Consider the following 55,440-nt stretch of genomic DNA (forward strand, 5'->3'; position numbering starts at 1 on the left):
AATAGCCCGCTCGCTTTTCCCACTCACCCGCCGCTCAGCGCAGGCCGAGCAGCGAGCGCCGGTAGCGGCCGTCCCGAGCCTCGTTCAGGCAGACGAAGCTGCCGTCAAAGCCCTGGCGATATCGCTTCTGGCCCCTGGTGTAGTAGACGCCCTTCCTGAAATCGAGCCAGACCACCTGATCCTGCGGACAATGGCGCTGCGCCTGCGCCTCATAGCGGAACGGGGTTAGTGGCGTTGCCGACACGTCCGCGCCGCCGGAGCCGGCCATGATCGCGGCTGCGAGCGCGATCCCACCCGCCCATGTCCCGCTGCGAAACACTCCCCGCCTCCCGAACTTGATTCCGTGCTGGCCGAGCGCGCGACGGCCGCCCGGCACGGTAGCACGAAACGGCGCGATCCCTGGCAAACGACCGGCTTGCGCCGCGTCTTCCGCCGGCCATCTTGCCGGGTTACATGGCAGCAAGATCATCTCCATGCGAGGATGCTGCCTGAATGTCGGTTGAGCCTGGATTCCAGTCCGAACGCCGCATCGAATCCCGACCGCCATTGCCGCGTCTGGGCCTGCTGCCGATGGTCATCTTCGGCTCGCGCTGGCTGCAGCTGCCGCTGTATCTCGGACTGATCGTGGCGCAGTGCGTCTACATCGCGCTGTTCCTCAAGGAGCTCTGGCATCTGTCCTGGCACTCGCTCGACCTCACCGAGCAACAGATCATGATGAGCGTGCTGGCCCTGATCGACGTCGTGATGATCTCCAATCTCTTGGTGATGGTGATCGTCGGCGGCTACGAGACGTTCGTCTCGCGGCTCGATCTCCAGGGTCATCCCGACGAGCCGGAATGGCTCGGCCACGTCAATGCCAGCGTTCTCAAGATCAAGCTCGCCATGGCCATCATCGGCATATCCTCGATCGCGCTGCTGCGCACCTTCATCGAGGCCGGCAATCTCGGCTCGAACCGCGCCGGCTTTACCGAGACTGGCGTGATGTGGCAGGTGCTGATCCACCTCACCTTCGTCTTCTCGGCGATCGGCATCGCCTATGTCGACAGGCTCAGCGATGCCGGGGCGCGCAAGCACGCCGAATGAGGCATAATGGCCAGCCTCTCATGTGCCAGCTTCGAGCTGCTGCATGACCTGGCGCAGGTATTCCAGAAGCTTCTGCGCGACCTGCTCGCGCGCCACGCCCTTGGCGGCGAGATCGGCGGACACCTTGCTCACGATGTCGTCGATGGTCTGCCTCTCCAGATTGTCCGTGACCAGCGCCGTTGCGTAGCTTGCCGCGTCGTCGTTGCTGAGGCCGAGCTGGCTTGCGGCCCAAAGCCCGAGCAGCCTGTTGGACCGGGCCGTCGCCTTGAACATCAGCTCCTCGTCGTGGACGAACTTTGCTTCAAAGCCCTGCTCGCGCTTGTCGAACGTGGTCATGGTCAGCTCCATTCTCGTTTCGCTGATGTGACATACTGGCTGGGAGCGAACGTCTCCGTGGTTCACTTCACCCTAAGCTTCCTCCCGGAAGGCAAACGCCGTCAAGCCCGCCGATGGGCGTGGGACCGGGCGCGCGCAAGCTGGTCTTGAGCAAGGGGAACGCCAACCGGCGTGAGACGCCGGCGGCATCGGTTTGAAAGATCGGTATGGGAGATTGTTGGCGCCGACCGCGTTTGGTCAGCCCTTCGCCGCGGCCGCCTCCCGCGCGAGGCGTTCGGCCTTCAGCCGTTCCTTGTTGGCGTAAAACGCCTTCTGCGCCGCCTCATGATCGCGCATGGCCTTTTCGGCCTCGAGCCGGCGCGCTGCATCACGTGCCTGGCGCTGCTCGGGAGTCAGAGGCTTGCGTCGGAAGGAAAGGTCTTCAGTCATGGCAACACAACGTGGCGGCGAGGAAAAAGTTCCGCATGCTTGAGCTGAAGCATAGACGCTGACCAACGAAGTTTGCGAAAACAACCCCATGCACAGTAGCTAAGTCTTGTTGGCACAACGCCTTTTGCATTCGCGCAAAAGCCGGTTGACCCGTCGGGCAAAACAGTGGCATTCTGCCATCTTCGGAAAATCGGCAAGAAGGCTGATCGGGATCCCTTCCCGAACGCTAATGATCCGGAAAAAATGCGCAGCGGTTTTCCGAAAAGATCATGTCAAGACAACAACCTAAAGCGCGATGACGATTCGTCCTAATCTCATCGCGCTTTGGGGAAAGCGGCGAGCGAGAAGATCATCTTCCCTCGGGAAAATATTCAGATCTCTATTTCTGCAATCACCGGCAAATGGTCTGAATAGGCTCCTGCCTCCCGGTCGGTCCACACTTTCCCGAACCGGGCGTCGGGCGTCGCATAGATTCTATCAAGGCGTAGAACGGGCAAGCGCGCCGGGAAAGTCCGCAAGCGTGTCCGGTTTGGGCAAACCTGCGCGAGCACACGCCGCACCGATTTGACCCAAAACCAGTCATTGAAGTCGCCGAGAACGACGGTCTTTCCGGGCTTCACAAGGCTGACCAGGGCCTGAGCTTGCGCATACCGCTCATGGATACTCAAGCCGAGATGAGTAGCCACCACGCGCACATGGCCGACAGGTGTCAGCAGTCCCGTGGCAATCGCCCTACGGGGCTCCCGCTCCCGATACGACACGTCGACGATCTCGGGCACCCCGGAGAATGGAAAGCGGCTTAGGAGCATCTGACCGTAGTCGCCATCCTCGGTGACGATCGACTTGGCGTGAACGCGGTGATCGCCGACAACACTTGCCAACTTCGCGAATGGATTGTCTGACCGCGATCGCGAATCCACCTCCTGAAGCGCGACGACATCGGGGGCCCACCGGCGAACGATCGAGCAAACACCCTCCAAATCGAACTTCGTATTGAGATTGAACGTGCCATGCACATTCCATGTCATGAAACGCATCGCCGCCATCAGCGCCTCCCGGCGAGCCAGGTCGCGACGAATTGTGCGCCTACGCAGATTCCGAGCCAGCTCAAAAACGCCAAGACCAATAGCAATATGTTGCTCCAGGAAGCATCCCTGGCCAAATCTGCGATTTGAGCCCCCAGAACTGCCATGGCGAGAATACCGGGCATCATGCCCAGCAGAGTTCCAACCATGAAGTCGCGGAGAGGCAGCGTGCTCGCACCAGCCACGACATTCACCACCGAGAACGGTGCTATCGGAATCATCCGGATGACGACGACAGCCAGAATACCCTTGCCTAAGACGCGTTCCTGGATGCGCGCTGCACGTCGTCCGAGTAAACGCTGGAGTCGCTGTCGTCCGAGTGCCCGCCCGAGCGCAAAAAGCACGAGGGCGCTGAGCAAGACGCCGGCCATTGCGGTAATGAACCCTAGCCAGGGCCCAAGCGCGGCAGCAGTTGCTGCAATGAGTACGAGAACCGGAAACACGACCAGCCCGCCGACGACGAAAGCTGCGATCGCGAATGGCGGCCCCCAGATAGACTGCGAGTAGGCAGACAGGAACGTTGAAATACGACCCGCGTCGGCGAAATCGCTCAAAGACGTGTACGACCAAGCCATCGCCAATCCAAAAAGCGCCACGGCTATCGATACGATCCCTATTAGAGTCTTCGTGCTCCACATGCGAGATGCCGCCCGCTCGAGATGGAGAGGCCGCTCAGGGTCGGCCACCGGCTGAACCATTGTGGCCAGAGTACTGGTCAGAACCGAGGACTCCACTTCCCGCAGCGCCTTCGCCCCATCAGCTCTCGACACGTCGTCCAGGAGCGCAAAAAGACGATCCTCATTTCGCGTTATGGTCTGTTCGTCGAGATCGCAGAAATGGGCAATCAGGCGACGGCGGACCGAAGCGATGAAGTTTCTATGCTCGTCGGATGCAGCTTCAAAAATAAGGTCACACTCACTATCGGCACCCATCGACCGATTGTTCAGGTTAGCCGAGCCGATTCTCAAGATCCGATCGTCGACGGTCATGAGCTTGCTGTGCACCATCACGGCAGCTTCGGTATCCCCGCTGGGTGAGACCGGGTAGACGAAGCGGATACGATCTGCCACTCCGGCCTCATTGAAGCAGTCGATGAAGGCACCACGGCCGTTTTGCATGGCTTGGGATTCTACCCAGGACGAATGCAGTTTGGGAGTGACAACGAGAACCCGAAGCGAAGGCGCGCGAAGCATCTGCTCGGCCAATTCCCGCGCTATCTTGATAGCGCTGGTAAACTGGTTTTCGATGTAAACGAAGCTCGTCGCTGACCGGATCGCTGCAACCAGTGAGCGCTCGACCTCCTTGATCCTCGAACCTGCAGGACACACGATCTCTGTCCTGGCGATACCCACCGGCACGTGCTCCGCCTCAACCGGCACATTCGCCGGCCACCGAATGCTCTTCAGCGCGCGCCGAGGATGAACCTGTTGACCTGCCGCACGCCAGCGTTCCTCCGCGAGGTCGGCTAGCCATGCCGCAGCATGCCCGTCGACCATGCATTGAACATCATGAAACGGTGGGTATGGCTTACCCGCAGGGTCGCAGCGCAACGCGTGATCGGCGCGATGGTCGCTCGTGTCCCAGCGCCTGATCGTCAGGTCGAGCCCGCCAACGAACGCCAATGAACCGTCGACACAGACGATCTTCTGGTGTTGGGCGGAACCAAACGGAAGTGTGGAATCCAGATGAAATCGGACGCGGCCACATGTTCCGGCGGTGAATTTTGCCGCGGAATTCCATTCCCTTTCGGACGCGTAAAACGAGACGAAGTCCCAGATCAGAATATTAATCCACAGGGCGGGACGGCGTTGAACGAGCGCGCGGAGGAATGGGCCAAGCTGTTCCGGCAGACCATCATCCGCTCGTCCGGAAGCTCCGACCAGCCTGGTCTCACTATGGATATCCCATCCGATCACATAAACTTGGTCTTGCGCCTCCAGCAGCGCATCCCGCAGGGCCGCGAAATAAGCGGCAGCATCATTCAGAACCGCGACGCGGCGCGCTTCGCACCGCCGCCAGACGGTATTGCCGGGGATCAGGGTCGATGAACTCTGAAGCAGGTGGACCTCGCAAGTCGCGTTCGTGTCTAAAACGCTGTGAATGCTCAACGGGTTCCGCGTCCTCGGAGACGGGCTACGCTTCGGTGTGAGAATGCCGAACCACAGAGCTTACGCGGCACAAGCGCACTTGCGTTATTTGGTTCGGACAGTCTTTGCGCCGGCGCCCCTCAAGACGTCTGCGATCTTTTCAGGGGCATCGCCGTGGAAATCCACGGAGACCTCGATCAGACCTTCCAACTTCTGGTGACCTTCCGGCGCGGGCGCGGATTTGACGTCAGCACCGGCCGGATGTGTCCCCGCCGTGTTCGCGCCGCCGGCCGGTTGGACGAAGACGTCGCTTCGGGATACGCCGCATTCCTGGACGACGTGCTCAATGGCAAGCTCGGCGCTGCGGCGAGTGTCGAATTCTCCGATGATTGTGCTTTCCAAGACATCTCTCCGTAGGTGGACGAGAGTGCGTACAACAGGCCAGCACTGGCCAAGTTCCAGATGCTGGCGACCTGCATCTCAAATGCGTGGAGGGTGAATCTGGACCACGCGCCGGGGGTTCAGAACCGGACTATCCCGAGCAGGAAGAGGAGCGCGAGAGTGATCAAGCCGGAGATCAGCAACGAGCCGAGACACCCGAGCCGGTTCGAGAAAAAGAAGAACATGCCTGGCCCGCTGTGAAGCTTCCTGCCAGGCTAATTTTTCAAGTTCGACAGCGTTCCGGATGCGCTCTCGTTCGTCCTGATTGTCGAGCGGCTCCCATCTACAGACGGCGATGGGACTGGTGCTTCTAGAAGCGACGGATAAGAACCAATCTTTGAGCGAGACGTTGAATCCACGATGTCCGACGCTTTTGACTATTTCCGAGCGCACGCGGTTCGAGCCCTTTGCAAGGCCCGGACGATGCCCCGCGGGCGAATGAAGCATCTCCAAATCATGGTAGCCCGGATCTACCACCTGCTCACCAAGGAGGCCGCGTACGGGCCAAACCTGCAGCATCTGGACGACTTCCGGGCAGCCCAAAAGCTTGAGAGGTCAATCGATTGAAGGCCTGGAGCGAGGTGAGTGGCGGTCGCTGACACCCCAAGGGTGACTGAACTCCTGAGGGAATACGCGCAGCGAACGGCGCTGCGTGGAGGCAACCCCTATCGTGCGAAGGCGTATGCCAACGCCGCCGATAATCTTGCCGCGCTCGTCGTCCCGCTCCACGTGCTGATCGAGGAAGACCGCCTCACCGAGATTCCCGGGGTCGGCGAAGCCATCGCGGACATTATCACCAAGCTGTATCGCACGGGGACTCATCCGAGCCTTGAGAAGCTGCGCAAGGAAATTCCCGCGGGGGTCCTGGAACTGCTGACGGTGCCGGGCTTAAGGCCTGAGAAGGTGCTCAAGCTCTACAAGGATCTCGGGATCACCTCCCTGTCCGAATTGGAAACGGCAGCCGAGCAAGACCGCATCAAGAAGGCCAAGGGGCTTGGGGCCGCGCTGCAGACCAAGATCGTGGAGAACCTTGCGATCGCCAAAAGCGGCAAGGGTCGCCTGCACCTGCATCGCGCCGCGGCCCTGCTCGAGCATGCAACGGACTCGCTGCGGAAAGCGCGGCCCGAGCTCAGACGGCTCACGATCGCCGGCGACTTCAGGCGCGGTTGCGAACTCGTCGCCGACTTCGCGATCGTCGCCGAGGCCGCCGGGAGCGGCAGCGTTATCGAATCAGGCGGGCTGCAAGTCCACCTCGCCGATCGCAAGCATTTTGGCGCCGCCCTGCTCCACGCGACAGGCTCACCTGTTCATCTGGATCAGCTTCGGGCGCTCGCGGACAAGAAAGGAATGCGCCTCGAGCCGGACGGGCTGCACAAGGGGCGGAGCGTTGTCGCAGAGACCGAGGAAGACATCTACCGGGCGCTCGGCCTTCCCTTCATCGCGCCCGAACTGCGCGAGGGCCGCGGCGAGATCGAGCGGGCGCTGAAGAAAAAGCTGCCGAGGCTCGTCACCGACCAGGACCTGCGCGGCATCCTGCACTGCCACACCGACGCCTCGGATGGGACTGAGACGCTCGAGAGCATGGCCAAGGCCACGCTGAAGCGCGGCTTCGAATATTTCGGTGTCGCCGACCACTCGCAGTCGGCGCACTACGCCGGGGGTCTCTCGCTCGAGCAGATCAAGGAGCAGCATCGGCAGGCCGAGCGGCTCAATAGAAAGTTTGGCAAGGACTTTCGGATCCTGAGGGGCATTGAGTCCGACATCCTGGCGGACGGATCGCTGGACTATCCGGACGAGGTGCTCGACGGCTTCGATTTCGTGGTCGCCAGCATCCACGGGCGTTTCAGGCTGGATCGGAAGGCACAGACCGAACGCCTGCTGCGGGCTGTCGCCAATCCCTACACCACCATCGTCGGCCACATGACCGGCCGCCAGCTTCAGCGCCGTCCAGGCTACGAGATCGATGTCGAGAAGGTGCTGCGCGCCTGCGCCAAGCACGACGTCGCAATCGAGATCAACGCTCATCCCTGGCGGCTCGATCTGGACTGGCGCTGGCATCAGGCTGCGCTCGAATATGGCTGCATGTTGAGCATCAATCCGGACGCGCACTCGATCGCCGAGCTCGATCACATGCATTGGGGCGTCGAGATGGCGCGAAAAGGCGGCGTCCCCGCAGAGCGGGTGCTGAACGCAATGCCGCTCGCCGATATCGAGCGATACCTGCGCCACAGGCGTCGCTCGTTTGCACGTGCAGCTTGAGACACCTGGTCCTTCAACGAAGGCTCGCCGGTCCAGGCGCAGCCGTTTGCGCGAGAAAGAACGACCCCAGGCCTGGATCAAGGACCCAGGGCTGGGGCCGCTCGGGCTACGGTTAGATAGCCTGATGCGCCTAAGCGCATGCGGATCAAAGTACGTGGGCCGCAAGCGTTCCTATTTTGCAACGGCCTCCACCGGAGCTAAAGCGCAATGCGATTGGCAATAATCGTCATCGCGCTTGACGTTGTGTTTGAGCCTGATCTTTGCCGAAAACCGCTTCACACTTTTCCGGATCATGCTCAGGAACGCTTGCCGAGCTTTCGCGTCTTCTGAAAAATGAGACGTGCCCATGCCTCCAGCCACGCCCCCGAGCCGAACCCTGTTCCGCTGCCCCAAATGCCGCGAACCGCTCAGTCTGGCGGAGAAGCTATGGGACATGAAGGCAGCCCGCTTCATCCGGGTGTATCAATGCCGGTGCGGTGAACTGCTCTGGGATGATCAATCGTCCGCGCAACACAGCTAAGGCACACCAGGCCCCCCTCGCCTGGAGTTGCTACCGATCTCGAGCGGCGCAGCGAGTCCGACAAGATTTCGTGTCGCTTCAACTCATCCGCGATTGCGCCCTCAATGTCGAGCTCAGCTGAGCGCGGTAACGAACCGCATCTAAGCGGTTGATTTTATTGGATTGTGGCGGAAGGGGTGGGATTCGAACCCACGGTACCCTTGCGGGCACGCCGGTTTTCAAGACCGGTGCCTTAAACCACTCGGCCACCCTTCCAGACTGGAAATTGTTTAGCTTTTCGTCGCTTCGGTTCGCTTGTTTATGGCGGCTCGCATGGCAACGTCAACAGCCGCGGCCGCTTCGCCCTGCATGTTCGGCATCAGATGGTTCTCCATCGTGATCGCGATTTGAGGAATGGCCTAGCCGCTCCTGCACGATCTTGGGATGAATATTCGGCCAGCATATGGCTGACGTGGCTGTTGCTAACCGAATGCGTCTGATCGGCGCACCGTGGGTGCTCCACCGGTGGGCCCGGCATCGCGCCGACCGCCAGGGAAATCGCAGGCTAAGCCGCTGATGTGACTCCGCTTTGGTCCGAAATCCCGGCAGAGGATTCGCGACTCGGATCCTGGCCCGCCGGTTCACCCTCGCGGGGTCTTCACGACGCCTGTCAGCCTAATGAACGGTTAACGAAGAACCAATAGAATATTCCGCCGTTGACTTGTACCCCCACCCGAGACGAGGTGGGTTTAGGACATGCCGATAATGGCGGACCTCAAAAAAAGATTGGACAAACTCCGCGCCGATGCCGCGGATTTGGCCCTTATGAGCAGGCGGGCAAGCGATCCGCAAAAGCGCGAACTCTTCGGACGCTTGGCAGATGAGCTTGCAATAGAAGCTCTTGAACTCGAGCAGGTGGTGAAGCAACAAGGTAGGCAATCAGCTTCCAGCGACATGGACAGAGTTGTGAGCTTCCGGACGCGCCTGGAGAGGAACTGAGCACCATTGTCGAGATTCCCGGCTCGCAACGTGAGAGCGGACGAAGCGAGCAAAAATGATGAGTGAGCGAAGCAAGGCCAACTCGGCTGGCCTAGGAACGTGCCTAGCGATCAGCGTTCATTTTCCAGGCCGAAGCACAGACTGCTATTGCCCTGTGGTCTCTAGGCGCCCCTAGCGTTCGGCATGGCTGCGCTGGTTTCTTCTTCACTTGCTGAAGAGCGCCGCCTCGGTCGGCGGCCGCTCAATGGTCCCCCAGCGCGGCCGGTCGCAGGGGCCCGGTTGGTCGTATGGGGCCCGAAAGCTTCCCGAGCGGACCCTTTTCCCCTGACGAGATCGCCGCTCCTAGGAGCTTAATTCCTACCGACCATTTTCAGAGTAAATTTCAAGACCGGTGCCTTAAACTACTCGGCCACCCTTCCAAGCCTGGAACGGGTGTCGCTTAACGCGTCGACCGCGCAAGGCAACGCGAAGTTCGCACTCTCGCCTCAACCTCTTCAGCCCCGCCCTTTGTCAGGCGAGTGTCAGCCTGTTCCTCTAGCTTGGCGGCAGGTTCGGCGCCGCCACGCGCCGACGTCTCGGCAATCCCAGATACCGGCGACATCTCCCAGGGCGTTGCCGGTTGCGAGGTCCGGTTGGATTCGTCTCCATATCCGGGCCTCGCTTGCTGATGCGCAAAAGAAAGCGGCGCCCCGCAAGGAGCGCCGCGCGAGACTGTCTTCATTGCGTCAGCTCAGTACCCGCAGGACGCGCAGCCCATCTGCACGGGCGCGTAATACGAATAGCCCGGCGACACCATCTCGACGCGCTGGCGCGTGGCATATTGCGGGGGGATGCGCTCGTACTGGACGCTGGGCGGCGCCACCATCACGGTCTGCGGCACCATTACGGTGCGGTACTGCGCCGGCGTGCGATGCGCGACCACAGAACCGGGAGACACCATCACGGTTTCGTCGACAGCGCGGTATTGCGGCGCGACGTATTGCTGCTGGTAGCAGGTCGTGCACGGCGGCGGCGCATAGCAATTGTAGCAGCCGGCGGAGGCTGCGCCCATCATGGAAATCGCGGCGACGGCGGTAGAGAAAACGACGGCGAGAGTACGAGACATTGCGTGGTGCCCCAGTTGCCCGAAATGGATTTGCGAAGGTCGCTAGCAGTATACGACGCAAAATCCTGGGCTGCCGAACTTCGTCGGGGCATCCTTAATGCGAACAGCCAGTCGCAGCCGACAGGTAAGAACTCATTGACCACGCGCATCAACACGCGACGTGCGTTTGGCGTTCATCCGCCTCCGCTCGAGCTTCACCGCCTCGCTGCTCTTTCCAAAAACTCCAGCAGCGAGGGATCGGTCTCCTCGAATTCGACAAAGCGGCGGCGCAGTTCGTCTGCGACTTCTGCCGTGGCATCTCGCGACCATCCTTCCGCGGTATTGAAAGCCACGACACGTACCGGATGGAGATATTGCCCCTCGACGAGATTCCTGAGCAGGGTCGCCCGATTGGCGTCCTCCTCAGCCGTCTCACACCAGGCGCGGCCCAGCCGCCGGCCGAAATCATCGAGCACGAGATAGACGTCCCGGTCTGTCGCAATGTGCGGCACGAGCGATGGAGAGTGACTCATGGCTTACCCCGCTACTGGCAATCCGGACCGTTGCGGAGGATACGGCGTCCGCCCGGCCGGATTCGGAAAAATGGATTTCGGCTATTTTCTTAGGATGGCGCGATTAAATCACAAACAAAGTACAAATAAATAAAAATTAAATGGCAAAATGGGCGCAAAGACACTAAATTCACAGGGGCCTGGCGGGCGAGCCCGCACGTTGGGCGCCCACTTCGCAAAACGGCTCCCGCCTCCACCCCCAAAAGCCCACACCCCAGGAGGCGGGGCCGTTTCTTTTGCGACCGCTTGTCCCGGCTCTGTCCTGCAACAGTGCGCCCGCCCGCTCGCGCGGAGACCGCGGGTCATTCCGGAAGAATCCGCCCAGCCTGTGGCGCGTCGATCAGGCGCTATCTCGAACGCCGCTTCACCTCGCGCACGGCGCCGCGCGCGGCGCTGGTGGTGAGCGCGGCGTAAGCCTGCAGCGCGGTCGAGACATTGCGCTTGCGGTTCTGCGGCTGCCAGGCGGCATCGCCCTTCGCCTCCTCCGCGGCGCGGCGCTTGGCCAGCTCCTCGTCGGAGACCTCCAGGCTGATGCTGCGGTTGGGGATGTCGATGGCGATACGATCGCCGTCGCGCACGAGACCGATATTGCCGCCTTCGGCCGCTTCCGGCGACAGATGGCCGATCGACAGGCCGGACGAGCCGCCGGAGAAGCGGCCGTCGGTGACGAGCGCGCAGGCTTTGCCGAGGCCCATCGATTTCAGATAGCTGGTCGGATAGAGCATCTCCTGCATGCCGGGGCCGCCGCGCGGGCCCTCATAGCGCACGACGACGACGTCACCCGCGACGACCTTACCGCCCAGGATGCCCTCCACCGCTGCGTCCTGGCTTTCGAACACGCGCGCGGGGCCGGAGAATTTCAGGATCGAGGCGTCGACGCCGGCGGTCTTCACGATACAGCCGTCCTGCGCGAGATTGCCGTAAAGCACGGCGAGGCCGCCGTCCTTGCTGAAAGCGTGCTCGAGGTCGCGCACGACGCCCTTCTCGCGGTCGGCATCGAGCTCGTCGTAGCGGCGCTCCTGGCTGAAGGCGACCTGGGTCGGGATGCCGCCGGGCGAGGCCCGATAGAAGGTGCGCACCGCCTCGCTCTTGCTGCGCTTGATGTCCCAGCGCTCCAACGCATCGTTCATGGTCGGGGCGTGCACGGTCGAGACCGAGGTGTCGATCAGCCCGGCGCGGTCGAGCTCGCCGAGAATGCCCATGATGCCGCCGGCGCGGTGCACGTCCTCGACATGCACGTCGGCGACGGATGGTGCGACCTTGCACAGCACGGGCACACGACGCGAGAGCCGGTCGATGTCGCGCATGGTAAACTCGACCTGCCCTTCATGGGCAGCGGCGAGCAGATGCAGCACGGTGTTGGTCGAGCCGCCCATCGCGATGTCGAGAGTCATGGCGTTCTCGAACGCCCTAGAGTTGGCGATGTTGCGCGGCAGCACGCTGGCATCGTCCTGCTCGTAATAGCGGCGGACGAGGTCGACGATGGTGTGGCCGGCTTCGACGAACAGGCGCCTGCGGTCGGCGTGGGTTGCGACCACCGAACCGTTGCCGGGCAGCGCGAGGCCAAGCGCCTCGGTCAGGCAGTTCATGGAATTGGCGGTGAACATGCCCGAGCAGGAGCCGCAGGTCGGGCACGCCGAGCGCTCGATCACCTTGACGTCCTCATCGCTGACCTTGGAATCGGCCGCGGCCACCATGGCATCAATGAGGTCGACGGCTTTGGTCTTGCCCTGAAGCTTGACCTTGCCGGCCTCCATCGGTCCGCCCGAGACGAACACGGCGGGGATGTTGAGCCGCAGCGCGGCCATCAGCATGCCGGGCGTGATCTTGTCGCAATTGGAGATGCAGACGAGACCGTCGGCGCAATGCGCGTTGGCCATGTACTCGACGCTGTCGGCGATCAATTCGCGCGACGGCAGGCTGTAGAGCATGCCGTCATGACCCATGGCGATGCCGTCATCGACCGCGATGGTGTTGAACTCCTTGGCGACGCCGCCGGCCTGCTCGATCTCGCGGGCCACGAGCTGGCCGAGGTCCTTCAGATGGACGTGGCCGGGCACGAATTGGGTGAAGGAGTTGACGACGGCGATGATCGGCTTGCCGAAATCGGCATCCTTCATGCCCGTCGCGCGCCAGAGGCCGCGGGCGCCCGCCATGTTGCGGCCGTGGGTGGTGGTGCGGGAGCGATAGGCTGGCATGGCGGTTTCCGTCCTCGGGTTGGCTTGGAGCCGGGCGGAAAAATGGAAGCCGCCTCAGAGCTTTCCGGCCGGATAGCGCACGCGGGGAACGCGCGCAACGGGAACTTGGTCCGGACAGGGCTCCCCTGCTCCCGGCGCGGCCTCTCGCGAACGTTCCCCAGCGCGAGGTTGTGCAAACGCCGCCTGCAGAACCGGGAGTCGAGAAGTCGAGGCCCTATTGCAAGGTCGGATCGAGCCGGTCGCGTAACCAGTCGCCGATCACAGAGACGGCCAACGTCGTGACCACGATCGTGGTGGCCGGCGCCAGCATGATCCAGGGCGCCCGGGTCAGGTATTCGCGGCCATAGCCGACCATGTTGCCGAGGCTGGTCATCGGCGGCTGCACGCCGAGGCCGAGGAACGACAGGCCGGATTCCATCAGGATCACCTCGGGAAAGACCAGCGTGGTCGAGACGATCAGGGTCGAGGCGATGTTGGGCAGGATGTGCCGGAGGTAGATCCGCGACGGCGCCGCCCCTAACTGGCGGACGGCGGCGGCATACCCTTGCGCATTGGCGGAGATGGCGAGGCCCCGCGCGATGCGGGCGTAGCGCTCCCAGCCGAACAGTCCCATCAGAGCGATGAGCAGCGGCAGCGAATTGCCGAAGAAGGCGAGCACCGCGAGCGCCATGATCAGGAAGGGCATGCTGGCCTGGAAGTCGGTCAGCATCAGCACGAGCTGTTCGATGGCCCCGCGGAAATGCGCGGCGAGGAAGCCGAGCGTGGTGCCGACCAGCGCCGAGATCGCGGTGGCGCCGAACGCGATCAGCAGTGAGATGCGGATGGAGACGAGGAGCCGCGACAGCACGTCGCGGCCGAGCTCGTCGGTACCGAGCCAATGCGCGGCATTGCCGGGAGCCGCCAGGCGATTGCGCAGGTCGAGCTGGGTGAAGCCGTAGGGCGCGATCTTCTCGGCGAACGCGGCGATCAGCAGCATGGCGATGATCCAGGTGATCGCGAGCGCGACCGAGACCGGGATCGCCGCCAGGCTGATGCGGCGGCGGAGGCTAGATTCTAGTTTTGACGCGTTTCTTTTGCGCGAACCGGAATCCACTTCGCTTGAAAACGCTTTGGCATCCTTCAGCGTCGCGTCGGTCATGCATGCGCCCCTTTGGCGCGCAGGCGCGGATCGAGGAAGCCGTAGAGGAAGTCGACGACCAGATTGGACGTCACCATGGTCATCGCGACCAGCAGCAAGATGCATTGCACCACGGCGAGGTCGCGGTTGGCGACGGCGACCACGAGCAGGCGCCCTACTCCCGGCCAGGCAAACACGCTCTCTACGACGACCGCGCCGGCGATCAGCGTTCCCACCATGAAGCCCAGAATGGTGACCGTCGGGATCGCGGCGTTCGGCAGCGCATGCGACGTCACCACCTGGCGCCAGGACACGCCCTTGGCGGAAGCCGTGCGAATATAGGGCTGGCCCAGCACCTCCAGCATCGCGCTGCGGGTGAAGCGCGCCAGCACCGCGGCGCCACCGAGGCCGAGCGTCGCAATGGGCAGGATCGCGTGCCGCCAGCTCTCCTGGCCGCCCGATGGCAGCCAGCCGAGCTGAACCGCGAATACCAACACCAGCACCAGCGCGAGCACGAAGCTCGGGACGGTGAAGCCGGCGACCGCCGTCATCATCACGGCGCGGTCGATTCCCGAGCCGCGATGCAGCGCGGCGTAGATCCCTGCGGGAATGCCGAGCGCGACCTTGAAGAAGAACGCCGGCAGGGTCAGCGCCAGCGTCGCCGGGATGCGTTCCAGCACCAGCTCGATCGCGGGCCGGCCGTCGCGCATGGAGCGGCCAAGCTCGCCCTTGGCGATGGCGCCAAAATAATCGAAGTACTGGGCCCAGATCGGATCATCGAGACTCCACGCCTTGCGGAATGCTGCGAGCACCTCCGGCGGCGCCTCCGGTCCCAAAATCATCAGCGCGGGATCGCCCGACAGACGCAGCACGACGAAGGCGAAGGTGACGACGAGGACGATCGTCAGAGCCGCGCGGCCGAGCCGGATGGCGAAAAAGTGGCCCATCACGCCGCGTCCCGCGTTTCGGCACCCGTGACCAGGTGGCAGGCGACTTGCCTGTTGCCGCCGATGCTTGAGAGTGCCGGCACCTCGCTTGCACAGCGCGCGATGGCGCGCGGGCAGCGCGGATGGAAAGTACAGCCTTGAGGGCGCGCCGCCGGGTTCGGCGGATCGCCAGCGAGCACGATGCGGCCCGCGCTGCGGCGGCCCGGTGCGGGCGAGGCCGAGACCAGCGCCTGCGTGTACGGATGCTCGGGCCGCGCAAACAGATCATCGGCGCTGCCGATCTCGACGATGCGGCCAAGATACATCACGGCAACGACATTGCTGATCTGCCTGACGACGCGGAGATCATGGCTGATGAACAGCAGCGTCAGCGACAGCTCGGCCTGGAGATCGGCGAGCAGGTTCACCACCTGCGCCTGGATCGAGACATCGAGCGCGCTGACCGGCTCGTCGCAGACCAGGAAATCCGGCTTGGTCGCCAGCGCCCGCGCGAGCACGATGCGCTGGCGTTGGCCGCCGGACAGCGCGCCCGGATAGCGCGCGCCATGTGCCGGCGTCAGCTCAACCGCGCGCAGCAATTCGCGAACGCGGTCTTCGCGCTCGGCGGGCATGCCGAGATCGTGGATGTCCAGGGGCTCGCGAATTTGCGCGGCGACTGGCAGCCGCCGATCCAGCGCGCCCAGCGGATCCTGGAAGATCATCTGCATGCGTGCGCGCTGGGCGCGCCATGCAGCCGTTCCCAGCGGGGCCATCGGCTTGCCATCGAACCGCACCTCACCGCTGTCGGACGGCTCGAAGCCGAGCACGATGCGGCCCGTGGTCGATTTGCCCGAGCCGGACTCGCCGACCAAGCCCAGCGTCTCGCCCTTGGGAATGCTCAGCGACACGCCGTCGACAGCGTGAACGACGGTGCTGCGGCCGAACATTCCGGAGCGCATCGCGTAGCTGCGCGAAATCGCGGACACCTGGACGAACGGCGCGCTCATTCGGCGGCGATCCCGAGCAGCGCCCGGCGCGAAGCCTCGGCGCGGATGCAGGCGACGTTGCGGTCATGCGCGATCGGGGCCAGGCTCGGCGCGACAAGTCCGCAAGCTTCACTCGCCAGCGTGCAGCGTGGCGCGAAGGCGCAACCCTCAGGCATCCGCGCGGGATCGGGCACGGTGCCGGGAATGGCCGTCAGGCGCCGGCGCGCTCCATCGAGCGGCGGCAGCGCACCGATCAGGCCTTGCGCGTAAGGGTGCACGGGATCGGCGAAGAGCTGGTTGCTGGGTGCCTCCTCGACGATGCGGCCGGCATACATCACGGCGACACGATCGCAGTTCTCGGCGACGACCCCGAGATCGTGGCTGATCAGGACCATGGCCATGCCCATCTCGCGACGGACCGAGGAGAGCAGCTCCAGGATCTGGGCCTGAATGGTGGCATCGAGCGCGGTAGTCGGCTCGTCCGCGACCAGCAGGTCGGGATTTCCGGCGAGCGCCATTGCGATCATGATGCGCTGGACCTGGCCGCCGGAGAATTCGTGCGGATAGGCGGACAGCCGCCGGCCTGCGTCGGGAATCCCGACGAGATCGAGCAGCCGCCGCGCTTCCGCCTTCACCGCGTCGCCCGAGAGATCGCGATGCAACGCCAGCGCTTCGCAGAGCTGCCTGCGGATGGTCAGCACGGGGTTCAACGCGCTCGCCGGATCCTGGAAGATCATCGCGACCCGCCCGCCCCTGACATGGTCGAGGTCGGCCGCGGGCGCGCCGAGGATCTCGCGGTCGTCCAGCAGTACCGAGCCCGAGACCTTGGCATGGCGCGGCAGCAGGCCCAGGGCGGCAAGCCAGGTCACCGACTTGCCCGATCCGGACTCACCGACGAGCCCGAGGGCCTCGCCCTTCTGCAAGCTGACGTCGACGCCGCGCAGCACCTGCACGCCGTTGAAGGTGACGCGCAAGTTCCGGATGCTGACCAGCGGCGCCACGTCAGGCCTCGAAATTGCCGGCGCGGAAATCCATCGCGAAGGCGGGCGCTGCCTTCCACTTGATGGATTTCGGCTTGGCCGTGAAGGTCGCGTTCTGGTGTAGCACCGTATAGGCGGGGTCCTCGCGCTCGGCGATCTCCAGCATGCGGCGGAACGCCTTCTTGCGGGCTGGGCGATCGGTCGAGGTCTCCAGGAACTCCGATAGCTTGTTTAGCTCGACATTGGTCCACTCGCCGATCTGCTGCTGCTGGCCGTTCGGCCCGTGCTGGGCAACCAGCGACGACACCGGATCGTTGAAGGCGGCCGAGTTCGACCAGTCGCGCACCGCGCGGGTCGGCGCCCGCTCCATGATCTGGGACCAGTTCTCCTTGGTCTCGATCTGCACGTTGAGGCCGACCGACTTCCACATTTCGACCAGGATCTGCGCGGTCGCGACCTGGTTGGTGTAGTAATTGCTGAGCAGGCGATAGGGAATCGGATCGCCCTTGTAATTGGCCTGCTTCAACAGATCCTGCGCAAGCTTGGGATCATAGGCCGGCACGCTCCAGTCCGCGTTGAATATGTCGCCGTAGAATTCCCATTGCAGGCCCTTCGGCACGCGGGTGCGGCCGGCCCACAGGCTGTCGACGATGGCCTGGCGGTCGATTGCGTGAGTAAAGGCGCGCCTGACAAGCGGATTGGCGAGCTGGGCGTGGTTCTTGTCGAACACGGTCAGGCGATGATTGAGAATGGTGCCGCCCTGCACTTCGAACGCGGAATTCTTTTCGATGCCGGCGATCTGGTCCGGCGGGATGTCGCAGGCGAAGTGGTATTCGCCCGAGAGCAGGCCGTTGATGCGGCTCGCAACTTCCGGCACTTCGAGGAAGCGGATGCGCTTGAGCGGCGGGCGGCCGCCCCAATATTCGTCGTGCGCTTCCAGCACCAGCGACACGTCGGGCTTGAGCTCGACGACCTTGTAGGGACCGGTGGTGACGGGCTTGCGCGCCCAGTCGAGGTAGCTCGCGGCTTCTTCCCAGGCCCGGCGGTTCATGATGTCGGAGCCATAGCGCGACAGCCGGCCTTCGATGGTGACGTCGGGTGTGGCGTTGTAGAAGCGCACCGTGTACTTGTCCACGGCATCGACCCGGACGAGGTCCGGCCAGATGCGGCGGGCAACGGCCGGCACATCTGGCGGCAGCTCTTTGCCGGGACGCGGCGCCGGGATCTTCTCGAAAGCCTGGATGGTGGAGCGGCTCTTGGCTTCAGTCTCGCCGAACATGCGCTCGCGGCTGAAGGTGAAGACGACGTCTTCGGCAGTGAGCTCGTCGCCATTGTGGAATTTGACGCCCTGGCGCAGCTTCACTTCGACGGTCTGGTCGTCGATGCGGCGCCATTCGGTGGCAAGGCCGGGCACGGCCTCCAGGTTGCCGCGCCAGTTCTTGGAGATCAGGCCTTCCCAGATCGAGGAGAAGAACACGCGCTCGCCGACATTGGACTGCTCGCGCAGCACGTCGAGGACGTTCGAATTGGTCACCTTCTGCACGGCGATCGTGACCGACGGACGGTTGTCGCCTTGCGCGATGGCAAAGCGCGGCAAAAGGAGCGTGCTGGCGGCAGCGCCGCCGGATTTCAGAATGGTGCGACGGGTGAACTTGCTCATGATGTGACCCCTGCCCAGGATGATGCGATTATTCGGCCAGTCCGAGCGCAGCGAGATGGGCTGCGCCGGCGCGGACGTCGTCGTGGTTGCGAAGTTCGAGGATCAGCCGCGGGTTCGAGGTCAGCCGCCCAAGGGCGCGGAACACGGCGACCCACGGGATGTTGCCTTCGCCCGGCGCCCAGTGCCGGTCGGCAAAGCCGTCGGTATCCTGCAGGTGCACATGCGTCAGCATGTCGCCGGCGGTTTCGACGTAATAGTCGACCGGCGGTGCGCCGGTGGAGATGTGGGCGTAGTTGGCGTGCCCGGTGTCGAGCGAGACGCGGACCTTGCTGCTCTCCAGCGCCTTCGCAAGGCGGACGCGGTCGCGCGGATCCTTGTCCTCGATGTTCTCGATGACGATCTCGCAGCCGATGGTCTCGGCGCGCGCGATCACTTCGGCGAGCGTCGCCTTGACCCGCTCGACCAGATTGCCGCGGTTATCGGTGTAGAGATCAAGATTGTTGTGGTCCCAGGTGGTGAACGGCGAATAGATCACCATCTGGGTCGCGCCGAGGAACTCGGCTGCATCAAGACCCTGAAGCAGGCGTTTGGTGACGGCCTGGCGGATCATGGGATCGTGGCTGTCGATCTTGAAGCCCCAGAACGGGCCGTGAATGCCGAGCCGGCCCGTGTGGCCCGCAAGCATCTGCTTGATCTCGCCGGCAGTCGCGCGCCAGTCGCTATCGAGCAGATCCGCGCGGAAAAAATCCTGGATCTCGAGATCGCGCTGCCGTTCCAGAAGCCAGTCGCGATGCGCGGGGATCGACTTGATGGACAATGCGGCGCCCAGCACCGGCTTCGACATGGCTTGCTCCTTGGCCATCAGCGATGACGGGAACAGGGCTAGACCAGTTCAATGACAGGCCGGTGAAATGCGGGTTTCGCACCGCGGACCAGATGTGGACATCTGCTCGCATCGCATTCAGGCGGCAAGGATCGCGGCATGCGCGGACGAACGCGTCAATGTTCAAACGGCGCGGGCGTGTCCGTAGTGATCCGGAATGGAAGCCTAACCAACCTTCGCGTACATCGCGGGACATCGATCGGCGGCCACTTCCACGGGCATCACCCTCTGATCGCGCTACATGGGGTTGGGGGACCACATGGGGCGGGGGATTGAAGGCTGGGGCAAGGTGACGAGGTCCGGACTCCTAGGCACTCCGGACCTCGAAACTTTTCAGATTGAACGCGATGCGCGCCGTCCGGCTGTTCAGCCGGGCGGCGCGTTCTCGTTTCAGCGTCGTCGTTCGGCCCGGCGCCTAAAGCGCGATGAATCGTCATCGCGCTTCATGCGGCTGTTTAAGCATGATCTTTTCGGAAAACCGCTTCGCACTTTTCCGGATCATGCTTTAGCGCGTCTGCGGCTCGATTGTCACCGTGCAGTCGCCCTGCCCTTGCGACGCGACCACGATGTCACCCGCGGGAGCGCCGAGGGCAATCGGCGCGGACGATCCGCCGCCGGGCATCTGGACCGTCACGCTCAGCGAATCCGTGCGCGCAGTCGAGCCGACGGTTGACGGCTCTGCTTCGGCCACGTTCCCCGAGGCATCGCGCCGCATGATCCGGCAGTTCACATTGCTCCCGCCGGCGGCCGCCATGCTCTGGCCGGCGCTGCCGCCCATCTGTGCACGAGCCCGCGACGGATCCCGCGGAACCTGGCTGACGATGCGATGCGTGCGCGGCTCCACGATGACGACGTCGTCATCCGTCGCGAAATACTCATAGTCGCGATATTCCGGCTCGATCGACACGATCTCAGGCGGCAGCCGATGCAGACGGACGCGCGAAGGGATCGTCTCACCCACCCGGATCGCGATGCTCAGGTTGCGCTCTGGTGGCGCCAGGCGCGCGCGGCTTACCGTTTCAGAGATCCGCACCTGCCGTTCAGACGTCATGCTGGTCTGCTGATTAACCTGCGTGTTGGTCTGGGTGGTCTGATTGGCTTGATTGGTCTGCGTGCCCGTCGCCGGCGCAGTCTGTGCATTGTTGGTCGGCGCCGTCCGGTTCGTGTCGGTCGCGGTGGCCGGGCGGTTGTTCTGTTGCGCCGGCGGCTGTTGTTCGGCGGCGTTGCGCGGCGGCTGGGTCTGGTTGCGCTCGTTCTGGTTGGCCGCAGCCCCACTGCGCTCGTTCTGCTGGCCCGCGGGGCCGGCCTTGGATTTCTCGGACTCGGCAGTTGATTTCTGCGGCGCGGACTTGTCCTGCTTCGTCTCTGCGCTGCTCTTGCCGCTGTCGCGCCCAGGTTTGGCGGTCTCGGCCTCGCGATTGCGATCGCGCGAAGGTTCGCGAGATTCTTGTGCCTGATCCTTCGCCTTCGGTTGATCACGTTCGGCGGCTGTAGCTGGCTGGCGCTTGTCTTCGTTGGCCTCGCGCTTGGCCGCGCCGCCTTTCTCTTCGCGACCGGCTCCCTGGAGTCTCTCCTGGGCGCCCTGCGTGCGCTCCTGAACCCGCTCTTGAGCGCCTTGGGCCGCGCCCCCGCGCTGCGGCGCAGCGCCTTTGGCCGGTTCCTCGGTCCGTTTCGGCTCGTCTCTGCGCTCACCGGGCGCCTGGGCGTAGGCCAAGCCGGAGGCGAGCATCAGTCCGACGGCCGCAGTCGATAACATCAAGTGCTTGCGCATGGTCCCTCTCCTCGACAATTCACAGCAACAGACGCGAACGTTCTGCGGGTGCGAAGGTTCCTGCCAAGGAACGGGAGCAGATCACGCGGGGCTTACATCGCGTCCTTCAGCGTGAGGCGGGCCGTGAATGTCACGGTGGTCTTGCCGACCAGCGCCATGCCCTCGACCTCGGCGCCGCCGGCCGAGTAGTCGCCCGAGAAACCGCAGGTGACCTCCCTGCCGCCGAATGCGAGGGTCTTGCCGATGGCTTCGGTATGCTGATTGACGATCATGTCGCCGCGCCACTTGCCGTTCCGGAACGTGTAGCTGCCGGTGTAATAGAAATAGCTGTCGCCGCCCATGATGCGCCCGTCGCAGAGCACGACCACGCCCCTGGCTTGGCCGCGTTTGCCGTCGCGCATTTCGATGTCGAAGATGTAGAGGCCGTTGACGACCTTGGCTTCCTCACCCGCCCCCTCTCCGACTGGCATCCGATCGTCCCCTCAATGTCCATGCGCCGCGCCGATCAGTTCGGCACGTTCCGTTCAAGTTCCTCAAGCCATGCCGCTGCGCTCGCATCCGACGGGGCCCGCCAGTCGCCGCGCGGCGACAATGACCCACCCGCCGAAACCTTCGGTCCATTCGGCATCGCCGAGCGCTTGAACTGGCTGAAAGCGAAGAAGCGACGCAGGAATACCTCGAGCCAGCGCCGGATCTCGGGAAGATCGTAGGCCCTGCGCCGGTCGCTCGGGAAGGCCGGCGGCCATTCGCCCGTGGCGACGTCCTTCCAGGCGTGCTGCGCCATGAAGGCGATCTTGGAGGGACGCATGCCGAAGCGCAGCGTGTAGAACAGGTTGAAATCCTGCAGCTCGTAGGGCCCGACGGACGCTTCCGTGCTCTGCGGCTTCTCGCCAGGCTGCACCGGCACCAGCTCTGGAGAGATTTCGGCAGCGAGGATCGAGCCAAGCGTGCGGTTGACGTTGTCGCTGAACTGGTTCGATGAGATCACCCAGCGGATGAGATGCTGGATCAGCGTCTTCGGCACGCCGGCATTGACGTTGTAATGCGCCATCTGGTCGCCGACGCCATAGGTGCACCAGCCGAGCGCGAGTTCAGAGAGATCGCCCGTGCCGATGACGATGCCGCCGTGATGATTGGCGAGGCGGAACAGATAGTCCGTGCGCAGGCCCGCCTGCACATTCTCGAAGGTGACGTCGTAGACCTTCTGGCCCTTGCCAAAGGGGTGGCCGATATCCTTCAGCATCTGCGTGGCCGTGGTGCGGATGTCGAGCTCTTGCCAGCTCGTCTGCAACGCCTTCATCAGCGCCAGCGCGTGGGTCTTGCTCTCGCTGCCGGTGGCAAAGCCCGGCATGGTGTAAGCCAGGATGTTTTCGCGCGGCAGGCCGAGGAGATCGACTGCCTTGGCGGCGACGATCAGGGCGTGCGTGGAATCGAGCCCGCCGGAGACGCCGATCACGACGCGCTTGGTGCCGGTGGCACGCATCCGCTGAACGAGGCCGGCGACCTGGATGTTGTAGGCCTCATAGCAATCCTGCTCGAGCAGGCTCTCGTCGCTCGGCACGAACGGAAACCGCTCGACCTTGCGCAGGAAGCCGACGTCGGCGGCGGGCGGCTTCAGCGCGAATGTCACCTTGCGGAAAAACGCCTCTCGCTGGCGGCGATTGTCGTCGAACGTGCCCATCAGCGCGCGCTCCTGCCTGAGCAGGTCGAGATCGACGTCGGCCAGCGTAATCTGGCCGTCCTGGCGGAACCGCTCGCCCTCGGCCAGCAGCACGCCATTCTCGTAGATCGAGGTCTGGCCGTCCCAGGCCAGATCGGTGGTCGATTCCCCTGCTCCGGCGGCGGAATAGACGTAGGCTGCGAGGCATCGCGCCGATGTCGATTGGCACAGCAGCGCGCGCGAGCGCGCCCGGCCGATCGTGATCGGGCTGCCCGAGAGGTTGATCAGCACGCTGGCGCCCGCGAGCGCGAGCTCGGATGCCGGCGTCACCGGAATCCACATGTCCTCGCAGATCTCGACGCCGATGGTGAGGCCCGGAACGTCCTCGGCCGAGAACAGAAGGTCGACGCCGAACGGCGCATGCAGCCCGCCAAAGGAGATCGTCTCTCCGGCGATGCCCGCGCCGGAGGCGAAATGCCGTCCTTCGTAGAATTCGCGGTAGGTCGGCAGATAGCTCTTGGGCACAACGCCAAGCGCGGTGCCGCGATGGATGACGACCGCACAATTGTAGATGCGATGGCCAAAGCGCAGCGGTGCGCCGACGATCAGGACCGTCATCAGTGCCGCGGAGGCCTCGGCGATCGCAGCGAGCCCGCGCTCGACCGCATCGAGCAGCGGATCCTGCTTGACCAGGTCTTCGATCGCGTAGCCGGACAGGCACAGCTCGGGAAACACGGCAACCGCCACCGATTGTTCGTGGCAGGCATTGGCCGCCACCAGGACGGTCTTCGCATTGGCCGAGGGGTCGGCCACGCGGGAGGTGGTGACGCAGGCCCCTACGCGCGCAAATCCATGGGCATAGATCGAGTGGAAAGACATCAAGCGCTGTACCTTCAATCCTTGCAATCTCTTCAACCTCTTGCGCCACTAGCCGCAGCCGCCAGCACCGCATCATATGTAGCCCATCGACCGGCGCCCGTGCAGGCCATCCGCCATCATGCATAACCGATTTGCATGTCGGCCAGCCGGCGCCCGCGACGTCAGGCGCTGCGCGCCAAGACCCCGGACAGATCATCGCGCAGCCATTCGGCGATCCGAGGCCAGGCATGGGCGTGGGTCCGCGCCCCCATGAAAAGGCCGAGATGACCGCTCGGCTCGGAAGCTGCCGCAATGAAAGGCGGCGGGGTGCCGACGAGATCAGCGGTGGCGAGCGCCTGCACAGCCGGCACGACGTCGTCGTCCAACCCGGCCAGCAGGAAGATCGGCGCCTTGACGTCCTTCAGGTCAACCGGGCGGCCGAGCGCGACGAATTTGCCGCCGGCAATCCGGTTCTCCCGGAAAATCCAGTTGACGATCTGAAGGTAATAAGTGCCCGGCAAATCGAGCGTCTCGCTATTCCAGCGGTCGAAGCGCGCGAGTAGGGTCGCGCCCTCCTCGTCCGAGAGTCCCCTCTGCAACGCCACTGCGATATCGTCGCTGTCAGGCGCCTTGGACCAGAAGCGCAGCATCTCCTCGCCGCTGACATTGCCGCCGCCGCGAGCGACGAGCTGGTCGTATACCAGGTCGGGTGCGTTGCGGGCGAGCCGCGACAGCGCCGAGTCGATCGACAGATCGACCGGAGCGCCGACCAGGACCAGCCGCCGCACCTTGGCCGGAAAGCGCGCCGCATAGAGCAGCGACAGCCAGCCGCCCTGGCACAGCCCGATGAGATCGACCGGCGCGCCGATCTCGTCGATGGCGACGTTGAGATCGGTCAGATAGCTGTCGATCGAGAGATAGCGCATCTCCGGCGTGGCTGACCGCCAGTCGGTGAGATAGACGCGGTCGATGCCGCCATTTTGCAGCGACTGCACCACGCTGTGGCCAGGCGCGAAGTCGGCGATCGGGGCCCGATGCAGCGCATAGGGTGCGCAGACCAGCGCCGGCTGACCGGACCGCGTCTGCGTGAAATCGCGCAGGCGCATGGTCGCAAGCTCCAGCGCAACCGTGCTGGGCGTCGTCCACGGCAAGCTGCTCTCGCCCTGCTCCGCAGTTCCGCGCTCCAGCCACCAGAAACAGGCGTCCATAGCCAGTCGCGCCGCCGCAAATGGCCACAGCATCGGGTCATCCGGCGCATGCCCCGGTCCGCCTGGCTGTCTGCCGGCCTTCTCCACCATGGCTATCTCATCCTCACAGGAACGCCTCGAGGCTCACGACCGAAATGCCGCGATCCTTAAAACTCCTATGGGTGGCAGCCACGGAGCCGTCGAGATCGATGCCGCGACAGGCGTCCTCGACGACGGCGACCTCGAAACCGGCCGTGCGGGCGTCCTCCGCCGAGAAGCGAACACAGAAATCCAGCGCCAGACCGGCGACGAAGACGGTCTTCAGCTCGCGTTCGCGCAAGTAACCGAGCAGTCCGGTCGGCGTCTTATGGTCGTTCTCGAACAGCGCCGAATAGGAATCGATGCCGCGGCGAAAGCCCTTGCGCACCACCAGGCTCGCGCTGACAACGTCGAGCTCCCGGTGGAATTCAGCGCCCGTCGTACCCTGCACGCAATGAGAGGGCCAGAGCACCTGGGTGCCGTAGTCGAGCTCGATGGTCTGGAACGGCTGCTTGCCGGCATGGTTGGCCGCGAATGACACGTGATCCCGCGGATGCCAGTCCTGAGTCAGCACCACATTGGCGAATTTTTGGGCGACTCGGTTGATGGCGGGGACGACCTTTTCGCCGCCGGGAACGGCGAGCGCCCCGTTGGTGCAGAAGTCGTTCTGCACGTCAATCGCCAGCAGCACGTCGCGGTCGGAAATCTTCATCGCTGGTCTCGTTGCATCTGCCGGCGCGAAGGCGCCAGGCGCGCTTCCCCTAGTGTCCGCCTTCCCGCGCTGCTGCGCAACCGTTGGTCCGTGAGGAAGCACCCGCGAATTGGTCCCGGAAAGGCGCTCAGGGTGCAACGGTTTGACATCAACCGTGTTGACTAGCTGCACCCAGGGACGGATTCTGACAGCCGTTCGCAATTTGCGATCAGAGAGCGGAGGAAGCGGTTCCCGCAGCCCGTGCGGCTGCGGCAGCCATATGGCCATGACGATCGGCAAGACAGGACAAATTCTACTCGCCGATATCGGCGGCACCAATGCGCGCTTCGCGCTGAGCCAGGCTGAATCGAGTAACAGCGATCCGACCGGACCGATCGACTACGTCAAGGTCGCCGACTTCCCGACCGTTCGGGAGGCCATCGTCGATGTTCTCGCTCGCAGGTTCTCCGGCGGGCAGCCCCGAAGAGCTGTGCTGGCGGTGGCCGGCCCTGTCACCAACAATCGCTGCGTCATGACCAACAGTCCGTGGGTCATCGACGGCAACGAGCTGCAAGCTGCGCTCGGCTTCGACAGCGTCCACGTGCTCAACGACTTCGAAGTGGTGGCCTGGTCTCTTCCCGCCTTGCAGCCTGCCGACCTCATTCCGCTTGGCGGGCAGGATGGCCTGCCCGGAGAGCCCCTGCTGGTGGTCGGGCCCGGAACCGGCTTTGGGGTGTCCTGTTTGGTCGAGCGCCATGGCGCACGGCTGGCGGTCGTGACCGAGGCCGGTCACGCCACCCTGCCGGCGGAGAACGAGCGCGAGGAACGCGTGATCGCCTGTCTGCGCAAGCGCCTTGGCCATGTCTCCATCGAGCGCGGCGCGCTCTCAGGTTCTGGCCTGCAAAGCCTCTACGAGGCCCTCGCGGAGGTCGATGGCGCCCAGGTACCACATCGGGATCCTGCCGCCATCACCAAGGCCGCGCTGGAGGGCAATTGCCCCGTCAGCCGTGCGACGCTCGACATGTTCTGCGCCATCCTCGGCTCGGTCGCGGGCAATCTCGCGGTGACCTTCGGCGCCCGCGGCGGCGTCTATATCGCCGGCGGGATCGTGCCGCGTTTTCCCGAGTTCCTCGCGGCGTCCGCATTCCGAGCACGCTTCGAGGCCAAGGGACGCTTCCAGGATTACTTGCGCAACATCCCGACCAGGCTGGTGATCAAGCCTGATGCGAGCTTCGTCGGCCTCAAGATGTTCGCCCAGCACAATCCAAATTGACTAAATTGAGCGGAGGAAGCGCCCTCTCGCGGTCCAGCAATTCACAACTGATTGCCGCGTACACCCGATTCCGCGCGGGATCGTGCTTGCCTGCGCGTTTCCGATGCGAAACAATCCTGTCTGTGTGTGGCGTAGTTGCGGGGGCGTGGCATGCGTAAACAGGATTTCGGTTTCGACTATCACCGCTATCACCGCCTGCTGCGGGAGGCGGACAACGAAGACAAGCGGCTGGCCCTGATCGAGCTCCTGATCGAGGAAAAGGCAAGGGACCGGCTGGCCGCCCAGCGCGCTTCGGATCGCGCCGCCATGACGGCGCACACCATTGCCACGGTGCTGAGAAACGGTCGCAACTGAGGCTTGCGAGCTCGTCCCGGCGCGTGAGAACACGAGGCGATTGCGACTTCATTAACGATGCCTCGCAATCTGGCGTCAAACTTTTTGCTCTAAGAGTTCCCCCACCTGAGGCAAATCAGGGTCAATAACCAATAAGGGGGGAAGTGAACATGAGCATGATCTCGCTCGCCGTGATGCCGGCCGCCGTCGAAGCGCGGTTCGCCGTTTCTTCGTTCAAGACCATCTTGCTGTTCTGCTGCACGGGCCTGGCCGTCTCGTTCGGCTTGATCGCGCGTGGCATCGATCTCAGCGCCGGCCTGATCTGACAGCGCGCCGAGCTGTTTCGCCAAATGGCCGCCCCCCCGACGGGCGGCCATTTTCGTTTGGCGATCTCAGTGCGGCGTCTCGCCGTCACCAGTGCGGCGTCTACGCCGTCACCAGGGAGGCGTCCACGCCATCACTCAGTGCGGCGCCTTCTCTGTGGCTTCCGGAAACATCGAATCGATCATCGCCTTGAGCTGATCCATCGCGATCGGCTTGCGCAGGATCGGCCTTCGCCGCAGCAAGGACGGCAGCAGCTCCGGTCCATAACCCGTCGCGAACAGAAACGGTTTTCCGCGTCGCTCGATCAGATCGGCGACGGGATCGACGTAGACGCCCATCAGATTGATGTCGAGGATGGCCAGATCATACTGCGCGGTCATGGCAAAGGCGCTGGCGTCGCGGACATTGTCCGCTTCCGCGACGACGCGGTGGCCGAGCTCCTCCACCATGTCGGCGATCATCATCCGGATCAACGCCTCGTCTTCGACCAGGAAAACGGAGAGTCCGTCCGCCATATCAACCCCGCAGTCAGCCTTACGAAGCTAACCATAACCGAATTGCGGAGAGGATACACGAATTCGTGGCCGCCGCCCTTAATTCAGACGCGCCCGATCCGATTCAACTTGATCAATCCAGTCCTCGCTCGTGGCTCAGGCGCACCATCTCCTGAATGAACACCTGCTTCTGCTTGTCATCGAGGCTCGAATAGAGCGGCTCGGCCGCGTCGGCCACGTTGCGCTGGTCGGCCGCCCGGTCGATCAGGAACTGCGCCTCGTTGCGCATCTGCTCGATGATGTCGTCGGGCGGATCGCGCTTGGCGCGCGCGACCCGAAGGTTGAGCCGCTCTGCACCATTATGCCCGAGGTAGTGCATGGCGCTCGAGAAGCCGTACCAGTGCTTCTCCTGATCGGGCGTGAGGTTCAGTTCGGTCTTGATCCGCTCGATATAGGCATCGCTGTTGGCAACGATCTGTTCCGCGCTCTGCTGCGGAGCGCCGGTCTGGGTGAGAACCGTGACATCCTTATTTTCTTTGTTGTCCTTGCCATTCTGCGGGGCGTTCTTCGCTTCCTTGCTCGCTTTGGAGCCCTTCCCCGCCTTGGCGCTCTTGGCGTCCTTGTCCTTGCCGCCCGGCTGCTTGGCATCCTTGCTTGCATCCTTGCTGGCCTCCTTGGGCGGCGGCGCCTGATTGCCATTGTTGCCGACGCCGAGCACGCCGGTGAAGACGCCCACCACGCCGCCGATGGCGCCGCCAAGCACGCCGCCGACCGGACCTGCCGCCTTGTTTCCGGCCGCCGCGCCCTCCTGAACGCCTTTGACCAGACCTTGGGCGTTCGCCACCGCGGCGACGCCCAGCAGCAGCGCGAGCACGGACCCCAGCGCAAACCATCGTCGCAGGTGAAGCCGCGCTGGCAGCACCGGTTTGATCATTCTCGTCTCCATCGTCGATCTGGCTGGCCTCTCCGGCGAAAGGCCCATGACAATTGCAACTCTATCGTTTCCGCCGCGCCGAGGTCCAGACGCCACCAATCGCCGTCCACGCCCGAAAAGTCTTTCGCGCGAAGCGGTTATGCAGGCTTATTCGAAACTGCGGCGTAATTGCGCACAGATCGTTCGAGGGCTCGCTTGCGCGAAGTGTGCGCCGCAAAAATGAACGTCCGCGGTTTGCCTGCAGCACACGGTCGTGAATGCGCTCGCGATCCTGCCGGGCACACCAATAGTTCTAGACGAGGAGCCGTTCGGCTTTCTCGACAGACGCGATCAATCATGATCTGATCGCGCTACCAATTTGCTGCGACCTCGCGTGAAATGCCGACGCGGGCCGACGGCACCAATAAGAAAATCCAACAACGAGAACTCAAGAAAGAAGTCTCTCAGAGGAAACTCCAACAACAACACCCAAGCGAGGAAACGAGATGTCACGCAAGACACTGACGCGACGTCAATTTGTGGCTGCCACTGCAATGTCCTCCGCGGCGCTGATCACGGCGCCTTATGTCAGAGGCGCTTACGCCGCCGGCAAGCTCTCAATCGGGTTCTGGGACCATTGGGTGCCCGGCGCCAACAAGGCCTCGACCGATCTCGTCAACGAATGGGCCGCGAAGGAGAAGGTGGAAGTCTCCATCGACTACATCACCAGCAACAACAAGAAGATCGAGCTGACCGCCGCGGCCGAAGCCCAGGCCAAGTCGGGTCATGACATTCTTCAGATGCCGAGCTGGTGGCCGCAGGCCTATGCCGAGAATCTCGAGCCGCTCAACGACGTCGTGGAGCCGCTCCTCAAGCAGAATGGCGAGGTGAACGGCACCGTCAAATATCTCGGGAATTCGGGCGGCAAATGGCTCGCGGTGCCCGCGACCCCCGGCAGCCAGATCAAGGGGCCCTGCTCCCGCATCGATTTGATGAAGCAGCACGCCGGCATCGACGTACAGGAGATGTACCCGGCCGGCAGCCCGCCCAAGGCGGACAACTGGACCATGGAGACCTTCCTGAAGGCAGCCGAGGCTTGCCAGAAGGCTGGCTTTGCATTCGGCATCGGCCTCGGCGAGACCACCGACAGCGTGGATACCGCCGGCGCGATCTTTCAGTCCTTCGGGGCCGAGCTCGTCAACGCCAAGGGCGATATCACGGTGAAGACCGATCAGGTTCGCCAGGCCATGGAATTCTACAAGAAGCTGATCGCGTTCCTGCCGCCGGATGCACCCTCCTGGGACGACGCTTCGAACAACAAATGGCTGATCTCCGGCCGTGGTGCGATGATCCTGAATCCGCCGAGCGCCTGGGCTGTTGCCAAGCGCGATGCGCCGCAGGTCGCCGAGCAGTGCTGGACGCACGGCTTCCCGTCCGGTCCGAAGGGCCGGTTTGCGCCGTACCTGCCGTACTTCTGGGGCGTCTGGAGCTTCGGCAAGAACAAGGAGGCGGCCAAGAGCCTGCTCGTTCACTTGTCCGCGCCGTCATCGATCGAGAAGTTCGTCGCGGTGAGCGGCGGCTATGATCTGCCGGCGTATGCGAACATGACCAAGTTCAAGACCTGGGCGGAAGAAGGGCCGCCGAAGGGAACGCTCTATCACTATCCGGACCCGCACAAGCATCAGACGCTGTCGATCGCGGCATCGCCGGCGCCGCCCAAGATCGCACAGCAGATCTACTTCCAGGCGACGCTGACCAAAATGGCACTGCGTTATGCGCGGGGCGAGACGTTGGAGCAGGCGCTCGCCTGGGCCGAGGGCGAGTGCGAAGGCTTCATGCGGAGCTAGGCCGGGGCCTGCTGACAGGGCGGCTCGCGTCACGTGCGTGAGCTGCCCGGGCTGCATGCTTCAATCCGCTTGACCGTGAAGCCGCATGGCCGGCTTCACGGTTGGACAGCATAAGAGCATAGAGAAAGACTAATCCAAGGAATCTGACATGGCCGATGTCGTCGTTGAGCGAGGTCGCGTCGCCCGTGCGGCGGGCGCCCGCAGGGGATCGAGCCTGCGCAATGCGCTCGGGCGCAAATCGACGGTGGCGTTTTTCCTGACGCTGCCGCTGATCCTCCTGATCGCGCTGCTCGTGCTCTACCCCGCCTTCTATTCCGTTCATCTGGCGACGCTGAACAAGTCGATGACGAAGTTCGTCGGCTTCGGCAACTTCACCTTCCTGTTCAAGCGCGAGACGTTCTGGATGGTGGTGCAGCAGTCCTGCATCTTCGCGATCACGGCCGTGATCTTCAAGGCGCTGATCGGCTTCATCGTCGCGCATTTCGTCCACAACATTCCGGCCAAGGGCCAGCGCAAATGGCGCGGCATGCTGCTGGTGCCCTGGGTGATCCCACCGGCGATGAGCACGCTGGCCTGGCTGTGGCTGTTCGACCCTTCCTACAGCGCCTTCAATTACACGCTGTCCTTCTTCGGCGTCGGCCCGATCCCCTGGCTCGGCGACACCTTCTGGGCACGCTTCTCCGTCATCCTCGTCAACATCTGGTACGGCGCGCCATTCTTCATGATCATGTATCTGGCCGCGCTGAAATCCGTCCCCGATCAACTCTACGAGGCCGCCGCGATCGATGGCGCCAATTGGTGGCAGCGGATCTGGTACGTCACCTTGCCGATGATGCGCAACATCATCGCCATCACCACGCTGTTCTCGCTGATCGTCACCTTCGCCAATTTCGACATCGTGCGCATCCTGACCTCAGGCGGTCCGCTGGATACGACGCATCTGTTCGCCACCTGGGCGTTCCAGGTCGGCATCCAGAGCAGCGACATTCCGCTCGGCGCCTGTGTCTCGCTGTTCATGGTGCCGATCCTGGCGGTCGCTGCGATCTTCATCCTGCGCGATGTCAACAAACGCGGAAACGAAGCCTGATGAGCACGCTCGCAATCGACAAGGCCGGCCCCTCCCGCAAGATCAAGTATGGCAGCATGAGCCGCGACCGCGCCTGGGCGCTGCGCTGGTCCTATTTCTTCCTGGTGCTGTTCGCGATCTTCTTCCTGACGCCGCCAATCTACATGCTGATCACCTCGCTCAAGAGCAGCGCGGAGATATCGGCGGCAACCAATCCCTGGTGGGTGTTCCACCCGACGCTGTCGAACTATGTCGAGCTGCTGAGCTCGAACCAGTTTCTGCGCTTCTTCTGGAACTCGTCGATCGTGTCGATCGTGGTCGTGATCATCACGATGCTGATCAGCATCCCCGCGGCCTTTGCGCTGGCGCGGATGAAGTTCTGGGGCTCAGCGACGCTGGCCACCGGTGTCTTTCTTACCTACCTGATCCCGGACAGTCTTCTCTTCATCCCGCTGTTCAAGATGCTCGGGGTCGTCCAGGACTACACCGGCATCACGCTGCTCAACCGATGGTACGTGCTGCTGTTCATCTATCCGACGTTGACGGTGCCGTTCTGCACGTGGATCATGATCGGCTATTTCGCCTCGATCCCGAAGGAGCTCGATGAAGCCGCCCTCATCGACGGCGCCTCGTGGCTCCAGACCTTGACCCGGATCTTCATTCCCGTTGCATTGCCCGGGCTGATCGCGGCGACCATCTTCGCCTTTACGGTGTCCTGGGCCCAGTTCCTCTATCCGCTGGTGTTCACGACCTCGATCGATCAGCTCGTGCTGCCGGTCGGCATCACCACCACACTGATCAAGGGCGACGTCTTCAACTGGGGACAGATCATGACCGGCGCGCTGCTTGGCGCCGCGCCGCCGCTGATCATCTACGCCTTCCTGATGGACTATTACATTGCCGGCCTGACCGCCGGCGCGACGAAGGGTTGAAATTGAGGGGTTGAAGTGCAATGGCCGACGTTTCCCTGCGTAAGGTGATCAAGCGTTACGACGATGTCGAAGCCGTGCGCGGCATCGATCTCGATATCTCCGATCATGAATTCATCGTGCTGGTGGGCCCCTCCGGCTGCGGCAAGTCGACGACGCTGCGCATGATCGCAGGGCTCGAGGACATCACCGACGGTGACATCATGATCGGCGGCGACGTCGTCAATGACGTGCCGCCGAAGGACCGCGACATCGCCATGGTGTTCCAGAATTACGCGCTCTACCCGCACATGACGGTCGCGGAGAACATGTCGTTCGGCCTGCGCCTGAAGCACTATCCCAAGGCTGAGATCAAGGCGCGAGTGACCGAGGCCGCCCGGCTCCTCGACATCACCGACCTGATCGATCGCAAGCCGAAGCAGCTATCCGGCGGCCAGCGCCAGCGCGTCGCGATGGGCCGCGCCATCGTGCGCAATCCGAAGGTGTTCCTGTTCGACGAGCCGCTGTCCAATCTCGACGCCAAGCTGCGCGTGCAGATGCGGATCGAGATCAAGAAGGTGCACCAGAAGGTGCGCACCACCACGGTCTACGTCACCCACGACCAGGTCGAGGCGATGACGCTGGCCGACCGCGTCGTTGTGATGAACAAGGGATGTATCGAGCAGATCGGCACGCCGAACGAGCTCTACCACAAGCCGGCCACACGCTTCGTCGCGGGCTTCATCGGCTCGCCCGCGATGAACTTCATTCCGTGCCGGCTCGAGGACGTCGGCGGCACGCTCCAGATCCGTCTCACCGACCGCATCGCTTTCCCGCTGCCCCCAGCCCGCGCCGCACGCTACAAGACTCTGCCGCGCACCGAGAAGCTGCTGCTGGGCCTTCGCCCCGAGCACCTCACCGAGTCGCATGCGCATCTCGCGCCCGGCGTCGAAACCTTCGAGACCGTGCTCGACGTGACCGAACCGATGGGGATGGAGACGCTGGTCTATTTCGGGCTCGACGGCACGCCGGTCTGCGGCCGCGTCGATCCCAATGCCGGCGCCAAGGACGGGGCACCCATGCGTTTGGCGATGGACCTCAACAACATGCACCTGCTAAACGAGGCGTCCGGCGTCGTGTTGTGATGCCGGTCCAAGAAACTCGCGCAGGCAGGAGACGATGGCGACCAACAAGAAGAAGATTTTCGTTACGCAAACTTTGTCGCAAGGGGCACGCGCCCTCCTCACCCAGCGGGACGATATCGAGCTCGTCGAGTTTCCGAACCTGATCTCCGCCAAGGACTTCGAGGCTCTGCTCAAGAGCCATGCACCGGTCCATGGCGTCGCGCTCGGCGCCACCGCCTTTGGCGAGACCGAGCTCGACGCCGCGAAGGACATGAAGGTGGTGACCCGCATCGGCGTCGGCTACGACGCCGTCGACGTGCCCGCCCTCTCCCGCCGCAAGGTGCCGCTGATGGTCGCTGGCAGTGCCAACTCGCCCTCGGTCGCGGAAGCCGCGCTGTTCATGATGCTGACGCTGGCGAAGCGCGCGCAGGAATTGCACGCTTGCGTCAAGGACGGCAAATGGGCCGACCGGCTCGGCATGCTGCCGTTCGATCTCTACGGCAAGACCGTGCTGATCATCGGCTTCGGCCGTATCGGCAGTCGCACCGCCAAGCGCTGCCTAGCGATGGAGATGAAGGTACAGGTCTATGATCCCTACAAGCCGGCTGCCGATATCAAGGCCGCCGGCTGCGAGCCCGTCGCCGATTTCGATGCCGCGCTGCCTCATGCCGATTTCGTCACCATCCATTGTCCGAAGACGCCGGAGACGGTCGGCCTGTTCGATGCGGCACGGATCGGCGGGATGAAGCCGAAATCCTACCTCATCAACACCGCGCGCGGCGGCATCGTGAAAGAGGCCGCGCTCTATGACGCGCTGGTCTCCGGCAAGCTCGCCGGTGCCGGTATCGATGTGTTCGAGGTGGAGCCGCCGCCGCTCAGCAACGCACTGTTTGCCCTGCCCAACGTCATCATGGCCCCGCATGTTGCCGGCGTTACCATCGAGGCCGTGAGCCGCATGAGCGAGCAGACCGCGCGCAACATCCTGAGTGCGCTGGACGGCGATCCCATCCGGCAGAACGTCATCAACCAGGACGTGCTGGGCTGAGCCGAACTCCGGGCGGGCGGCGCAGGCGCTCGCTTGGGACGACCAAAAACCGTCCCATTTTGGTGCAGATCGAGCCCCAACTCAGCCTTAATCAAACGCGCGTAATGAGCCAGGGCGCACCGGCAGTGGGACAGACCAGCCGGCCGCGTCGAGCTGGAGGATGGACCCTTGGCAGAGATCGACCCGACCGACCACGCGCTGGCGACCATCGCCAGCATTTTAGAGCACCCCGAGCCCGTTCTCGTCGTACGGGAGACCGAGACCGAAATGATGGTCGCTGGTGAACGTGAGCACATCGCCGCCGACGAGCAGCCAATTGTCGACGAGCATCCAGTGGTCGAGGAGCAGCCGCTGGTGCCGGAGCACACTGATGCGGATGGCTACAGCAAGGTCGGCCCGGGCCCGATGGTGGCGATCCGCCTCAAATGGACAGTCCATCGCGGCGACGACGGCCAATTCTACGTCCACGAGACCATCGGCGAGCAGTCGGCGCCCGTGGTTAGCGGCCCGATGACGAGCGAAGCCGCCGTGCATTTCGTCGACGCGCAGGAGCACGAAGCGCATCGGCGTTTCGAAGAGCTGCGCAGCGAAATTGCCGGCCGCAGCTCGCTCGCCGAATTCGAGCGCAAGGGCGAAGCGTAGGTTTACGTCGCTGTACACCTCTCCCCGCCGGGGAGAGGTGAAGGCCGAGCATCTACTTCCTTCCCAGATAATCCTTCTTCACGAGTTCGACGCCGGCGTGCCGCAACAGGTCGTAGGCCGTCGTCACGTGAAAGAAGAACTGCGGGACGCTGAAGGTCAGCAGCAGCGTTCGTCCGGTGAATGGCAGCTCGGTGCCGTTCTTCAGCTTGAAGAACACATTGCGTTCGGCCGACGCGTCTATCTCGGCGCGCGGCAGGCTTTCGATGAACTCGATCGACGTCGCGATGCGTGCCTGAAGTCCGGCCATGTCGTGCTCCAGCACCGGCAGCGTGATCGGTTCGCGCTCCGCCAGCAAGGCCGGGGCGACCACGCCATGGCGGCAGGCCTCGCCGACCTGCTGCGCCAGATCGTACATGTTCGGCGCCAGGCGCATACCGAGCAGAACCGCCGGATTGAACTTGCGGGTCTCGGCATAGGCCACGCCCTTGTCGAGCAATCCGGACAGGTTGCGCAAGTACGGCACGAAGAGGCCTACCGAGGCCTCGTACATCGAGATCGTCACCTCTGAATTCCCTTCAATTCCGCCTCGCCAGCGACGGGCATCTGGTCTAAATCCACCCCGCACAATGACAGCTCGGGCACGGGTGGAAAAGAGATGATCGTTCGAATCTGGGCAGCTTTGGCCGTGGCGTTGCTGGTGAATCTCTCGGCGCACGCGCAGCAGGCGCCCTCGCGCCTCGACGAGATAGTCAAGCGCGGCACCTTGCGCGTCGGCATGACCGGCGACTACAAGCCCTTCACCTATCTGGACAAGACCACGCAGCAATTCAGCGGCTTCGACGTCGACATGGCGCAGGCCCTTGGCAAGGCGCTCGGCGTCAAGGTCGAATTCGTGCCGACGGCCTGGCCGAAGCTGATGAAGGATTTCGAGGCCGACCAGTTCGACATCGCCATGGGCGGTGTCTCCGTCACGCTCGACCGGCAGAAGAAAGGCTTCTTCTCCACGCCGATCATGCGGGAGGGCAAGACGCCGATCGCGCGCTGCGCCGACACGGCCAAGTACCAGAGCATCGCCGACATCGACAAGAAGGGCACCCGAATCATCGTCAATCCGGGCGGCACCAACGAACGCTTCGCGCGCGCCAACATCAAGGATGCCGAGATCACCGTCTTTGCCGACAACACCGTGATCTTCGACGAGATCGCCAAGGGCAACGCCGATCTGATGATGACCGACGCCTCCGAGACGCGATACCAGCAGAAGCAGCATGCCGGCGTGCTCTGCGCGGTGCACCCTGAAAAGCCGTTCGATTTTTCGGAGAAGGCCTATTGGCTGCAGCGCGATGTCGCGTTGAAAGCCTTCGTCGACCAATGGCTGCACATCTCGATGGAAGACGGCAGCTACAAGAAGATCTATGCCGCCTGGTTCAACTAGGCTGCGTCGCCCTGTCGCTCGCTTCGGCCAAACTGTGGACGGGTTCCGGGCGTATTGAACCCGAACGCATTGCAGCACGACTCATACGGATGAAAGTGATCTAGATCACTTTTTGCGATCGAACCGGAGCGTATGCGTCAGTCCGGGGACCATCTGTTCAGGAGATGCGAAATGAGGAAGCTGTTGGCTACGGCCGCATTCCTGTTGGCGAGCACGGCTGCTCAGGCACAATACACTTTCGAATATGGCGGGCGCACCATCCGCATCGATCCCGACCGCGGCACGGTGCAGATCCCCGGCGTGTACGACAACACCGGCCAGGGCAAGGCCAAGAAGGCCAAGAAGAACGAGCAGGCGCCGCAGCAGGCCACGGTGGATCCGCAAGCGCCGGCTGCTGCTCCGGCACCTGCCCCCGCTCCCGCCGCCGCGCCGCCCGCGGCCGTGCAGGCGCCTGCACCCGCCGCCGCAGCAGCGCCGCCCGCAGCGCCGCAACCACCCGCTCCGTCACCGGCCACCGCCAACAACACGCCCGCCGACACGGCCGTGGCGCCGCCCCCTGCGCCGCCTTCGGCCGCTGCTCCCGTCGAGCAGCAGGCGGCGCCCGCTGTGACGCCACCGCCCGCCCCGACCGTGGCTGCCGCACCACCGGCGCCGCCTCCGCCACCCGCGCCGGCGCCTGCCCCCGCTCCCGTTCAGGCGGCTGCAGCCACGCCTGCTCCGGCAGCCGCGCCCACGCGCGATCTGAATTCGCCGCTCGGCGTTTGGCTCACGGAGGAGAAGGAAGGCAAGGTCCGCATCGAGCAATGCGGCACCAATCTCTGCGGCTATTCGGTCGATTCGAAATCGAACCAGAACGGCGAGCAGGTCCTGATCAACATGAAGCCCGGCAAGGACCAGAAATGGTCAGGCCGCATCCTCGACCCCAATTCCGGCTCGACCTACGACTCGACGATCGCGATGAAGGGCACCGACCGGTTGCGCGTGCAGGGCTGCGCCTTCGGCGGCATGTTCTGCGGCGGCCAGACCTGGACGCGGGTGAACTGAGATCGGACTGATCGTTCTGACCAATGCAAGGGGGCCCCGATGCGGGTCCCTTTGTTTTTACGCGCCCTTCTGTTGCGAGGTGAGCAACCTCACTCAACCTCCTGCACACGTGACAGCCCTCACATCGCCGGTTCCCGGTCCATGTCACGATCCCCGAACGGTCAACCACAGGGGCGTGTCATGAACGGCTTTCGCAAGGCTCTCTTCGCCACCATTGTCACTATCGCCTTCCCGCTCGCGCAGGCCGATGCTGCGGGCTCCGCCTTCGACGGTGCATGGAATGTCCGCATCGCCTCCTCGATCCAGGCCTGCGGCGACGGCGCGACCGTCTCGATCGGAATCAACAATGGTCACATCGCATCGAGCAGCGCCGCGGTGACGGCGTCGGGCCGCGTCGCCGATGCCGGCAACATCAACGTCACGCTGAGCACCGGCATCAAGCGCGCCGTCGGTTTCGGCCGGCTCACCGGCACTTCCGGCTCCGGCACCTGGCGTGGCGCCATGTGCAGGGGGACGTGGACGGCGGAAAGAATGTGATGGTGCCGCGGGGACAAGCAGCCAGGACGCCCGTAAACGCGCTACGGCGTCTCTGCGCAGAGCCGGAACCCAGCGCTCGGGTAGTCCCAAATTTCCGGTCTCGGGATCGGCGATGCATCGCCCTGGGGCGATACACCTTGCCCCGCACGCGAGCGCCTTAGCCGACCGCTGCCCCATATTCGGCGTCGGTGACCGGCTCCAGCCAGGTCGAATAGACGCCATCGAGCGCTTCCTGCATGGCGATGTGGCACATGCCGTTGGTCGGCGATGCGCCGTGCCAGTGCAATTCGCCCGGCGGAATCCAGACGGTGTCGCCCGGGCGGATCTCGCGGATCGGGCCGCCCTTGGACTGCACGCGCCCGACGCCGGAGATGACGTAGAGCGTCTGGCCGAGCGGATGATGGTGCCAGTTGGTGCGCGCGCCCGGCTCGAACGCAACGCGCGAGCAGTTCAGCCGTGCCGGCGCGGGCGCCATGATGACCGGGTCCTGCCACACGGTGCCGGTGAAGTTTTCCTTCGGCGCACGGCGGGTCGGCCGCGTGCCTGCAATAGTGATCTCCATGGGGATTACCTCGTTCCTTCCCGGTTACTTCTTGCTGGCGGCGTAGCGCGCCTTGGTTTCGGCATTCATGGGATAGAGGCCAGGCAGCACGGCGCCGTTGTTCACCTCGTTGACGATCCAGGCTTCCATCCGCTCCTGCTCGACACCCTCGTTGAGCACGTGATCGAGCATCGCCTGCGGGATCAGCACGCAGCCGTCCTGGTCGGCGACCACGATGTCGTTGGGAAACACCGCGACGCCGCCGCAGCCGATCGGCTCGCCCCAGCCGACGAAGGTGAGGCCCGCAACCGACGGCGGCGCGGCATAGCCGTCGCACCAGACCGGAAGATTGGTGCCAAGCACGCCCTCGACGTCACGCACCACGCCGTCGGTGACGAGCGCGGTCACGCCGCGCTTGACCATGCGCGCGCAGAGGATGTCGCCGAAGATGCCGGCATCGGTGATGCCCATGGCATCGACCACGGCGATGCAGCCTTCGGGCATTGCCTCGATCGCGGTGCGGGTCGAGATCGGCGATGACCAGGATTCCGGCGTCGCCAGATCCTCGCGCGCAGGCACGAAGCGCAGGGTGAAGGCCGGACCCACCAGGCGCGGCAGGCCCGGTCGCAACGGACGCGCGCCGCGCATCCACACATTGCGCAGGCCCTTCTTCAGCAGGACCGTGGTGATGGTGGCGGTGGTGATGCCGACGAGGGTTTTGCGGGCTTCGGGGGACAGCGACATGGAAACAGACGAGCTCCGGATGGGCGGGAAAGAACGCGCGCATCTTGCGAGCCGGGCGCCTTGCGTCAAGGGCCAAGAGGCTAGCAATAACGCAGGGCCGCCGGGCTATTATGCGACGCGATAACAAGGCTTTATCGTGTCCCCTTGCATTAATTTATTGGACTTGCGGGCGCATTTACGCGAAGCAGGACGAAGCGGAACTCGAACGCTGGGGACCGCATTCTTCAGAAGTCCGATTTCGACAGCTCATGGCCTCGACGCTTCCCCCGCCCCGCCTTTTGCCCAGTGGCGACAGCGCCGTCACGGTCGAGTTCAGCCGCACCATCGACGATGATGCCAACCAGCGCGTGCTGGCGCTCGACAAGGCGCTTGTCGCAAGCCCGATCGACGGCATCACTGAGGCCGTGCCGACTTATCGCTCGCTGCTGGTGCACTACGATCCCGGCAAGATCGGTTTCGACGCGCTCGGCGAGAAGCTGCTCGCGCTCGCGAGCCAGAAGCTGCCTCCGGCAACCAAGGCTCGCCGCTGGCGCATTCCCGTCGCCTATGGCGGCGAGCACGGCATCGACCTCGAGGATGTCGCCAAGGCGCTCAACACCACCCCCGACGACATCGTCGCCCGTCACGTCGCCGGCGACTACAAGGTCGCCATGATCGGCTTTACGCCGGGCTGGTCCTATCTCAGCGGGCTGGATAAATTTCTCCACATGTCGCGGCGACAGAATCCGCGCGTGCTGACGCCCGCCGGCACGATCTCGATCGGCGGCGTCCAGGCCGGAATCCAATGCCTGGCCGCCCCGAGCGGCTGGCACCTTCTGGGCCGCACGCCGGTGCGGACCTATCAGCTCCACCGCAATCCGACCTTCCTCACCGAACCCGGTGATCGCGTGACGTTTTACGCCATCGACCACAAGACGTTCGAAGAATTGGACCGCGCTGCTGAAGCCGGCGAAATCGTCGCCGACCAGGTGGTCGCATGAGCCGGCTCGTCGTCACCAGCATCGGGCCCGCAAGCTCCGTTCAGGATGGCGGCCGCCACGGCGCGCAGCGCTATGGACTGACGGTGAGCGGGGCGATGGACCGGCTGTCGCTTGCTGCGGCGAACACGCTTGTCGGCAACGGGCCGTTTGCGGCCGCCGTCGAGATCGGCCCGTTCGGCGCCTCCTTCACCGCACGTGATGGCGCCGTGCGCATCGCGATATCGGGCGCGCCGCGCAATGCGGACGTCGCCGGAAATCCGATCGCCATGGACACATCGGTGATCTTGAAGGATGGCGAGACTCTGACGCTGGGCTTTGCCCGCGGCGGCGCCTTCACCTATCTCGCGATCGAGGGCGCCATCAAGGGCGAGCCGGTGTTCGGCAGCCTCGCCGTGAATGCGCGCGCGGGCCTCGGCAGCCCCTACCCGCGCCCGCTCCAGGCCGGCGACGAATTCAACATTGATGCCGCAAGCGGCGCGAGCGAGCTGCGGATCGAGTTGCCGAAGCCCGTGAGCGGCCCGATCCGTGTTCTGCTGGGCCCGCAGGACGACGAATTCGACGACGCCAACAAGGCGCTGTTCCTGGACAGCGAGTGGAAGATCTCGGCAACCTCCGATCGGATGGGCTACCGCCTCGAGGGCCCCGCCATCAAGCATCTGCACGGCCACAACATCGTCTCCGACGGCACCGTCAATGGCAGCATCCAGGTGCCCGGCAATGGCGCGCCAATCGTGCTGATGATGGATCGCGGCACCTCGGGCGGTTATCCGAAGATCGCAACCGTCATCACGGCCGATGTCGGCCGGCTCGCGCAGACTTCGGCGGGAACCGCGTTCCGTTTCAAGGCGGTCAGCATGGCCGAGGCGCAGGACGAGGCGCGCAAGTTCGCGCAACTGATCCGCAGCCTGCCCGATCGCCTGCGCCCTGCCGACACCACCTCGCTCAACATCGAGGCGCTCAGCGATGCTAACGTTGCGGGCTATGCCGTGAGCGCCGTCGATGCCGGGACGTGGCAGGTCGCCGCGGAACCGTGAACGGCAACAAGACCAGAGGCGGAGAGCACCCATGAAGACAGTCGATCTCAATTGCGACCTCGGCGAAGGTTTTGGCGCGTGGGAGATGGGCAATGACGCGGCGATGATCGAGCTGGCAAGCTCGGTCAACGTCGCCTGCGGCTTCCACGCCGGCGACCCTGACATCATGCGCCGCACGGTGGAGCTCGCGAAAGCGCGCGGCGTCTCGGTCGGCGCGCATCCCGGCTACCGCGATCTGCACGGCTTTGGCCGGCATCCGATCGCGGGGCTGAAGGCATCCGAGATCGAGAACCTCGTCGCCTACCAGATCGGCGCGTTGCAGGCGATCGCGACCGCAGCCGGGTACAAGGTGACGCATGTGAAGGCGCATGGCGCGCTTTCCAACGTCGCCTGCGAGGACGACATGACGGCGAAGGCGATCGCCGCCGGCATCAAGGCGGTCGATCCCAGCCTGATCTTCGTCGTGCTCGCGAACTCGAAGCTGGTGAAGGCCGGCGAAGCGGCCAATCTGCCGATGGTGCACGAGGTGTTCGCCGACCGCGCCTATGAGGACGACGGCAATCTTGTCTCGCGCAAGAAACCCGGCGCGGTGCTGCACGATGCCACGGCGATCGCCGATCGCGTCGTGCGCATGGTGCAGGACGGCGCGGTGGTCTCTGTCACCGGCAAGGTGATCAAGATGCGCACGGACACGGTCTGCATCCACGGCGATACGCCTGGCGCCGTCGAGATCGCGCGCGGTGTGCGTCAGGCGTTGAAGAATGCGGGGATCGAGGTCGCGCCGTTCAAGCGCGGGGCGTGATCAGAACGGATGCACCGACAACGTGCCGAACACGATCGCCGCGATGACGGCGAACGCGCTATAGAGCGCGACATGATGCATGCTCGTCCCGGTCCGACGCGAGAGCGAGCGCGCGTAGAAGTGCAGTCTGGCCTCGGCCGATAATTCGCGCATGGTCGATCTCCAGTGCCCCATTTGCGGGATTATGATGGATCAACCGGGGGTGCCGGCAAGACGTCGACAGAAAAAGCGATGAGCTTCTTCATAGGAGGCTCATTGCAGATGCATATTCTCCGCAAGCGAAGGTTCCGAGAATCTCATTCGTTAAATTCCGAGGCAGCCGGAACCGGCTCGCAAGGGATGATGGCCAGGCCAAACCCTGGGAAGGCCGTCCGATCAACCGGACGACTCATCCCGATGTTCTCGCGTTTTAATAAACGTCAGCCTGGAATCGGCCGGTCTTCTTGAGCTCGGCGACGAAACTGACGGCTTCGTCGGTCGAACGTGCGCCGAACTGGGCGACGATGTCGACCAGCGCGCGCTCGACGTCCTTGGCCATGCGCTTGGCATCGCCGCAGATGTAGAGATGCGCGCCTTCGGCAAGCCACGTCCACACCTCACGGCCGACCTCGCGCATGCGGTCCTGCACGTAAAACTTCTTCTCACCGTCGCGCGACCAGGCCAGCGACAGTCGCGTGAGCAGACCCGAGGTCTTCATCGCGTTGAGCTCCTCCTGGTAGAAGAAGTCGCAATCGCTGCGCTGGTGCCCGAAGAACAGCCAGTTCTTGCCGGGCGCGCCGGTAGCCTTGCGGTCGAGCAGGAAGGCGCGGAACGGCGCGATGCCGGTGCCGGGGCCGACCATGATGATTGGCGTCTTCGGGTCCTGCGGCAGGCCGAAGGCGTGTGCCTTCTGCACATAGACATTGAGCTTCTCGCCCTCGTTGATACGCTCGCCGAGGAAGGTCGAGGCGACGCCGAGGCGCTTGCGCTTGCCGACAACGTAGCGCACCGAATCGACCGTCAGCGATAGCTTTCCGGGCGTCGCGTTGTGCGAGGACGAGATCGAATAGAGCCGCGGCTGAAGCGGCTCCAGCGCCTCGACGAAGGCCTCCGGATGCGGCCGCGTGCCCGAAAACTTCTGGAGCGCGGCCATGACGTCGAGCGTCGCCGCATCGCCATCGGGATCCTCGCCCTGCGCCAGCGCCCGCGCCTTCTCGCGCGCCGCACCGCCGGTGATGAAGGAGATCAGCTCGAACAGCGTGTCCGGCGCCGGCGACAGCGAGACGTCCTCGATCAGCACCTCGCGCAACGTCTTGCCGTTGACCTTGGTGGTGTGGGAGGCGCCGAGCAGCGCGATGATCTGGTCGACGAGGCCGACATCGTTGCGCGCGAACACACCAAAACTGTCGCCGACGACGTAGTCGAGCCTGCTCTCGGAGAGATCGAACTCGATGTGGTAGGTCTCCTTCTCCGACTTTCCCTTGTTGAGAAGACGGCGCGACAGGAAAGTCGCGGTCACGGGGTTGTCGCGCGAGCGGCCCGGCTCTGCGATGGTCACGGTCACCGCTGGCGCGGCCGTGTCCGGCTTGTCCGCCGCTTTGGCCGCCGGGGCCTTGTCGAGCTCCTCGTACAGCGACTTCAGCATTCGCGCGGTTTCCTTGCCGCCGGGAACGCAGAGGTTGAGCCGTGCTTCGCTGCGGCTCGCGATGGCCTCGGAATAATCGTGGCAATTGTAGCCGCACTGGCCGCAATCCTGCTGCGCCATCGCCGCCATCATTTTGCGGCGCAGGGGACGGCCCTCGGCGAGTTTCATCCGCTCGGCAATCGGCAAGGTCTGGTCGTGCCACGGCGCTTCGCCGTCGTCGCCGTCGCCGGCGGCGCCTTGCATGACGGCGGCGCCCTGCTCCGCCGACAGCGGCGCGGCGGCGTCAGGCGACAACAGTCCGGCAAAGAAGCCGTTCAGCCAGGAACGCTGCGCATCGGAGAACGGTGCGCTGGCGGGAATGATGTCGAGTTTCGGCGGAGGCGTGATCTGGTTCATGCGGACACCTGTGCATCGGCGAGCTTGCGCAGCGTTTCGCCGTCATGGCGGCGCGCAAAGGACAGGAAGGTTTCATCGGGAGACGAACGATGGGCGATATAGGCCTTGAGCAGTCCTTCGACCGTCTTCGGCGCATCCTCGGCCTTGAGGTCGTGATAGACCTCCTGCCCGACGTCCGCGTCAGGGCCGAACCCGCCGCCGGTGAAAAGGTGATAGCCCTCGACCGTGTCCTCCTCGTTGACAGGCACGCGCGCCCCGATCAGACCGATGTCGCTGATGTAGTGCTGCGCGCAGGAATGGTGACAGCCGGTGACATGGATGTCGACCGGCTTGTCCATCGGAACGCGCGGCTCGCACCAGTCACCGATCTCTTCGGCATGGCGCTTGGTGTTCGCCGCGGCGAAGCGGCAGCCCGCATTGCCGGTGCAGGCGATCAGGCCGGCGCGGATATGCGAGGCCTCGACCGCGAGCCCGATCTGCTTGATCGCCGCGATGGCAAGCTCGACATTCTCGTTGCGCACGCCCGAGATCAGAAGGTTCTGCCAGACCGTGAGGCGGATCTCGCCGTCGCCGAGATCCCGTGCGATCTTGGCAAGGCCGCGCATCTGATCGCAGGTGAGCTTGCCGAGTGTCAGCGACACGCCGATCCAGTTGAGACCGTCCTGCTTCTGCTTGTGCACGCCGACATGCGCCATGCGGTCCGCGGCCGGCCGAGGCGCAAAGGCCTCTCCGGGCACGCGCGTGAACGGTGTCTTCAATCGCTCCTCGACCAGCTTGAGGAAGCCGTCATGGCCCATGCTGTCGAGCACGTATTTCAGACGCGCCTTGTTGCGGTTGGTGCGGTCACCATGGTCGATGAACACGCGCACGATTGCGTCGGCGACCGCGGTCGCCTGCTCCGGCTTGACGATGATGCCGGAATATTTGGCGAAATCCTTGTGGCCGGTGATGCCGCCGAGACCGAGACGGAACCAGACTCCGGGCTCGACGCCGAAACCGTCCTTCACCTCGTACGCGGTGAATGCGATGTCATTGGTCTCCTCGAGTACCGCGATCCTGCCGGCACCATCGAAGGCGACGTTGAACTTGCGCGGCAAGCCGTAGAGCGAGCGGTCATTGAGGATGTGATAGTGCCACTCGCGCGCATAAGGCTGCGTGTCGATCAGCTCCTGCGGATCGATGCCCGCCGTCGGCGTTCCCGTCACGTTGCGGATGTTGTCGGCGCCGGAGCCGCGCGAGCACAGGCCGAGGTCCTGGATGCCCTCGATCAGCTTCACGGCGTTCTTCGGCGGAATCTCACGAAGCTGGAGATTCGCGCGCGTGGTGACGTGGCTGTAGGGGCCGCAGAGTTCGTCGGCGAGATCGGCAAGGCCGGACAGCTGCCAGTGCTTCATGATGCCGTTGGGAATCCGCAGGCGGCTCATGTAGGAATCCTGCGTCGGCGCGACATAGAAGATGCCGTAATAGCGCCAGCGGAAATTGTCCGCCGGGCTCGGCGGCGCGTTGTCGAGCGCCTGCTGACGCAAGCGCGAATAAGCATCGAAAGGATGCTCCTCGCGCTTGAACTTCTCCTGGTCGGCGAGCTTCTTGCCCGACGCGATCACCTTGTCCTGCGCCTTGATGTGCACGGCATCGGGACCGGTGGGCTCGGCGCTCGCCTTGGCGGCGCCGCCGCCGAGACCGCGACCGACGCGGCTGATCTGCAGACCGGTCGTGAAGCCTTCGAGATAGCGTTTCTGCTCGTCGGTAAAGTCGACTGCGAGCGTATCGATTTTCATGGTCGGTAACGAAGCTCCTGCGGCCACCGAGGTGGTATCGACGGAAATTGGCACGACCCGCGAGGTATCTCGGCTGGCTCCAAGAGCCGGCCTCGTGACCCAGCGGTCCGATCAGCTTCGTTGCTGCGGGTTTCGGCTCAGCAGGCACCTGTGACAAGCTGGCCGCAGTGCAACATTCAAGTTGCGTGCCAGCTTCGACGAAATAAGAAAAATTGAGAATTCAATCACTTAGCAGCAGCTCCGGAACATTCCGGTCGCGGATCACCTCATGAAATTCGAGCAGTCAGCTCAAAATTTAGTCGATGAGATGGATTGCCTTAAAATTATGCAGAGACGATCAGGCCTTCCAACGCCCCACGTCGAAGGCCTCTAGATGTTGCAGGATGTTGTCAGCATCGAACGCCGGCCCGGCGAAGGCCCCAAATGCCGCCGGGGCTTCGTCGGGCGGGCGGCGGCCGAGGGCGGCATCGTAAAGGTCGGACCTGAACACCGCCATCGCCGTCTTGGCGCCGTCCGGGCTCAACGCCGCCTGCCCCCAACGTACCATTTGCGCATAGAGCCAGGCGGCCTGAACCGGATCGGGGCGCCCAGCCTCCTCGCGCCCAACCAGCAGATAGCGGCCGCTCTCGCGGAACGTCCCGTCCGGCGAAATCTTCAGACGTCCCGTGAGGGTGCGCTGGATGACTTCGGCATCGACGCCGATCCGCTCGGGTTGCGCCAGTATCCGCGCCGCTTCGATCCGGTTTTCCGGATGCTCGATGAACTCGGCCGCCTTCACCGCCGCGCGCACGAGGCTGGCGACCACGTCCGGATTCTTGTCGGCCCAGACCTGGCGGACGGCCAGGACCTTCTCCGCCGCGCGCACCAAAATGTCGGAGACGAAATGCAGGATATGGCCGATGCCGAGATCGACCGCGATCGAGTTCCAGGGCGCACCGACGCAGAATGCGTCGACGTGCCCGCTCTTGAGACTGTCGACCATGTAGGGCGGCGGCAGCACGACAAGGCGCACGTCCTCATCGGGATCGACGCCGGCCGCCGCCATCCAGAACCGCAATTGGTAATTGTGGGTCGAGAACGGGAAGGTCATGCCGAAGGTCAGTGGATCGGCCCCGGCCTTGCGGCGCTTGGCGACCACCTTCGCCAGCGCCTTGGCGGTGACAAGCGGATCGAAGCGGTCGCCGTCGATCTCCTCCATCAGCGCGGCGTGGAGCGCCGGCGACACCGTGATCGCGTTGCCGTTGATGCCGAGATTGAAGGGCGCGGCGATCGGCACCTTGACGTGGCCGAGCCCGAGCGAGGACGCGATCGCGACGGGCGCGAGCAGATGCGCGGCGTCGAACAGGCCGATATTGAGCTTGTCGCGGACGTTGGACCAGGACACCTCGCGCACCAGCTCGACCTCGAGCCCTTCGGCAGCGGCAAAGCCCTTGTCGACGGCGACGATCAGGGCGGCGGCATCAACCAGCGGAATGAACCCGATGCGAAGGGGCGCGGTCATTTCAGCATCTCCGACGCGGTGATGATCGACTGCGCGATCTCGCCGATTTTCTTCTTCTCGCGCATCGCGGTGGAGCGCAGCAGCACATAGGCTTCGTCTTCGGTGAGGCCCTTCACCTTCATCAGGATGCCCTTGGCGCGTTCGATGATCTTGCGGTCCTCGAGCTGCGACTTGGTGCGTTCCAGCTCCTCCTGGAGCTTGGCGAAAGCGTTGAAGCGAGACACGCAGAGGTCGAGGATCGGCTTGATGCGCTCCTTCTTCAGCCCGTCGACGATGTAGGCGGATACCCCCGCCTCGACCGAGGCTTGGATCGAGGCGGAATCGCTCTGGTCGACGAACATCGCGATCGGCCGCTTCACGGCGCGGCTGACCTGGAACATCGCCTCCAGCACGTCGCGACTGGGGTTCTCCAGATCGATCAGGATGATGTCGGGGTCGACCGCATAAATACGGGCAAGCAGGCTCTGCATCTCGCGGATATGGACGACCTGCGTGAATCCGGCCTCCCGCAATCCTTCCTCCAGGATCGCAGCCCGGATCGGGCTTTCATCGACGATCACGATTTTGGGCGACTGTTCGGCGCTCATAGCTCACTCACCACCAGTGATTCATCCATAGCACGCCGGAACGCCCTGCAAAGGGTTGTAATTGTGGGCAATTGGGACTAGCTCAGGCCGGTCAATCAGGCAGTTCAGATATGGATCAGACGGCTGCGCCCAAGGTCAGCTTCGTGTCGCTCGGGTGTCCCAAGGCATTGGTGGATTCCGAGCGCATCATCACGCGCCTGCGCGCCGAGGGTTACGAGCTCGCCCGCAAGCATGACGGGGCCGACATCGTCATCGTCAACACCTGCGGATTCCTCGACAGCGCCAAGCAGGAATCGCTCTCGGCGATCGGCGAGGCCATGGCCGAGAACGGCAAGGTGATCGTAACAGGCTGCATGGGCGCGGAACCCGAGCAGATCGAGCAGGCCTATCCGGGCGTGCTCTCCATCACCGGCCCGCAGCAATATGAGAGCGTGCTCGACGCCGTGCATCGCGCGCTGCCGCCGGCCCATAATCCGCATCTCGACCTGGTGCCGCCACAAGGCATCAAGCTGACGCCGCGGCACTATGCCTATTTGAAGATCTCCGAAGGCTGCAACAACCGCTGCACCTTCTGCATCATCCCGAAGCTGCGCGGCGATCTCGTCTCGCGCCCCGCCAACGACGTGCTGCGCGAGGCCGAGCGCCTGGTCGGCGCCGGCGTCAAGGAGCTGCTGGTGATCTCGCAGGACACGTCCGCTTACGGCATCGATCTCAAATACGCCGAGAGCCCGTGGAAGGATCGCCAGGTCCGTGCCAAATTCCTCGATCTCGCGCGCGAGCTCGGCGAGCTCGGAGCATGGGTCCGGCTGCAATATGTCTACCCCTACCCGCATGTCGATGATGTCATCGCGCTGATGAACGAGGGCAAGGTGCTGCCCTATCTCGACATCCCGTTCCAGCACGCGAGCCCCGAGGTGCTGAAGGCGATGAAGCGCCCGGCGGCGCAGGACAAGACGCTGGCGCGCATCAAGCGCTGGCGTGAGGAATGTCCCGATCTCGCCTTGCGCTCCACCTTCATCGTCGGCTTCCCCGGCGAGACCGATGCCGACTTCGCCTATCTGCTCGACTGGCTGGATGAAGCGGAGATCGACCGCGTCGGCTGCTTCAAATACGAGCCGGTCGCGGGCGCCACGTCGAATGCGATCGAGAACCCGGTCCCGGAAGAGATCAAGCAGGAGCGCTACAATGCGCTGATGGCCCGCCAACAGAAGATCTCGGCACGGCGGCTGAAGCGCAAGGTCGGCACACGCCAGCAGATCATCATCGACGAGGTCGGCCCGACGGTGGCAAAGGGCCGCTCCAAGGCGGATGCGCCCGAGATCGACGGCGCCGTCTATCTCTCCAGCCGCCGCCCCTTGCGCGTCGGCGAGATCGTCACCGCCAAGATCGAGCGCGCCGACGCATACGATCTGTACGGCAGCGTCGCGGGATTCTGACGGCTCGTCAAAACTTGACCTGCGTCCGGAAGCAGCGAGGAAGCCGCGCTTCGTACCTGACCGATACACGCCAGGCGCGTGTTTTTTTAGAACGTCTGCTTGACAAGTCCAGCCGTTCGGCTGTACGGACGCGCCCCATGATCAACTCTCGGACCCACCGCCGCGCAGCTTTCCGTCGTCGCACCCGCGACGATGATGGGTTGCGCCATGTCCGACGACGCCGCTGATCGCCTGAATTCAGCAGAGTTTTCGAGAAGGCCGCACCCGCAAAGTGCGGCCTTCTTGCTTTCGCGCGTCTTTTCCATCCGCCTCCAGAGGAGTTCGACATGACCACCGCCACCCATCCGTATGACGCGCTGATGGACATCACGGCACGACCCAAGGCCGTGTTCGTCCGGGGCGCCGGCTCCTATCTCTGGGACGACAGCCGCAAGCGCTATCTCGATTTCGTGCAGGGCTGGGCCGTGAACTGCCTCGGCCATTCGCCGCCTGCGATCGTCGATGCGCTCGCCGCGCAGGCCAAGCGGCTGCTGACGCCCAGCCCGGCCTTCTACAATGAGCCGAGCCTCAGGCTCGCCCAGGCTCTGGTCGAAGGCAGCGCTTTCGACCAGGTGTTCTTCGCCAATTCAGGCGCGGAAGCCAACGAGGGCGCCATCAAGCTGGCGCGAAAATACGGCAGCCTCCACAAGGGCGGTGCGTTCGAGATCATCAGCTTCGAAGGCAGCTTCCACGGAAGGACGCTGGCGACGATGTCGGCCTCGGGCAAGAAGGCGTTCGAGCCGCTGTTCGAGCCAAAAGTCGCTGGCTTCAAGAAGGCCAAGCTCAACGACATTGCCTCCGTCGAGAAGCTGATCAACGACAACACCGTCGCTGTGATGCTCGAGCCGATCCAGGGCGAGTCCGGCGTGTGGCCGGCGAGTGATCAGTTCCTGCAAGAGCTGCGCGCGCTCACCGAGTCGCACGGTCTTCTGCTGATCTTCGACGAGATCCAGACCGGCATGGGCCGGACCGGAAAACTTTTCCACCACGAGCACACCGGGATCTCGCCCGACATCATGACGCTCGGCAAAGGTATCGGCGGCGGCGTGCCGCTCGCCGCCCTGCTTGCGGCCGAACGCGCCTCCTGCTTCGCGCATGGCGATCAGGGCGGCACGTTCAATGGCAACCCGATCATGTGCGCGGCGGGGCTTGCGGTGCTGGAAGCGGTCAGCAAGCCGAACTTTTTGAAGTCGGTCATCGAGACCGGGCTGCTGCTCGAAAGCGAGCTGCAGAAAGTCTCGGCCCGGCACGGGCTTGGCGGCGTGCGGGGCCGAGGCTTGCTGCTGGCGCTCGACCTCAAGCTGCCGATCGCGCCGGGGATCGTCGCGCAGGCGTTCGAGGCCGGCGTGCTCCTGAACGCGCCGCAGGTCGACACGCTGCGCTTCATGCCGGCGCTGAACGTCACGCGGGCTGAGATCGCCGAGATGATCGATTGTCTCGACGCGATTCTGACCAAGGCCGGCGCGGCACGGCGGGTGGCGTAAGACACGTCTCGTGCCCCGGACGCAGCGCAGCGCCCCTTCGGCGATGCGCTGCAGAGCCGGGGCCCCATCTCTCTGCATGGTGCGCATCTACGCCGCAGCGCTTGCGCGCTGCAGCTTGTCCGGGACCCCGGAGCAGGTGATGACGGAAGAAACTACGGCTTCAAGATCGACGCGCCCGTCGTCCTGCGGCTTTCCAGCTCGATATGCGCCTTCGCGGCGTCCTTGAGCGCGTAGGCGTGGTTGATCGGCACGTGCAGCTTGCCATTGATGACGGCGGCGAACAGCGTGTCGGCGCCTTCCAGCAATTCCGAGCGCTTGCCGACATAGTCGTTGAGCTTCGGCCGCGTCGCAAACAGCGAGCCGTGATTGTTGAGCTCGGCGATCGAGAACGGCGGCACGGGACCGGAGGCATTGCCGAACGAGACGAACATGCCGCGCGGCTTCAGGCAGGACAGCGAGCCCGGGAAGGTCGCTTTGCCGACGCCGTCATAGACCACGTCGCAACCCTCGTTGCGGCTGATCTGCTTGACGCGCGCGACGAAGTCTTCCTCGTTGTAGAGGATAACGTGGTCGCAGCCATTGGCCTCCGCAAGCTCGGCCTTCTCGCGCGAACCCACCGTGCCGATGACGTGGGCCCCGAGCGCCCTCGCCCATTGGCAGGCAAGCAAGCCGATGCCGCCGGCGGCTGCGTGGATCAGCACGCGATGATGCGGCTCGACCTTGAAGGTCTTGTGCAGGAGATACCAGACCGTGAGCCCCTTCAGCATCAGCACGGCGCCCTGCTCGTGGGTGATGTGGTCGGGCAGCTTGACCAGCTTCTCCCAGGGGATGTTGCGCTCGCCGGTATAGGCGCCGAGATTGTGATAATAGGCCACGCGGTCGCCGGGATGGAAATTGGTGACGCCCGGTCCCACCGCGACGACCTCACCCGAGGCCTCGTTGCCGGCGATGAAAGGCAATCCCGGCGCCTTGTAGAGGCCGGTACGGTAATAGACGTCGATGAAGTTCAGGCCGACCGCGTGCTGGCGGATGCGCACCTCGCCGGGCCCGGGCGCCGGCACGTCGACGCTCTCATAGACCAGGGCTTCGGGGCCTCCGACCTTGTGCACACGGACGGCTTTGGTCATCACCTGACCTCCTCTTCTCGCGGCTCAGCGAACGGCATCGCGCCCGCCTTGTCAACTCGACCCAGTTAGGAACGGCTAGACGGACGGCGTGCCGGCTTTCCTGCGGTTGCGCTTGGCCAGCACGTTGAAGAATTCGACCGCCGCCGAGAACGCAATCGCAAAATAGATGTAGCCGCGCGGAATGTGGAATTGGAATCCGTCCGCGACCAGCGCGACGCCGATCAGCACCAGGAATGCCAGCGCCAGCATCTTGGTGGTCGGATGCTCCGCGACGAATCGCGACACCGGCCCCGACGAAATGTACATGATCAGGCAGGCGATCACGACGGCCGCGATCATGATCTCGATGTCCTGCGCCATGCCGATCGCGGTGATGATCGAGTCCAGCGAGAACACGACATCGATGATCACGATCTGGACGATCACCCAGAAGAAGGCGTTGCCGGCGGACTTCTCGTCGCCCTCGCCGTCATCGGCTTCGACCTCGCCGTGAATCTCGTGCGTCGCCTTGGCGATCAGGAACAGGCCGCCGGCGATCAGGATGAGATCGCGCCAGGAGAAGTCGTAACCCTTGACGGCGAACACCGGCGCGGTCAGCCCGATCAGCCAGACCAGGAGGCTGAGCAGGACGATGCGGAACAGCAGCGCCAGCGCCAGCCCGATCTGGCGGGCGCGATGCGCCTGCTTCTCCGGAATGCGCGAGACGATCACCGACAGGAAGATGACGTTGTCGATGCCGAGCACGATCTCGAGCGCCGTCAATGTCAGCAGCGCAGCCCAGGCTTCGGGACTGGTGAGGAGATCGATCATGCGAAGGATCTCACCAGTCGTATCAGGGCATCGCTGAAGCTGATCCAGAGCGCGATGGCACAAAGCACTATTGTCACGCCGGTGCCGACGCGGAAATCCATCTGCAGCACATAGAGGCCGAGCAGCGCCCAGATAGCGATCAACGACATCGTCAGCCAGCGCAGCCGCACGACGCGGACCGGATGCAGCACGTGAAACGGCACGAAGGTCAGCACCACGAGCACGGCGACCAGCAACGTCGACCAGAGCGGCGGCCAGTGCAGCAGGAACAAATAGAACGCCGCCGCATTCCACAGTGCCGGGAAGCCGCGGAAATGATTGTCGTCCGCCTTCATGCGCAGATCGGCGAAATATAATGCGCTGGTGACGATGATGGCGACGCCGAGCAAGGGAGCTGCGACCGGCAGCAACAGCCCGCTGGCCACGATCGCGTAAGCCGGCACGAAGACATAGGTGACGAAGTCGACCACGAGATCGAGCACGTCACCCGACCAGTTCGGCTGCACCTTCTTGACGTCGAGCCGGCGCGCGATCGGACCGTCGATCGCGTCGATGATCAGGGCAACGCCCAGCCACTGAAACATCGCTGCCCAGTGCTCGCGCACGGCCTCCAGCATCGCCAGCAGCGCGATCGCCGCACCGAACGCGGTGAAGATGTGGACCGAGAACGCCGCGGCGCGGATCGCGGGGCTGGGCTTCAGGGAATCCTCTTGGCTGTCCATGGCTTCTGCTACCAGAATGAGACCGATTTGCACATCCGCCATTGCGGCGCGCCGTTGCACAATTCGTCATAAAATCAGGCAAAATCAGCGGGCTTGAATTTGCCGCGGGGCGTGTCAATTGTCCTTCCATGACAGACGCATCGACACTCCATGACGCCGCCGTGATCGGCGGCGGACCGGCAGGACTTGCAGCGGCGATCGCGTTGGCGCAGGCGGGTGCGCGGACCGCGCTGGTGGCGCGCCGCGTGCCCTATGCAGACAACCGCACCACCGCACTGTTGGGGGCCTCCGTCGATCTTCTGGAGAGCCTCGGCGTCTGGTCGCACTGCAAGGAAAAGGCGGCCGCGCTCGAGGTGATGCGCCTCGTCGACGACACCGGCCGGCTTTTCCGTGCCCCGGAGGTCCGCTTCTCCTGTCACGAAATCGGTCTCGACGCGTTCGGCTACAACATCGACAATCGTTCGCTGATGCTGGCGCTCGAAGAACGCGCGGCCGAACTCCCCCACCTCGTCCGTTGCGACGACGAGGCGGAAAGCGTCTTGATCGAAGCCGACGCGGTCGCCATTCGCACGGCCGCGGCACAATTCCTCTCGGCCCGGCTCGTGGTCGGCGCCGATGGTCGGCATTCGCTATGCCGCGAGGCTGCCGGCATCGCGGTGATGCGGCGCGAGCTGACGCAAACCGCACTGACCTTCAACGTCTGCCATGCACGGCCGCATCGCAATGTCTCGACCGAGTTCCACACGCCGCACGGTCCTTGCGTGTTCGTGCCCCTGCCCGGCGATCGCTCCAGCATCGTCTGGGTCGCGGCGCCGGCGGAGGCCGAGCGGCTTCGCGGCCTGAGCGACGAGGAGTTGTCCGCCGCGATCGAGAAGCAGTCGCATTCGATTCTGGGACGCATGACGGTCGAGCCCGGCCGCAACCTGTTCCCGCTGGCGATCGAGCGTCCAAGATCCTTCGGCCGTGACCGTATCGCGCTCGTCGGAGAAGCGGCCCATGTGGTTCCCCCGATCGGCGCCC

Annotated in this window: 55 protein-coding genes and 1 tRNA gene (1 of these 56 running past the window's edge); 22 read left to right on the top strand and 34 right to left on the bottom strand. The window is 64.0% G+C overall.

What is annotated here, in order from left to right:
• Positions 1-34 precede the first annotated feature (34 nt).
• The gene (locus IVB01_RS03895) at positions 35-268 is read right to left on the bottom strand and encodes a hypothetical protein (protein ID WP_247281132.1); all 234 of its coding nucleotides are present in this window, start codon (positions 266-268) and stop codon (positions 35-37) included.
• 224 nt (positions 269-492) lie between these two features.
• Between IVB01_RS03895 and IVB01_RS03900 the strand changes: the two genes are divergently transcribed.
• Entirely contained in the window at positions 493-1,083 is a 591-nt protein-coding gene (locus tag IVB01_RS03900; RefSeq protein ID WP_247419504.1) for a TIGR00645 family protein, read from the top strand.
• A gap of 18 nt (positions 1,084-1,101) precedes the next feature.
• On the opposite strand, the gene IVB01_RS03905 is transcribed toward IVB01_RS03900, so the two are convergent.
• The 5 genes from IVB01_RS03905 to IVB01_RS03925 all read right to left on the bottom strand — a co-directional run bounded on the left by IVB01_RS03905 (position 1,102) and on the right by IVB01_RS03925 (position 5,422).
• Entirely contained in the window at positions 1,102-1,419 is a 318-nt protein-coding gene (locus IVB01_RS03905) for a DUF1476 domain-containing protein (RefSeq protein WP_247419502.1), read from the bottom strand.
• A gap of 237 nt (positions 1,420-1,656) precedes the next feature.
• Entirely contained in the window at positions 1,657-1,848 is a 192-nt protein-coding gene (locus IVB01_RS03910; RefSeq protein ID WP_247281133.1) for a hypothetical protein, read from the bottom strand.
• 371 nt (positions 1,849-2,219) lie between these two features.
• On the bottom strand, positions 2,220-2,894 hold the full coding sequence (locus tag IVB01_RS03915; RefSeq protein WP_247281112.1) for an endonuclease/exonuclease/phosphatase family protein: 675 nt from the start codon (positions 2,892-2,894) through the stop codon (positions 2,220-2,222).
• Entirely contained in the window at positions 2,894-5,041 is a 2,148-nt protein-coding gene (locus IVB01_RS03920) for a VTT domain-containing protein (RefSeq protein WP_247449075.1), read from the bottom strand. The genes IVB01_RS03915 and IVB01_RS03920 overlap by 1 nt, the downstream gene beginning before the upstream one ends.
• 84 nt (positions 5,042-5,125) lie before the next feature.
• Positions 5,126-5,422 (bottom strand): hypothetical protein, encoded by a 297-nt coding sequence (locus IVB01_RS03925; protein WP_247281114.1) that lies wholly within the window; start codon positions 5,420-5,422, stop codon positions 5,126-5,128.
• Positions 5,423-5,821: 399 nt separating this feature from the next.
• On the opposite strand from IVB01_RS03925, the gene IVB01_RS35625 reads away from it, so the two are divergent.
• Positions 5,822-6,028, top strand: coding sequence for a hypothetical protein (locus tag IVB01_RS35625; RefSeq protein WP_346015557.1), 207 nt, complete (start codon positions 5,822-5,824; stop codon positions 6,026-6,028).
• Between the two features lie 18 nt (positions 6,029-6,046).
• Positions 6,047-7,720 (top strand): DNA polymerase/3'-5' exonuclease PolX, encoded by a 1,674-nt coding sequence (locus IVB01_RS03930; protein ID WP_247281115.1) that lies wholly within the window; start codon positions 6,047-6,049, stop codon positions 7,718-7,720.
• A 685-nt stretch (positions 7,721-8,405) separates the two neighbouring features.
• Here the strand turns inward: IVB01_RS03930 and IVB01_RS03935 are convergent.
• Positions 8,406-8,495, bottom strand: a tRNA-Ser gene (locus tag IVB01_RS03935).
• Between the two features lie 489 nt (positions 8,496-8,984).
• Between IVB01_RS03935 and IVB01_RS03940 the strand changes: the two genes are divergently transcribed.
• Positions 8,985-9,218, top strand: a complete 234-nt coding sequence (locus tag IVB01_RS03940) for a hypothetical protein (RefSeq protein ID WP_247281116.1) — start codon at positions 8,985-8,987, stop codon at positions 9,216-9,218.
• Between the two features lie 730 nt (positions 9,219-9,948).
• Here IVB01_RS03940 and IVB01_RS03945 read toward each other — a convergent pair.
• The 14 genes from IVB01_RS03945 to pncA form a co-directional block, all read right to left on the bottom strand.
• Entirely contained in the window at positions 9,949-10,272 is a 324-nt protein-coding gene (locus tag IVB01_RS03945; RefSeq protein ID WP_247281134.1) for a hypothetical protein, read from the bottom strand.
• Between the two features lie 245 nt (positions 10,273-10,517).
• The gene (locus IVB01_RS03950) at positions 10,518-10,835 is read right to left on the bottom strand and encodes a hypothetical protein (RefSeq protein WP_247281117.1); all 318 of its coding nucleotides are present in this window, start codon (positions 10,833-10,835) and stop codon (positions 10,518-10,520) included.
• Between the two features lie 386 nt (positions 10,836-11,221).
• Positions 11,222-13,072, bottom strand: a complete 1,851-nt coding sequence (gene ilvD, locus IVB01_RS03955) for a dihydroxy-acid dehydratase (RefSeq protein ID WP_247281118.1) — start codon at positions 13,070-13,072, stop codon at positions 11,222-11,224.
• Positions 13,073-13,286: 214 nt separating this feature from the next.
• Positions 13,287-14,210 (bottom strand): ABC transporter permease, encoded by a 924-nt coding sequence (locus IVB01_RS03960; RefSeq protein WP_247281119.1) that lies wholly within the window; start codon positions 14,208-14,210, stop codon positions 13,287-13,289.
• On the bottom strand, positions 14,207-15,136 hold the full coding sequence (locus tag IVB01_RS03965) for an ABC transporter permease (protein WP_247281120.1): 930 nt from the start codon (positions 15,134-15,136) through the stop codon (positions 14,207-14,209). Before IVB01_RS03965 ends, IVB01_RS03960 begins: the two co-directional genes overlap by 4 nt.
• On the bottom strand, positions 15,136-16,122 hold the full coding sequence (locus tag IVB01_RS03970) for an ABC transporter ATP-binding protein (RefSeq protein WP_247281121.1): 987 nt from the start codon (positions 16,120-16,122) through the stop codon (positions 15,136-15,138). The genes IVB01_RS03965 and IVB01_RS03970 overlap by 1 nt, the downstream gene beginning before the upstream one ends.
• The gene (locus tag IVB01_RS03975; RefSeq protein WP_247281122.1) at positions 16,119-17,102 is read right to left on the bottom strand and encodes an ABC transporter ATP-binding protein; all 984 of its coding nucleotides are present in this window, start codon (positions 17,100-17,102) and stop codon (positions 16,119-16,121) included. Before IVB01_RS03975 ends, IVB01_RS03970 begins: the two co-directional genes overlap by 4 nt.
• A gap of 1 nt (position 17,103) precedes the next feature.
• Positions 17,104-18,741, bottom strand: a complete 1,638-nt coding sequence (locus IVB01_RS03980; RefSeq protein WP_247460706.1) for an ABC transporter substrate-binding protein — start codon at positions 18,739-18,741, stop codon at positions 17,104-17,106.
• Between the two features lie 28 nt (positions 18,742-18,769).
• Positions 18,770-19,585 (bottom strand): sugar phosphate isomerase/epimerase family protein, encoded by an 816-nt coding sequence (locus IVB01_RS03985; RefSeq protein WP_247281124.1) that lies wholly within the window; start codon positions 19,583-19,585, stop codon positions 18,770-18,772.
• Positions 19,586-20,129: 544 nt separating this feature from the next.
• On the bottom strand, positions 20,130-21,395 hold the full coding sequence (locus IVB01_RS03990) for a DUF1236 domain-containing protein (RefSeq protein ID WP_247275623.1): 1,266 nt from the start codon (positions 21,393-21,395) through the stop codon (positions 20,130-20,132).
• A gap of 92 nt (positions 21,396-21,487) precedes the next feature.
• Positions 21,488-21,865, bottom strand: a complete 378-nt coding sequence (locus IVB01_RS03995) for a GrlR family regulatory protein (protein ID WP_247275624.1) — start codon at positions 21,863-21,865, stop codon at positions 21,488-21,490.
• Between the two features lie 35 nt (positions 21,866-21,900).
• Positions 21,901-23,934, bottom strand: coding sequence for an NAD(+) synthase (locus IVB01_RS04000; RefSeq protein ID WP_247494254.1), 2,034 nt, complete (start codon positions 23,932-23,934; stop codon positions 21,901-21,903).
• Between the two features lie 161 nt (positions 23,935-24,095).
• On the bottom strand, positions 24,096-25,211 hold the full coding sequence (locus tag IVB01_RS04005; RefSeq protein ID WP_247460708.1) for an alpha/beta fold hydrolase: 1,116 nt from the start codon (positions 25,209-25,211) through the stop codon (positions 24,096-24,098).
• A gap of 13 nt (positions 25,212-25,224) precedes the next feature.
• Positions 25,225-25,851 (bottom strand): bifunctional nicotinamidase/pyrazinamidase, encoded by a 627-nt coding sequence (gene pncA / locus IVB01_RS04010; protein ID WP_247450259.1) that lies wholly within the window; start codon positions 25,849-25,851, stop codon positions 25,225-25,227.
• A gap of 265 nt (positions 25,852-26,116) precedes the next feature.
• On the opposite strand from pncA, the gene glk reads away from it, so the two are divergent.
• From glk to IVB01_RS04025, 3 genes are all read left to right on the top strand, one after another.
• A complete protein-coding gene (glk, locus tag IVB01_RS04015) occupies positions 26,117-27,103 on the top strand; it encodes a glucokinase (protein ID WP_247275674.1) in 987 nt (328 codons plus the stop codon).
• Between the two features lie 150 nt (positions 27,104-27,253).
• Positions 27,254-27,457: a hypothetical protein gene (locus tag IVB01_RS04020; RefSeq protein WP_247275627.1), complete on the top strand. Its 204-nt coding sequence runs from the start codon at positions 27,254-27,256 to the stop codon at positions 27,455-27,457.
• Between the two features lie 149 nt (positions 27,458-27,606).
• Positions 27,607-27,762, top strand: coding sequence for a hypothetical protein (locus IVB01_RS04025; protein WP_247275628.1), 156 nt, complete (start codon positions 27,607-27,609; stop codon positions 27,760-27,762).
• Positions 27,763-27,897: 135 nt separating this feature from the next.
• Here IVB01_RS04025 and IVB01_RS04030 read toward each other — a convergent pair whose 3' ends face one another.
• Both IVB01_RS04030 and IVB01_RS04035 read right to left on the bottom strand, forming a co-directional pair.
• Positions 27,898-28,275: a response regulator gene (locus tag IVB01_RS04030; protein WP_247275629.1), complete on the bottom strand. Its 378-nt coding sequence runs from the start codon at positions 28,273-28,275 to the stop codon at positions 27,898-27,900.
• Positions 28,276-28,387: 112 nt separating this feature from the next.
• On the bottom strand, positions 28,388-29,188 hold the full coding sequence (locus tag IVB01_RS04035) for a Spy/CpxP family protein refolding chaperone (RefSeq protein ID WP_247275630.1): 801 nt from the start codon (positions 29,186-29,188) through the stop codon (positions 28,388-28,390).
• Positions 29,189-29,673: 485 nt separating this feature from the next.
• Here IVB01_RS04035 and IVB01_RS04040 point away from each other — a divergent pair, with 485 nt between their 5' ends.
• From IVB01_RS04040 to IVB01_RS04065, 6 genes are all read left to right on the top strand, one after another.
• Positions 29,674-31,014 carry an extracellular solute-binding protein gene (locus IVB01_RS04040; protein WP_247275631.1) on the top strand — a complete coding sequence of 447 codons (1,341 nt, stop codon included), beginning with the start codon at positions 29,674-29,676 and terminating at the stop codon, positions 31,012-31,014.
• A gap of 148 nt (positions 31,015-31,162) precedes the next feature.
• Positions 31,163-32,101 (top strand): sugar ABC transporter permease, encoded by a 939-nt coding sequence (locus tag IVB01_RS04045; protein ID WP_247275632.1) that lies wholly within the window; start codon positions 31,163-31,165, stop codon positions 32,099-32,101.
• On the top strand, positions 32,101-33,012 hold the full coding sequence (locus IVB01_RS04050; RefSeq protein WP_247275633.1) for a carbohydrate ABC transporter permease: 912 nt from the start codon (positions 32,101-32,103) through the stop codon (positions 33,010-33,012). Before IVB01_RS04045 ends, IVB01_RS04050 begins: the two co-directional genes overlap by 1 nt.
• 20 nt (positions 33,013-33,032) lie before the next feature.
• A complete protein-coding gene (ugpC, locus tag IVB01_RS04055) occupies positions 33,033-34,133 on the top strand; it encodes a sn-glycerol-3-phosphate ABC transporter ATP-binding protein UgpC (RefSeq protein WP_247275634.1) in 1,101 nt (366 codons plus the stop codon).
• A gap of 34 nt (positions 34,134-34,167) precedes the next feature.
• Positions 34,168-35,157, top strand: coding sequence for a hydroxyacid dehydrogenase (locus tag IVB01_RS04060; protein WP_247275635.1), 990 nt, complete (start codon positions 34,168-34,170; stop codon positions 35,155-35,157).
• A gap of 168 nt (positions 35,158-35,325) precedes the next feature.
• Complete coding sequence (locus IVB01_RS04065) at positions 35,326-35,799, top strand: hypothetical protein (RefSeq protein ID WP_247275636.1); 474 nt, start codon at positions 35,326-35,328, stop codon at positions 35,797-35,799.
• Between the two features lie 52 nt (positions 35,800-35,851).
• Here the strand turns inward: IVB01_RS04065 and IVB01_RS04070 are convergent, their stop codons facing one another.
• The gene (locus tag IVB01_RS04070; protein WP_247275675.1) at positions 35,852-36,349 is read right to left on the bottom strand and encodes a DUF1993 domain-containing protein; all 498 of its coding nucleotides are present in this window, start codon (positions 36,347-36,349) and stop codon (positions 35,852-35,854) included.
• Positions 36,350-36,454: 105 nt separating this feature from the next.
• Here IVB01_RS04070 and IVB01_RS04075 point away from each other — a divergent pair, with 105 nt between their 5' ends.
• From IVB01_RS04075 to IVB01_RS04085, 3 genes are all read left to right on the top strand, one after another.
• Positions 36,455-37,234, top strand: coding sequence for a transporter substrate-binding domain-containing protein (locus IVB01_RS04075; protein ID WP_247275637.1), 780 nt, complete (start codon positions 36,455-36,457; stop codon positions 37,232-37,234).
• A 171-nt stretch (positions 37,235-37,405) separates the two neighbouring features.
• Entirely contained in the window at positions 37,406-38,278 is an 873-nt protein-coding gene (locus IVB01_RS04080; protein WP_247419473.1) for a DUF2147 domain-containing protein, read from the top strand.
• Between the two features lie 180 nt (positions 38,279-38,458).
• Positions 38,459-38,815 carry a hypothetical protein gene (locus IVB01_RS04085; RefSeq protein WP_247275639.1) on the top strand — a complete coding sequence of 119 codons (357 nt, stop codon included), beginning with the start codon at positions 38,459-38,461 and terminating at the stop codon, positions 38,813-38,815.
• Positions 38,816-38,972: 157 nt separating this feature from the next.
• Here IVB01_RS04085 and IVB01_RS04090 read toward each other — a convergent pair whose 3' ends face one another.
• Positions 38,973-39,377 (bottom strand): cupin domain-containing protein, encoded by a 405-nt coding sequence (locus IVB01_RS04090; protein WP_247275640.1) that lies wholly within the window; start codon positions 39,375-39,377, stop codon positions 38,973-38,975.
• Positions 39,378-39,401: 24 nt separating this feature from the next.
• Entirely contained in the window at positions 39,402-40,100 is a 699-nt protein-coding gene (locus IVB01_RS04095) for a ribonuclease activity regulator RraA (protein ID WP_247419471.1), read from the bottom strand.
• Positions 40,101-40,348: 248 nt separating this feature from the next.
• Here IVB01_RS04095 and pxpB point away from each other — a divergent pair, with 248 nt between their 5' ends.
• The 3 genes from pxpB to IVB01_RS04110 are packed head-to-tail and all read left to right on the top strand — an operon-like array spanning position 40,349 to position 42,916.
• Positions 40,349-41,080 carry a 5-oxoprolinase subunit PxpB gene (gene pxpB / locus IVB01_RS04100; protein ID WP_247275642.1) on the top strand — a complete coding sequence of 244 codons (732 nt, stop codon included), beginning with the start codon at positions 40,349-40,351 and terminating at the stop codon, positions 41,078-41,080.
• Positions 41,077-42,114 (top strand): biotin-dependent carboxyltransferase family protein, encoded by a 1,038-nt coding sequence (locus tag IVB01_RS04105; protein WP_247275643.1) that lies wholly within the window; start codon positions 41,077-41,079, stop codon positions 42,112-42,114. Before pxpB ends, IVB01_RS04105 begins: the two co-directional genes overlap by 4 nt.
• A 31-nt stretch (positions 42,115-42,145) precedes the next feature.
• A complete protein-coding gene (locus tag IVB01_RS04110) occupies positions 42,146-42,916 on the top strand; it encodes a 5-oxoprolinase subunit PxpA (RefSeq protein ID WP_247275644.1) in 771 nt (256 codons plus the stop codon).
• Here the strand turns inward: IVB01_RS04110 and IVB01_RS04115 are convergent, their stop codons facing one another.
• The 5 genes from IVB01_RS04115 to IVB01_RS04135 all read right to left on the bottom strand — a co-directional run bounded on the left by IVB01_RS04115 (position 42,917) and on the right by IVB01_RS04135 (position 48,802).
• A complete protein-coding gene (locus IVB01_RS04115; RefSeq protein ID WP_212025333.1) occupies positions 42,917-43,069 on the bottom strand; it encodes a hypothetical protein in 153 nt (50 codons plus the stop codon).
• Between the two features lie 256 nt (positions 43,070-43,325).
• Positions 43,326-44,936 (bottom strand): sulfite reductase subunit alpha, encoded by a 1,611-nt coding sequence (locus tag IVB01_RS04120; RefSeq protein WP_247275645.1) that lies wholly within the window; start codon positions 44,934-44,936, stop codon positions 43,326-43,328.
• A complete protein-coding gene (locus tag IVB01_RS04125) occupies positions 44,933-46,714 on the bottom strand; it encodes a NirA family protein (RefSeq protein WP_247494250.1) in 1,782 nt (593 codons plus the stop codon). The genes IVB01_RS04120 and IVB01_RS04125 overlap by 4 nt, the downstream gene beginning before the upstream one ends.
• 337 nt (positions 46,715-47,051) lie before the next feature.
• Complete coding sequence (locus IVB01_RS04130) at positions 47,052-48,215, bottom strand: CmpA/NrtA family ABC transporter substrate-binding protein (protein WP_247275647.1); 1,164 nt, start codon at positions 48,213-48,215, stop codon at positions 47,052-47,054.
• On the bottom strand, positions 48,212-48,802 hold the full coding sequence (locus tag IVB01_RS04135) for an ANTAR domain-containing protein (RefSeq protein ID WP_008564898.1): 591 nt from the start codon (positions 48,800-48,802) through the stop codon (positions 48,212-48,214). The genes IVB01_RS04130 and IVB01_RS04135 overlap by 4 nt, the downstream gene beginning before the upstream one ends.
• 110 nt (positions 48,803-48,912) lie before the next feature.
• Here IVB01_RS04135 and rimO point away from each other — a divergent pair, with 110 nt between their 5' ends.
• Positions 48,913-50,238, top strand: a complete 1,326-nt coding sequence (gene rimO / locus IVB01_RS04140) for a 30S ribosomal protein S12 methylthiotransferase RimO (protein ID WP_247275648.1) — start codon at positions 48,913-48,915, stop codon at positions 50,236-50,238.
• A gap of 326 nt (positions 50,239-50,564) precedes the next feature.
• Complete coding sequence (locus IVB01_RS04145; RefSeq protein WP_247275649.1) at positions 50,565-51,761, top strand: acetylornithine transaminase; 1,197 nt, start codon at positions 50,565-50,567, stop codon at positions 51,759-51,761.
• Between the two features lie 152 nt (positions 51,762-51,913).
• Here the strand turns inward: IVB01_RS04145 and IVB01_RS04150 are convergent, their stop codons facing one another.
• From IVB01_RS04150 to pcsA, 3 genes are all read right to left on the bottom strand, one after another.
• Positions 51,914-52,888: a quinone oxidoreductase gene (locus tag IVB01_RS04150; RefSeq protein WP_247275650.1), complete on the bottom strand. Its 975-nt coding sequence runs from the start codon at positions 52,886-52,888 to the stop codon at positions 51,914-51,916.
• A 75-nt stretch (positions 52,889-52,963) separates the two neighbouring features.
• Positions 52,964-53,698 carry a TerC family protein gene (locus tag IVB01_RS04155; RefSeq protein ID WP_247275651.1) on the bottom strand — a complete coding sequence of 245 codons (735 nt, stop codon included), beginning with the start codon at positions 53,696-53,698 and terminating at the stop codon, positions 52,964-52,966.
• The gene (gene pcsA / locus IVB01_RS04160; protein WP_247275652.1) at positions 53,695-54,462 is read right to left on the bottom strand and encodes a phosphatidylcholine synthase; all 768 of its coding nucleotides are present in this window, start codon (positions 54,460-54,462) and stop codon (positions 53,695-53,697) included. The genes IVB01_RS04155 and pcsA overlap by 4 nt, the downstream gene beginning before the upstream one ends.
• 86 nt (positions 54,463-54,548) lie before the next feature.
• Between pcsA and IVB01_RS04165 the strand changes: the two genes are divergently transcribed.
• On the top strand, positions 54,549-55,440 hold the 5' portion of the coding sequence (locus IVB01_RS04165; protein ID WP_247275653.1) for a UbiH/UbiF family hydroxylase. Its footprint extends 293 nt past the window's final position; the window shows 892 of its 1,185 coding nt (coding positions 1-892); the start codon lies at positions 54,549-54,551; its stop codon lies beyond the right edge, outside the window.

The sequence above is a fragment of the Bradyrhizobium sp. 164 genome (assembly GCF_023073715.1).
Taxonomy (GTDB): Bacteria; Pseudomonadota; Alphaproteobacteria; order Rhizobiales; family Xanthobacteraceae; genus Bradyrhizobium.

What these genes read in the sequence shown, in the direction of transcription:
- ugpC (WP_247275634.1), top strand. Translation starts at nt 33,033, where the DNA reads ATGGCCGACGTTTCCCTGCGTAAGGTGATCAAGCGTTACGACGATGTC.
- IVB01_RS03960 (WP_247281119.1), bottom strand. Translation starts at nt 14,210, where the DNA reads ATGACCGACGCGACGCTGAAGGATGCCAAAGCGTTTTCAAGCGAAGTG.
- IVB01_RS04135 (WP_008564898.1), bottom strand. Translation starts at nt 48,802, where the DNA reads ATGAGCGCCGAACAGTCGCCCAAAATCGTGATCGTCGATGAAAGCCCG.
- IVB01_RS04050 (WP_247275633.1), top strand. Translation starts at nt 32,101, where the DNA reads ATGAGCACGCTCGCAATCGACAAGGCCGGCCCCTCCCGCAAGATCAAG.
- IVB01_RS04070 (WP_247275675.1), bottom strand. Translation starts at nt 36,349, where the DNA reads ATGTACGAGGCCTCGGTAGGCCTCTTCGTGCCGTACTTGCGCAACCTG.
- IVB01_RS04095 (WP_247419471.1), bottom strand. Translation starts at nt 40,100, where the DNA reads ATGTCGCTGTCCCCCGAAGCCCGCAAAACCCTCGTCGGCATCACCACC.
- pcsA (WP_247275652.1), bottom strand. Translation starts at nt 54,462, where the DNA reads ATGGCGGATGTGCAAATCGGTCTCATTCTGGTAGCAGAAGCCATGGAC.
- IVB01_RS03945 (WP_247281134.1), bottom strand. Translation starts at nt 10,272, where the DNA reads ATGATGGGCGCAGCCTCCGCCGGCTGCTACAATTGCTATGCGCCGCCG.
- IVB01_RS03895 (WP_247281132.1), bottom strand. Translation starts at nt 268, where the DNA reads ATGGCCGGCTCCGGCGGCGCGGACGTGTCGGCAACGCCACTAACCCCG.
- IVB01_RS03950 (WP_247281117.1), bottom strand. Translation starts at nt 10,835, where the DNA reads ATGAGTCACTCTCCATCGCTCGTGCCGCACATTGCGACAGACCGGGAC.
- glk (WP_247275674.1), top strand. Translation starts at nt 26,117, where the DNA reads ATGACGATCGGCAAGACAGGACAAATTCTACTCGCCGATATCGGCGGC.
- IVB01_RS04120 (WP_247275645.1), bottom strand. Translation starts at nt 44,936, where the DNA reads ATGAACCAGATCACGCCTCCGCCGAAACTCGACATCATTCCCGCCAGC.
- IVB01_RS04030 (WP_247275629.1), bottom strand. Translation starts at nt 28,275, where the DNA reads ATGGCGGACGGACTCTCCGTTTTCCTGGTCGAAGACGAGGCGTTGATC.
- IVB01_RS04045 (WP_247275632.1), top strand. Translation starts at nt 31,163, where the DNA reads ATGGCCGATGTCGTCGTTGAGCGAGGTCGCGTCGCCCGTGCGGCGGGC.
- IVB01_RS03940 (WP_247281116.1), top strand. Translation starts at nt 8,985, where the DNA reads ATGGCGGACCTCAAAAAAAGATTGGACAAACTCCGCGCCGATGCCGCG.
- IVB01_RS04125 (WP_247494250.1), bottom strand. Translation starts at nt 46,714, where the DNA reads ATGAAAATCGATACGCTCGCAGTCGACTTTACCGACGAGCAGAAACGC.
- IVB01_RS04085 (WP_247275639.1), top strand. Translation starts at nt 38,459, where the DNA reads ATGAACGGCTTTCGCAAGGCTCTCTTCGCCACCATTGTCACTATCGCC.
- IVB01_RS03900 (WP_247419504.1), top strand. Translation starts at nt 493, where the DNA reads ATGTCGGTTGAGCCTGGATTCCAGTCCGAACGCCGCATCGAATCCCGA.
- IVB01_RS04110 (WP_247275644.1), top strand. Translation starts at nt 42,146, where the DNA reads ATGAAGACAGTCGATCTCAATTGCGACCTCGGCGAAGGTTTTGGCGCG.
- IVB01_RS04105 (WP_247275643.1), top strand. Translation starts at nt 41,077, where the DNA reads ATGAGCCGGCTCGTCGTCACCAGCATCGGGCCCGCAAGCTCCGTTCAG.
- IVB01_RS04080 (WP_247419473.1), top strand. Translation starts at nt 37,406, where the DNA reads ATGAGGAAGCTGTTGGCTACGGCCGCATTCCTGTTGGCGAGCACGGCT.
- IVB01_RS03990 (WP_247275623.1), bottom strand. Translation starts at nt 21,395, where the DNA reads ATGCGCAAGCACTTGATGTTATCGACTGCGGCCGTCGGACTGATGCTC.
- IVB01_RS04005 (WP_247460708.1), bottom strand. Translation starts at nt 25,211, where the DNA reads ATGGTGGAGAAGGCCGGCAGACAGCCAGGCGGACCGGGGCATGCGCCG.
- IVB01_RS03965 (WP_247281120.1), bottom strand. Translation starts at nt 15,136, where the DNA reads ATGGGCCACTTTTTCGCCATCCGGCTCGGCCGCGCGGCTCTGACGATC.
- IVB01_RS03970 (WP_247281121.1), bottom strand. Translation starts at nt 16,122, where the DNA reads ATGAGCGCGCCGTTCGTCCAGGTGTCCGCGATTTCGCGCAGCTACGCG.
- IVB01_RS04000 (WP_247494254.1), bottom strand. Translation starts at nt 23,934, where the DNA reads ATGTCTTTCCACTCGATCTATGCCCATGGATTTGCGCGCGTAGGGGCC.
- IVB01_RS04145 (WP_247275649.1), top strand. Translation starts at nt 50,565, where the DNA reads ATGACCACCGCCACCCATCCGTATGACGCGCTGATGGACATCACGGCA.
- rimO (WP_247275648.1), top strand. Translation starts at nt 48,913, where the DNA reads ATGGATCAGACGGCTGCGCCCAAGGTCAGCTTCGTGTCGCTCGGGTGT.
- IVB01_RS04115 (WP_212025333.1), bottom strand. Translation starts at nt 43,069, where the DNA reads ATGCGCGAATTATCGGCCGAGGCCAGACTGCACTTCTACGCGCGCTCG.
- IVB01_RS03980 (WP_247460706.1), bottom strand. Translation starts at nt 18,741, where the DNA reads ATGAGCAAGTTCACCCGTCGCACCATTCTGAAATCCGGCGGCGCTGCC.
- IVB01_RS04150 (WP_247275650.1), bottom strand. Translation starts at nt 52,888, where the DNA reads ATGACCAAAGCCGTCCGTGTGCACAAGGTCGGAGGCCCCGAAGCCCTG.
- IVB01_RS04040 (WP_247275631.1), top strand. Translation starts at nt 29,674, where the DNA reads ATGTCACGCAAGACACTGACGCGACGTCAATTTGTGGCTGCCACTGCA.
- pxpB (WP_247275642.1), top strand. Translation starts at nt 40,349, where the DNA reads ATGGCCTCGACGCTTCCCCCGCCCCGCCTTTTGCCCAGTGGCGACAGC.
- IVB01_RS04090 (WP_247275640.1), bottom strand. Translation starts at nt 39,377, where the DNA reads ATGGAGATCACTATTGCAGGCACGCGGCCGACCCGCCGTGCGCCGAAG.
- IVB01_RS03995 (WP_247275624.1), bottom strand. Translation starts at nt 21,865, where the DNA reads ATGCCAGTCGGAGAGGGGGCGGGTGAGGAAGCCAAGGTCGTCAACGGC.
- IVB01_RS04035 (WP_247275630.1), bottom strand. Translation starts at nt 29,188, where the DNA reads ATGATCAAACCGGTGCTGCCAGCGCGGCTTCACCTGCGACGATGGTTT.
- IVB01_RS04130 (WP_247275647.1), bottom strand. Translation starts at nt 48,215, where the DNA reads ATGACCGCGCCCCTTCGCATCGGGTTCATTCCGCTGGTTGATGCCGCC.
- IVB01_RS03985 (WP_247281124.1), bottom strand. Translation starts at nt 19,585, where the DNA reads ATGTCGAAGCCGGTGCTGGGCGCCGCATTGTCCATCAAGTCGATCCCC.
- pncA (WP_247450259.1), bottom strand. Translation starts at nt 25,851, where the DNA reads ATGAAGATTTCCGACCGCGACGTGCTGCTGGCGATTGACGTGCAGAAC.
- IVB01_RS04060 (WP_247275635.1), top strand. Translation starts at nt 34,168, where the DNA reads ATGGCGACCAACAAGAAGAAGATTTTCGTTACGCAAACTTTGTCGCAA.
- IVB01_RS03915 (WP_247281112.1), bottom strand. Translation starts at nt 2,894, where the DNA reads ATGGCGGCGATGCGTTTCATGACATGGAATGTGCATGGCACGTTCAAT.
- IVB01_RS03905 (WP_247419502.1), bottom strand. Translation starts at nt 1,419, where the DNA reads ATGACCACGTTCGACAAGCGCGAGCAGGGCTTTGAAGCAAAGTTCGTC.
- IVB01_RS04020 (WP_247275627.1), top strand. Translation starts at nt 27,254, where the DNA reads ATGCGTAAACAGGATTTCGGTTTCGACTATCACCGCTATCACCGCCTG.
- IVB01_RS04025 (WP_247275628.1), top strand. Translation starts at nt 27,607, where the DNA reads ATGAGCATGATCTCGCTCGCCGTGATGCCGGCCGCCGTCGAAGCGCGG.
- ilvD (WP_247281118.1), bottom strand. Translation starts at nt 13,072, where the DNA reads ATGCCAGCCTATCGCTCCCGCACCACCACCCACGGCCGCAACATGGCG.
- IVB01_RS03910 (WP_247281133.1), bottom strand. Translation starts at nt 1,848, where the DNA reads ATGACTGAAGACCTTTCCTTCCGACGCAAGCCTCTGACTCCCGAGCAG.
- IVB01_RS04155 (WP_247275651.1), bottom strand. Translation starts at nt 53,698, where the DNA reads ATGATCGATCTCCTCACCAGTCCCGAAGCCTGGGCTGCGCTGCTGACA.
- IVB01_RS35625 (WP_346015557.1), top strand. Translation starts at nt 5,822, where the DNA reads ATGTCCGACGCTTTTGACTATTTCCGAGCGCACGCGGTTCGAGCCCTT.
- IVB01_RS04075 (WP_247275637.1), top strand. Translation starts at nt 36,455, where the DNA reads ATGATCGTTCGAATCTGGGCAGCTTTGGCCGTGGCGTTGCTGGTGAAT.